General features: G+C 31.6%; 45 protein-coding genes and 1 pseudogene. 45 read left to right on the forward strand and 1 reads right to left on the reverse strand.

Going from position 1 to position 48570, the window contains the following annotated elements:
* Positions 1 to 364 precede the first annotated feature (364 nt).
* The 8 genes from T529_RS0104425 (at position 365) to T529_RS0104460 (ending at position 10579) form a co-directional block, all read left to right on the forward strand.
* The gene (locus T529_RS0104425) at positions 365 to 1372 is read left to right on the forward strand and encodes a LacI family DNA-binding transcriptional regulator (RefSeq protein ID WP_156032158.1); all 1008 of its coding nucleotides are present in this window, start codon (positions 365 to 367) and stop codon (positions 1370 to 1372) included.
* Between the two features lie 123 nt (positions 1373 to 1495).
* The gene (locus T529_RS0104430) at positions 1496 to 2911 is read left to right on the forward strand and encodes a PTS transporter subunit EIIC (protein ID WP_033162417.1); all 1416 of its coding nucleotides are present in this window, start codon (positions 1496 to 1498) and stop codon (positions 2909 to 2911) included.
* 12 nt (positions 2912 to 2923) lie between these two features.
* Positions 2924 to 3814, forward strand: a complete 891-nt coding sequence (locus tag T529_RS0104435) for an alpha/beta hydrolase (protein WP_033162418.1) — start codon at positions 2924 to 2926, stop codon at positions 3812 to 3814.
* A gap of 7 nt (positions 3815 to 3821) precedes the next feature.
* The gene (locus T529_RS0104440; RefSeq protein WP_033162419.1) at positions 3822 to 4721 is read left to right on the forward strand and encodes an alpha/beta hydrolase; all 900 of its coding nucleotides are present in this window, start codon (positions 3822 to 3824) and stop codon (positions 4719 to 4721) included.
* Between the two features lie 162 nt (positions 4722 to 4883).
* Complete coding sequence (locus T529_RS12495) at positions 4884 to 6452, forward strand: YdcF family protein (protein WP_051646846.1); 1569 nt, start codon at positions 4884 to 4886, stop codon at positions 6450 to 6452.
* A 346-nt stretch (positions 6453 to 6798) separates the two neighbouring features.
* A complete protein-coding gene (locus T529_RS0104450) occupies positions 6799 to 7827 on the forward strand; it encodes a polysaccharide deacetylase family protein (protein ID WP_081823060.1) in 1029 nt (342 codons plus the stop codon).
* 132 nt (positions 7828 to 7959) lie between these two features.
* Entirely contained in the window at positions 7960 to 8997 is a 1038-nt protein-coding gene (locus tag T529_RS12500) for a polysaccharide deacetylase family protein (protein ID WP_051646847.1), read from the forward strand.
* A gap of 82 nt (positions 8998 to 9079) precedes the next feature.
* Positions 9080 to 10579, forward strand: coding sequence for an LCP family protein (locus T529_RS0104460; RefSeq protein WP_051646848.1), 1500 nt, complete (start codon positions 9080 to 9082; stop codon positions 10577 to 10579).
* Positions 10580 to 10693: 114 nt separating this feature from the next.
* Here the strand turns inward: T529_RS0104460 and T529_RS0104465 are convergent, their stop codons facing one another.
* Complete coding sequence (locus T529_RS0104465) at positions 10694 to 11323, reverse strand: Ig-like domain-containing protein (RefSeq protein WP_033162420.1); 630 nt, start codon at positions 11321 to 11323, stop codon at positions 10694 to 10696.
* A 178-nt stretch (positions 11324 to 11501) separates the two neighbouring features.
* Between T529_RS0104465 and T529_RS0104470 the strand changes: the two genes are divergently transcribed.
* The 37 genes and pseudogenes from T529_RS0104470 (at position 11502) to T529_RS13255 (ending at position 48303) form a co-directional block, all read left to right on the forward strand.
* On the forward strand, positions 11502 to 12971 hold the full coding sequence (locus T529_RS0104470; protein ID WP_033162421.1) for an LCP family protein: 1470 nt from the start codon (positions 11502 to 11504) through the stop codon (positions 12969 to 12971).
* Between the two features lie 181 nt (positions 12972 to 13152).
* Positions 13153 to 13851 (forward strand): hypothetical protein, encoded by a 699-nt coding sequence (locus T529_RS12505; RefSeq protein WP_051646849.1) that lies wholly within the window; start codon positions 13153 to 13155, stop codon positions 13849 to 13851.
* Positions 13852 to 13855: 4 nt separating this feature from the next.
* The gene (locus T529_RS13075; RefSeq protein WP_156032160.1) at positions 13856 to 13999 is read left to right on the forward strand and encodes a hypothetical protein; all 144 of its coding nucleotides are present in this window, start codon (positions 13856 to 13858) and stop codon (positions 13997 to 13999) included.
* A 3-nt stretch (positions 14000 to 14002) separates the two neighbouring features.
* Complete coding sequence (locus tag T529_RS12510; RefSeq protein WP_143122802.1) at positions 14003 to 14251, forward strand: glucosaminidase domain-containing protein; 249 nt, start codon at positions 14003 to 14005, stop codon at positions 14249 to 14251.
* A gap of 172 nt (positions 14252 to 14423) precedes the next feature.
* On the forward strand, positions 14424 to 14996 hold the full coding sequence (locus T529_RS0104490) for an Ig-like domain-containing protein (RefSeq protein WP_033162422.1): 573 nt from the start codon (positions 14424 to 14426) through the stop codon (positions 14994 to 14996).
* Between the two features lie 34 nt (positions 14997 to 15030).
* On the forward strand, positions 15031 to 16260 hold the full coding sequence (locus T529_RS0104495; RefSeq protein WP_033162423.1) for a hypothetical protein: 1230 nt from the start codon (positions 15031 to 15033) through the stop codon (positions 16258 to 16260).
* Positions 16261 to 16476, forward strand: a complete 216-nt coding sequence (locus T529_RS0104500) for a hypothetical protein (RefSeq protein ID WP_033162424.1) — start codon at positions 16261 to 16263, stop codon at positions 16474 to 16476.
* Between the two features lie 654 nt (positions 16477 to 17130).
* Positions 17131 to 18834: an ATP-dependent nuclease gene (locus T529_RS0104505; RefSeq protein WP_033162425.1), complete on the forward strand. Its 1704-nt coding sequence runs from the start codon at positions 17131 to 17133 to the stop codon at positions 18832 to 18834.
* Between the two features lie 467 nt (positions 18835 to 19301).
* Complete coding sequence (locus T529_RS0104510; RefSeq protein WP_033162426.1) at positions 19302 to 20687, forward strand: sugar transferase; 1386 nt, start codon at positions 19302 to 19304, stop codon at positions 20685 to 20687.
* 2 nt (positions 20688 to 20689) lie between these two features.
* Entirely contained in the window at positions 20690 to 21466 is a 777-nt protein-coding gene (locus T529_RS0104515) for a DUF4422 domain-containing protein (RefSeq protein WP_033162427.1), read from the forward strand.
* 136 nt (positions 21467 to 21602) lie between these two features.
* Positions 21603 to 22709 carry a UDP-galactopyranose mutase gene (glf, locus tag T529_RS0104520; protein WP_033162428.1) on the forward strand — a complete coding sequence of 369 codons (1107 nt, stop codon included), beginning with the start codon at positions 21603 to 21605 and terminating at the stop codon, positions 22707 to 22709.
* 49 nt (positions 22710 to 22758) lie between these two features.
* A complete protein-coding gene (locus T529_RS0104525; RefSeq protein WP_033162429.1) occupies positions 22759 to 24207 on the forward strand; it encodes a flippase in 1449 nt (482 codons plus the stop codon).
* Positions 24208 to 24223: 16 nt separating this feature from the next.
* Positions 24224 to 25243: a glycosyltransferase family 2 protein gene (locus T529_RS0104530; protein ID WP_033162430.1), complete on the forward strand. Its 1020-nt coding sequence runs from the start codon at positions 24224 to 24226 to the stop codon at positions 25241 to 25243.
* Positions 25243 to 26346, forward strand: coding sequence for a glycosyltransferase family 1 protein (locus T529_RS0104535; RefSeq protein ID WP_033162431.1), 1104 nt, complete (start codon positions 25243 to 25245; stop codon positions 26344 to 26346). The genes T529_RS0104530 and T529_RS0104535 overlap by 1 nt, the downstream gene beginning before the upstream one ends.
* 12 nt (positions 26347 to 26358) lie before the next feature.
* Positions 26359 to 27414 carry a glycosyltransferase gene (locus T529_RS0104540; protein ID WP_033162432.1) on the forward strand — a complete coding sequence of 352 codons (1056 nt, stop codon included), beginning with the start codon at positions 26359 to 26361 and terminating at the stop codon, positions 27412 to 27414.
* 11 nt (positions 27415 to 27425) lie between these two features.
* Complete coding sequence (locus tag T529_RS0104545) at positions 27426 to 28817, forward strand: O-antigen polymerase (RefSeq protein ID WP_051646851.1); 1392 nt, start codon at positions 27426 to 27428, stop codon at positions 28815 to 28817.
* A complete protein-coding gene (locus T529_RS0104550) occupies positions 28807 to 29400 on the forward strand; it encodes a Wzz/FepE/Etk N-terminal domain-containing protein (RefSeq protein ID WP_033162433.1) in 594 nt (197 codons plus the stop codon). Before T529_RS0104545 ends, T529_RS0104550 begins: the two co-directional genes overlap by 11 nt.
* 60 nt (positions 29401 to 29460) lie before the next feature.
* Complete coding sequence (locus T529_RS0104555; protein ID WP_033162434.1) at positions 29461 to 31389, forward strand: hypothetical protein; 1929 nt, start codon at positions 29461 to 29463, stop codon at positions 31387 to 31389.
* Positions 31390 to 31585: 196 nt separating this feature from the next.
* On the forward strand, positions 31586 to 32485 hold the full coding sequence (locus T529_RS0104560; protein WP_033162435.1) for an NAD-dependent epimerase/dehydratase family protein: 900 nt from the start codon (positions 31586 to 31588) through the stop codon (positions 32483 to 32485).
* A 153-nt stretch (positions 32486 to 32638) separates the two neighbouring features.
* Positions 32639 to 33517, forward strand: a complete 879-nt coding sequence (rfbA, locus tag T529_RS0104565) for a glucose-1-phosphate thymidylyltransferase RfbA (RefSeq protein ID WP_033162436.1) — start codon at positions 32639 to 32641, stop codon at positions 33515 to 33517.
* A gap of 13 nt (positions 33518 to 33530) precedes the next feature.
* On the forward strand, positions 33531 to 34562 hold the full coding sequence (gene rfbB / locus T529_RS0104570; RefSeq protein ID WP_033162437.1) for a dTDP-glucose 4,6-dehydratase: 1032 nt from the start codon (positions 33531 to 33533) through the stop codon (positions 34560 to 34562).
* Positions 34562 to 35476, forward strand: coding sequence for a dTDP-4-dehydrorhamnose reductase (rfbD, locus tag T529_RS0104575; protein ID WP_033162438.1), 915 nt, complete (start codon positions 34562 to 34564; stop codon positions 35474 to 35476). The genes rfbB and rfbD overlap by 1 nt, the downstream gene beginning before the upstream one ends.
* 49 nt (positions 35477 to 35525) lie before the next feature.
* On the forward strand, positions 35526 to 36134 hold the full coding sequence (gene rfbC / locus T529_RS0104580; RefSeq protein ID WP_033162439.1) for a dTDP-4-dehydrorhamnose 3,5-epimerase: 609 nt from the start codon (positions 35526 to 35528) through the stop codon (positions 36132 to 36134).
* Positions 36135 to 36250: 116 nt separating this feature from the next.
* Complete coding sequence (locus T529_RS0104585; protein ID WP_033162440.1) at positions 36251 to 36979, forward strand: IspD/TarI family cytidylyltransferase; 729 nt, start codon at positions 36251 to 36253, stop codon at positions 36977 to 36979.
* Between the two features lie 9 nt (positions 36980 to 36988).
* Positions 36989 to 37969, forward strand: a complete 981-nt coding sequence (locus T529_RS0104590; RefSeq protein ID WP_033162441.1) for an NAD-dependent epimerase/dehydratase family protein — start codon at positions 36989 to 36991, stop codon at positions 37967 to 37969.
* A gap of 54 nt (positions 37970 to 38023) precedes the next feature.
* Positions 38024 to 38716, forward strand: a complete 693-nt coding sequence (locus T529_RS0104595) for a glycosyltransferase family 2 protein (protein WP_033162442.1) — start codon at positions 38024 to 38026, stop codon at positions 38714 to 38716.
* A 1-nt stretch (position 38717) separates the two neighbouring features.
* Complete coding sequence (locus T529_RS0104600; protein ID WP_033162443.1) at positions 38718 to 39080, forward strand: DUF2304 domain-containing protein; 363 nt, start codon at positions 38718 to 38720, stop codon at positions 39078 to 39080.
* Between the two features lie 111 nt (positions 39081 to 39191).
* Positions 39192 to 40007 carry a LicD family protein gene (locus T529_RS0104605; RefSeq protein WP_033162444.1) on the forward strand — a complete coding sequence of 272 codons (816 nt, stop codon included), beginning with the start codon at positions 39192 to 39194 and terminating at the stop codon, positions 40005 to 40007.
* Positions 39997 to 40923, forward strand: a complete 927-nt coding sequence (locus T529_RS0104610; protein ID WP_051646852.1) for a glycosyltransferase family 2 protein — start codon at positions 39997 to 39999, stop codon at positions 40921 to 40923. The genes T529_RS0104605 and T529_RS0104610 overlap by 11 nt, the downstream gene beginning before the upstream one ends.
* A gap of 316 nt (positions 40924 to 41239) precedes the next feature.
* Positions 41240 to 41420 (forward strand): annotated as a pseudogene (locus T529_RS13725) (DapH/DapD/GlmU-related protein); the annotation flags it as partial.
* 460 nt (positions 41421 to 41880) lie between these two features.
* On the forward strand, positions 41881 to 42798 hold the full coding sequence (locus T529_RS0104620; protein ID WP_033162445.1) for a glycosyltransferase: 918 nt from the start codon (positions 41881 to 41883) through the stop codon (positions 42796 to 42798).
* On the forward strand, positions 42788 to 44104 hold the full coding sequence (locus tag T529_RS0104625) for a lipopolysaccharide biosynthesis protein (protein WP_033162446.1): 1317 nt from the start codon (positions 42788 to 42790) through the stop codon (positions 44102 to 44104). The genes T529_RS0104620 and T529_RS0104625 overlap by 11 nt, the downstream gene beginning before the upstream one ends.
* A gap of 85 nt (positions 44105 to 44189) precedes the next feature.
* On the forward strand, positions 44190 to 45152 hold the full coding sequence (locus tag T529_RS0104630) for a glycosyltransferase family 92 protein (RefSeq protein WP_033162447.1): 963 nt from the start codon (positions 44190 to 44192) through the stop codon (positions 45150 to 45152).
* Between the two features lie 48 nt (positions 45153 to 45200).
* A complete protein-coding gene (locus T529_RS0104635; RefSeq protein WP_033162448.1) occupies positions 45201 to 46124 on the forward strand; it encodes a glycosyltransferase in 924 nt (307 codons plus the stop codon).
* A gap of 11 nt (positions 46125 to 46135) precedes the next feature.
* The gene (locus tag T529_RS0104640) at positions 46136 to 47080 is read left to right on the forward strand and encodes a glycosyltransferase (RefSeq protein WP_051646853.1); all 945 of its coding nucleotides are present in this window, start codon (positions 46136 to 46138) and stop codon (positions 47078 to 47080) included.
* A complete protein-coding gene (locus T529_RS12515; protein ID WP_051646854.1) occupies positions 47077 to 47964 on the forward strand; it encodes a glycosyltransferase in 888 nt (295 codons plus the stop codon). Before T529_RS0104640 ends, T529_RS12515 begins: the two co-directional genes overlap by 4 nt.
* Before the next feature lie 198 nt (positions 47965 to 48162).
* Positions 48163 to 48303, forward strand: a complete 141-nt coding sequence (locus tag T529_RS13255; protein ID WP_162172988.1) for a hypothetical protein — start codon at positions 48163 to 48165, stop codon at positions 48301 to 48303.
* Positions 48304 to 48570 lie beyond the last annotated feature (267 nt).

Genomic DNA, 48570 nt, shown 5'->3' on the forward strand with positions numbered 1-48570 from the left:
AAATATATCCGAGAGCAGGAGATGCATGACCAGATGGTGGACAAGCTGAGTGTCAAGGAATACGGCGATCCATTTTCAAACGCAACGAAGAGAAAAAGAAGCGAAAAAGGAAAAATAAAAGACAATAAAACAAAGTAGTAAAAAAGAAAAAAAGAATCCCTTTGAGGGATAGCGAGCGTCAAGAGCGGTAGCTTGAACGAAGTGAAAGCAAGCGCCTTTAGACGCGAGCAGGTATCATAGGCTTATAGCCGCAGTTCAAACCACGCCTTTTAGACGTGGTTTTGATTTTTGCCTTTATTTGTCATGAAATTAAAGAATAAGGAATGCTTCTTATTTTCATTTGGTGATGAATGTGTATACTTAATTGTGTATATATGATAAAAGGAGGCTACTTATGTCTACAATAAAGGATATTGCTGATGAAGTTGGTATTTCGAAGGCTGCTGTATCAAGAATATTGAATCATAAGGGATCTTTTTCGCAAGAAACGATATTGAAAGTAGAAAGAGCTGCAAAACGTTTGAATTATGTCTCACGCAATGAAATGGTGGAAGGTGAAGAGGAAAGTAAAACAATAGCAGCCATATTCCCGGATAAAGGGATATACTTTAGTATTCTTACAACACTTCTTGAAAAAGCGTGTTTTAATTATGGTTACAATCTATTATTATGTTCAAGCCAATATGATAATCTGGAAACTATAGAATTCATGTCATTTTTAAGGAAGAAGCATGTTGCAGGTATATTATTTGGCAGTATTAGCTATAATCAGGAATTTTTTAAAGAAAATAGCATTCCTATCGTGTCAATAGGACATCCATTGTCAGAGAAAATACCATTTGTGCATTCTGATAATTTCGCGAGTGGTCGAATTGCTGCTAAACATTTATTAGGAAGAGGAACGAAAGAATTTCTCTATATTTCCAATTCGTATGATGGATTGAAGGAAGATGAACGCTATTTGGGCTATTGTGAAGAGTTAGAGAAAGCTGGCTATACGCCTTGGCCTTATATCCTGAAGAATAATAGTATAAACTACGACGGGATTAATGCATCTGAAATTATCACGCAAATGATTTTGGAGCATCCACATGCCGATGGCTTATTTGCGGAGTCACAGACACTTGCTATGGAATGTGTTCAAGCCTACCTGAATCTTGGTTATAAAATTCCTCAAGATATTAAAATCATTGGATATGGAAACTCTTTATTAAGCCGATATTCCAATCCTACATTATCACTTGTTAAGGAGAATACACGAGAAATAGCATTTGAAGCTGTTTCAACACTTGCGGATCTTATTGAAAATGGAAAAACGAAAAATATGGATATTAAGGTGCCTGTTTCAATAGAACATCATCAATCTTCTTGATGCCTGAGTACAGGCATCTTTTTGTTTACTAAAAAAGTAAATAAGTAGATTTATAAGTTGACTTTAATAGTAAACATGTTTACTATAATAAATGTAGAAAAAATAAAAAGGAAGGGTTCATTTATGGCGGAAAAGAATTATAAGTTCATTGCTGAAAAAGTAGTGAAAGAAGTAGGTGGAAAAGATAATATTTCACATTCATTACATTGTGCAACAAGACTTCGTTTTAATTTGATTGATTTTTCTAAAGCGGATATTAATCAAATAAAGAAGATTAATGATGTGTTAGGAGCGCAGAAGGTTGGAGATCAGCTGCAAGTTATTATTGGTCCTGATGTTGATAAGGTATATGATGAGGTTTTAAAAATTACTGGTGGCGATGCAGAATATATTGATGAAAATCTTGATGCTCCAAAGAAGAAGGTTACGTTGAAATCTATTGGTGGTTCTATTCTTGATGCATTATCAGGATGCTTAGGCCCCGCAATTCCTGCAATCGTTGCAAGTGCTTTCTTCAAAATGTTAGTAGCATTACTTGGCCCGGATATCTTAAAGCTTATTTCACAAAAAGATAATCTCTATATTTTACTGACATTTGTGGGTGATGCAGCTTTCTATTTCTTCCCAGTTATTATTGGATATACTGCTGCCAAGAAGTTTAAAGTTACACCTGTTTTAGGAATATTACTGGGTGGTATTATGCTTCACCCAACACTTACTCAGATGGCAACAAAGAATGTTACAAACTTTACTGTTTTTGGAATTCCTTGTAATGTACAAAATTATGGTTCAACTGTTATTCCTATTATCTTATCTATTTGGGTGATGAGTTATATCGAAAAGTTCTTTAATACAAAGCTTCCAAATTCATTAAGAGGTGTTTTTGCCCCAGCGTTTACAATCACTCTAATGCTGCCAATTACATTGTGCGTTTTAGGCCCAGCTGGATCATATCTTGGCAACTATATCACAACAGGTTTGATGGCTTTTGGTAAAGCTACTGGATTTATTGGCTTAGCAATCATTAGTGCGTTATATCCAATTTTAGTTATGACAGGCATGCACATGGTGTTAATTGCGGCATTATTCCAAGTATTTGCGAAAGTAGGATTTGATGGTGCTATTGCTCCTGCATTAACGATTTCCGCTTTCTCTATTATGGGTGTTGGTATCGGTGCCTTCTTAAGATTAAAAAATAAAGAACAAAAAGCACAAGCTGGAGAATTTGCGATTACTGCAATACTTGCAGGTACATCTGAACCGACAATATATGGTATTTGTGCAAGATATAAAAAGCCTTTTATTGGTTTGATTGGTGGAGGGTTTATTGGTGGTCTCTATTGTGGCATTACAAAAGTCATTTCAGCAACACTTGTTCCTGCAACTAATTTTACTTCTGTACTATGTTTTACTGGTGCTTCAGCCGCTAATATTATTAATGGGTCTATTTCATGTACAATTGCACTTATTGCCTCAGCTGCTCTTGTATATTTCTTTGGCTTTGATGCCAATGACCCAGCTGTTTTGAAAAAAGATTAAGGAGTAGGAAAAATGCTTCATGAGATTGTGAAGATAGATGAAGATGCTTTTGTAGAGACGTACATACAAGACCGGTTTATAGCACATGGGGTTGTAAAGAAGCGTCCTGCTTTAATTGTTTGCCCTGGTGGCGCCTATATGATTCATGCTCACAAGGAAGCTGAACCAATTGCTGTGGATTTTCTACCAAGAGGATTCAATTGTTTTGTACTGAAGTACACTGTAGCTACGGATCGAGATCACCCTGAGAAAGGTATTAATCCAAGAGCACATTATCCATTGCCGGCCTTAGAACTAATGACTACAATTCATCTTGTTCATGAAAATGCAGAAAAATGGGCAGTAGATGATCAAAACATCTTTCTTATAGGATTTAGCGCAGGAGCACATGTGTGTGCAACTGTGGGTACGAGATGGAATGATCCAAGATTATTGGAGAAGCTTGACTTTATACCAAAAGAAAGTGAATTAAAATGTAAGGGAATGATTCTTGGATATCCAATGCTTGCAGATAATCCGGACGATTTCCAAGGAAATGAATATTTATCCATTAGTCAAGAACAAAAGACAATTATGAATAGTGTATTCTATAATTCAAAAAATCCTACAAAAGAGATGAAAGACAACTTTGATTTAAGAAATCATATTACAATGGATACAATACCAACATTTCTCTGGCACACAGCTAATGATCCTGTCGTAGACACGCGTATTTCATCATCTTTTATTGAAAAACTTAGAGCCCATCATGTAAACTGTGAATACCATATGTTTGCAAAAGGTGCCCATGGATTAGGTCTAGCGAATGCTTTATGTTCACGTGGCGCATTTGAAGAGGATCGATCAGTTACACTGTGGAGAATACTTGCACAGTATTGGATGGAAGATAGAATGAAAGAGTGAGAATGTAATGAGGGAAGAAGATAAGACTATTTTTGAGTATAGAAAGGGTAAAGAAATAGCCTTTACAGATATGATTATCGCTGAACGTATGTGTCATGATTATCAAAAAGGAAATGTGTATACTTCGTCAGCTGGATGGATTGAATATAGCGTTTATACACCATCCAATAAAAAAAGCGAAACAAAGTTACCGGTTGTATTTATGTTTCATGGTGGTGGATTTGTTTTAGGCTATTATGAGCAAGAAGGGCGCTATTGTAGACAACTCGCTGATTGGACAAATTGTATATTTATTAATGTTGATTATGCATTGGCTCCTGAATTTAAATTTCCCATACCAATTCTTTCAAGTTATGAAGCAATTGAGCTTATTTTAGAAAAAGCTGAACTTTATGGCATTGATAAAGAAAAAGTTATGGTCATGGGAAATAGTTCAGGTGGAGCAATAGCAGCAGCACTTTGCTTACTCAATAGAGAGAAAAGGGCTATTCATATAATTGGTCAGATTTTAGACTATGCACCCCTTGATCAATCACTAAATCAAACAGATCGCATATCAGTTGACGAAACGAAGGGCGTTTCTCAATCAAGAGCATTGCAGTATATGCATTGGTACTTCAAAGATGCGAAGGATTTGGATGATCCTCTCGCTTCACCAGCAAGAAACGCCCAATTGCATAATCTTCCAAGAATGCTTATCATTTCTGCAGCATTAGATACGCTGAGAAATGAAGAAGAGCTCTATGCCACAAAATGTAAGCAAGCTGGAAATGATGTAGATTATGTTGTAATGGAAGGCGTAGGACATGGCTTTACGCACTCACTCTTCAATACTTATGATAAAGCAAAGGCTGAAGAAGCTTGGAAATTAATGGCAAAGTTTATTATTAATACAGTAAACCAATAGATATATAAACGCGTAATATGATCAAAAATAAGAGTACAGTCAATATTGATTTGCCTGTACTTTTTCATTACATAAAAAGCGCTTACATATTTTTAGTGACAGTTTTCTTTTTCATTAGTATAATATTGATATACAACAGCAGAATAGAAGGGAGAGAATAAAATGAAAAAGGTTCTGTTTGTTTTAACTTTGATGTTGAGTATGGTATTTGGCAGTGTCATACCAACATTCGCCTATGATTTCAATGAAGGAGATCAAGAAATATATAGTGCGTATATTGATGAGCTTGCCAAAAATACGACTGAAAATGATGCTGAAGAAGAAAATCTGTTGAATCGTGGAGAGCAATATTCCAATCTTGATTATGCCATCATGAAAAATGTTGGGAAAAAATGGAATGAGCTTTTCATGAATAATTGGAAGCCTTATATCTATTCACCTGAAGAAAATGGTAAGGATGGAAAGGCAACTGTTCTAGCAAACTCTGGTATTTCTGATAGTGAAAAGCATGCTTTTGTATGCTTAGGATATCAGTTAAAAGACGGAGAAATGTTGCCAGAACTTAAAGGCCGTTGTGAAACAGTAGCTGCGGCAGCAAGACAGTTTCCAAAGACAAAAATCTATGTATCTGGTGGACCTACAGGTCCGAATAATCCTGATCAACATACTGAAGCAAGATTGATGCGTGATTATCTTGTCAATGAATGTGGTATTGATTCATCCCGTGTATACATGGATGAACGTGCAATGACAACAGTACAAAATGCTGAAAATACCTTTGCAATGTTACAAGAGAATGGTATTGAGTCAATTACGATTGTTACAAGTAATTATCATACGAGAAGAGGAACATTGTTGTACTATGCTGAATCACAGTTATTTGAATATGGAAAAGGGTACAAATGTAATATTATTGGTAATTTAGGTTATTATATTGAAGGCAAGGACTTAGAACCTGCATCTCATGCAGCAAGAAGCTTAAAACAAATTCTTGGCTTACCTAATACAGTAAAAACAACATCTCAAGTCATTAATAATCAATATATTTATGATGAAAATGATCTATTAGATATAACTGTATATGAAGAAAAGCTTGGTGCTCAAACAGAAATTAAAGACTATAAGGTTAAAAATTATGATCCACATAGAGCAGGATTACAGACAATAGATGTTATTTATTTACTCGAAGGCAAAGAAACAACATCAAAAGTCAATGTCTTTGTAAAATACAAATTCATATCAGGTGATAATAGTGTCTTTGATAAGAGTAAAGCATCAAATATTGTTTTAAAAACAAATGGTGTATTAGATAAGCTCACTGGTATTTATCTCGATGATAAGGAATTAGATGAGAATGCTTATACGCTTGCTAGTGGAAGTACAATTCTCACATTAAAGAAAGAGGCACTCTCAAATCTATCCAATGGAAATCATAAAATAAAACTTGTTTATGGAAAAGAAGATAAAATAGAAACAAATCTTGTAATTGCACCTGACAGTGTAACAGCAGCAGAAGTTGCAAAACAAATAAAGAATAACACATATAATCCTAATAATGCATTACCTGCATCAACAACAAAGAATACAAAGCATAACACAAGTACAAAAACAAATAATACGACAAGTAAAAGTGCTGAAACATCAGATCCAACATCTATTAAAGAATTACTCTTTATGTTGTTAGGATCACTAGGTATTTCATTCTTCTTACTGAAAAAGAAAATGAGTTAATTAGTAAGCTAGCATCCTCGTTATAGGGATGCTAGCATTTTATAATGCCTCAAAACTTCCTGCCAATGTTACTCTCATCTACAAGACAATTTGATATAACGAACACTCAAATACATAAAAATTACAAAATACAATAAGTATGTTAGGCCTTTTAAAAAGTTTAGAAAAACTTTAGATTTATAACCATATATTTTTAATAGTTAAATTGTATGATGCTAGATGTTGAGAGAAAGTCATGCTTTAGAATGAATGGAATTTAGTGCCTTATAAAGCGATAAATATGAAGCAAAAGACTTTTCATGTATGAACTACATTGTTAGAATGTAGATAGACGAGGAGAAGGGATATGAAAGGGAAGAAAAGAAGGGTTAAGAGTATTGTATGGGTTATTGTTGCTGTTCTTGTACTTGGTGTATTAGGCGGGTTTGGTATTAAAGCCTACAAAGACTACCAGAAAGAAGAAGCACGCAAGAAGGAAGCAGCTAGAATCAAGAAACTGCAGGAACAAGCAAAGCTCAGCAAAGATCAGATATCAATTGAAGTACGTGGAACATATAACTTAAAGCTTTATAGTGCAGAAGGTAAAGTGACATGGAGCAGTGAGGATGCTGCCGTGGCAAGAGTGGATGAAAAGGGTGTCGTAACAGGTGTATCGGCAGGGAATACGGTTATTAATGCAACATATCTTAAGAAGAAGTATCCTGTAAAAGTCTCAGTTACTATGCCAAGAGTGATGCAGGATGATGGCAAGAAAGTTGTCTATCTGACATTTGATGATGGACCATCACCAAAGACTGCACAGGTACTGGATATTCTCAAGAATAACGGTGTCCATGCGACATTCTTTGTAACAGGAATTGATCAGAAATCGGCAAGCTTAATGAAACGTGCAGTTGATGAAGGAAATGCGATTGGAGCACATACATATACACATGACTATAAGTATGTCTATAGTTCAGAAAAGAACTACTTTGATGATTTAAATAAGATCTTGAATCATATTAAAGAAGTCACAGGTAAGGAAACAAAAATCATTCGTTTCCCAGGAGGAAGCAGTAATACGATCAGTAGAAAGTATAGTCAGGGGATTATGACTAAGCTTTCTAAAGAAGTACTAGCTAAAGGCTATCAGTACTATGACTGGAATTTATCGAGCGGGGATGCTGAGTGGCCAGCGCCATCAGTTGCCTCAATTGCTCATCAGGCTACAAATACTAAACAATCTAAGGTTGTCTTATTAATGCATGATGCCAATGCGAAACAGACAACAGTTGATGCTTTGCCTCAAATTATTAAGTTTTATAAAGATAATGGCTATGAATTCAGAACACTTGAGAACTCTGATATCATCAGTCATCACCATATCAATAACTAATAGCTAAGACAGGTATCATACCTGTCTTTAATTTGTAATATATTTATAAGGTTTAACGACTATAGCTAAAAAGTACTTTAAAAATGGGCTAAATTGAGTATAATCGAGGTTGCCTTTAGGAGGGAGAAGGAAATGAATTTAAAATCTAGTAAGGTCAAGATGACAATCGTAATTGTTGTCATCGCATTGATTGCTGGCATGTTTGGAGTATTCGCATACCAGTCTAATCAAAAGAGAAAAGCAGAGATTGCTGCTAAGAAAGAAGCAGAAAGAGAAAAGAAGCTAGAAGCTCAAGCATCTATGCCAGTTACAAATCTGACAATTGCACCTGGTAGAGAATACACAATGAAGCTTGATGGCACTAAAGCAAAGGTCAAATGGTCAACAGATGACAAAAATATCGCTTCAATTAATGATAAAGGTGTTTTAACTTCAAAAGCTGAAGGTTCTACAAAAGTCACTGCACAGTACTTCAAAAAGAAGTTTGTAGCTAATGTTACCGTCAAGCAGCCTAAATCAGTAATGGCTACAGGTGTTGATGATGGTATTAAAGAAGTATTCTTGACATTTGATGATGGACCATCTGTTAATACTGCAAAGATTCTTGATATTTTGAAACAGAATGGTGCTGTAGGTACTTTCTTTGTCACTGCTCAGAATCCAAAGTCAAAAGATTTAATGAAGAGAATTCTCAAAGAAGGTAGTGCAATAGGTGCTCATAGTTATACGCATGAGTATTCTATTTATAAGTCAGAACAAACTTACTTTGATGATTTAAATAAGATTGAAGATTATATTAAATCAGTTACTGGAAAGAAAACAAAACTTGTAAGATTCCCTGGTGGTAGCAGTAATACAATTAGTCGTCATTATGCAACAGGAATTATGAAGACATTAGCAGCTGATCTTGAAAAGAAGGGTTATAAGTATTATGACTGGAATGTTTCAAGTGGGGATGCTGCTGGTAAATTACAGCCTGTAGAAACATTAGTACGCAATGCCACAGGTACAAAACAGGAAAAAGCAGTTATTTTGATGCATGATACACAAGTAAAGACAACTACTGTTGAAGCTTTACCACAGATTATTAAGTGGTATAAAGATAATGGTTATAAGTTCTCAACATTAGAAAATACAGCTGTTCAGTCTCATCAACCTATTAATAACTAGTAATTTAGTAAAAAGTCATTTCCCAAAATACTACATCCATGTATAATGAATAATGTAGAAAGAATTAAGGAAGGTAAAGTTAATGAAATTGATTAAAAAAATTACAAGCTGGCAAGTTATCATGTTCATACAGCTACTCGTATCAATACTATTGGCGTTTACAACATTCAAGTTAAATGTTCTACCATTTAGGTATGCATTAATATTGTTTATTGTATTGTTGCTTTTATTAGTTGGTATGTTCTTCTTCACTAAGTCAAAAAAACAAGTCGATGAGGGAAAAGTAGCTATTAGACCTATCGTTGGGAAGATTATCTCAATCCTCTTATCAATTGTAATGCTTATTGCATCAAGTATGTTGATGAAAACTGAAGGTGCGATTGCTAAGATTACAGGCAATGATACACAGACGACAGTTATCAGTCTGATGACTCTTAAAGATAGTAAGTTTGATTCTGCTGATGACTTAAAAGCATCAACTCCTGTTGGGGTGAATACTCTTGCTGATAAGACAAATATCGATAAAGGCTTAAAAGCATTAAAAGATGAAGCAAAGTTCACAAAAAAAGATTACTCAACTTTTAAATCATTAAGTGATGATTTATATAATGGTAAAGTAAAAGCAATCCTTGTAGATAATGCTTATCAATCTGTTTTAGAAACATATCATGAAGATTGGTCACAGAAAACAAAAACAATCTGGAAATATGAAATTAAGGAAAAAGTTGAAGATACTTCAACAAATGCAAAGGTTACGAAGGAACCATTTACATTACTTATTTCTGGTGTGGATAGTCGTGGTGATGTAACTGAAAAATCACGTTCTGACGTAGATATGATTATTACTATTGATCCAGTACATCGTCGTATTCTTATGACATCTATTCCTAGAGACTACTTTGTACCAATTTATGGACAGGGTGGTAAGGACAAACTTACACATTCAGGCCTATATGGTACAGCATGCGTAGAAAAAACAATCGAAAACTTCATGAATATCAATATTGACTATAATGCACGTATTGGTTTCCAGGCTGTTACAAAAATCATTGATGCTATTGGTGGTGTTGATGTTTATTCAGATAAAGAATTTAAGCCATGGACTGATGAAGGTGTACGTATCAAGAAAGGTATGCAGCACATGGATGGTCGTACTGCTCTCGCTTTCGCAAGAGAAAGAAAGACTTATACAACTGGTGATAGACATAGATCAGCTAATGAACAGGCTGTTATTGAAGCTATCTTAGAAAAAGTAATGAAACCTTCTGTATTAAGCCAGTATTCAAGTTTACTTAGTGCAATAGAAGGAACATTCCAGACAAACTTAAAATCTTCTGACATCACTTCACTTGCAAAGATGCAGCTTGATAAGGGTGGCAAATGGACAGTCAAGAAATCAATTCTTTATGGTACTTCTAAGAAGGCAAAGGGTGGCTTAATGATGCCTAATACTGAACTTTATTATAACTTCCCTGATCAGAAATCAATTGATGCTAATACTAAGTATATTAAAGATATGCTTAAAGGCGAAGACGTTCAAATTGCTGATACTGATTCTAATGTAACAGCACATATGGATTAAGCTTTAGACATGAATAGCTAAAAAAGTGATGTTCAGCTTCTTAGCGAACATCACTTTTCTTTACATGCGATAAGTAAAAAATGCCTTAGAATTATCTTCTAAAGCATTGCATAATTAATAATGAATATTGTCACCTGAACGTGTCGTGAAGCTATAATCTCCTTCACCATAGTAAGAAACAAGGAAGTCTTTGTTTTCTTTGACCCACTTATCACCAGCTGCTTGTGCTGATAAACCACTTAGAAGGTTAGAAGAAATCTCTTCAGTATGAACAATATGACCTGTCTTACTGCCATCTTTGTTATGAACATAATAGCTGATGATCAAGTAAGTTTTATCAGGATCATATGGTAATTTGGCATCACTTGGCATTTTTGCATGTTTACCAATGACATTGACTTTACATTCAATTGTTTTTCCATCAACTGTAGCAGTGATACGTGTTGTACCAATACTTTTAGGAATAATCAAGCCTTCATCCCCAACAACAGAAATATTATTGTTGTAGGAACCCCAAACAATGGATTTACTGATGTTACCAGTAACTTCCAGTAAGAATGTTTGACCTAAACGTAAGGTCACTTCTTCTCGATTGAGAACCGGCTGACTCACTTTTTCTTTTTTATTATCTTTCTGTGTCGTTTGCTTTGTTGGTTTCTTCTTAGTTGTTGATGAGCTAGGAGAGCATCCAACAACCATTGTGGCAACAAGGAGAACAGCTAAATATTTATGTAGATGAACCATAGATCTCATCCTTTCTTACCTAAGTATAACATAGGTTATAACCTACGCGTACAATTGTAGACTAAAATGAAGAAAATTGAAAGCATAAGAATTTGATTTTGGTTTGCTTTCAAAGAAGCATAGTGTATAATTCAACGTGTTTAGAGTATTTGGATGGGATAAAGGGAGCGAATAGATTATGAAATTAAAATGGCAAATAATTATATTATTTCAAGCTGCTGTTGAAATATTTTTAGGCTTTGTAATTACAAAGTTTAATATTCTACCTTTAAAATACTTAATTGTTGTATATCTTGTATTGTTTCTTATCTTTAGATTAATGTATAAATTCATTAAACCACCTAAACGAATAGGAAAGCATGCAAAGAAATCAAGAAGGGCTAGACTAGGCAAATATGTCTCTTTACTCGTCTCTATTGCCATGATATTTTCGTCCTATATGCTTATTAAAACCAATGGTGCCATTGCGAAAATGACAGGCATGTCAGAACAAAAGACAGTCATTGCTTTAGTGGCACTTAAAAAGAATGGCTATAAATCTGCAAAAGATGTTGAAGATGAGAAAGTTGGCATCAATACTAAGCAAACTTCAACATATCTTAAAGAAGGAAAAAGTCTTCTAAAGGACTCGGTTTCTTTCACAGAAAAAGATTACAATGATTATAAGAAATTAGGTGAAGATCTCTATAGTGGCAAGGTTAAAGCTATTCTTATGGATTATGCCTATGAGACAGCATTGGAAGGCTATTTTGAAAGTTTTAATAATGATACTGAAATCATTTGGTCCCATACATTTGTTGAGAAGAATGCAAATACTGCTAATAATAAGAATGTTACAAAAGAACCATTTACAATCATTGTATCAGGTGTTGATTCAAGAGGCAGTGTTGATGAGAAATCTAGAAGTGATGTGAACATGATTGTTACAATCAATCCTAATACAAGACAAATCCTTCTCACATCTATTCCAAGAGATTACTTTGTGACACTTGCAAATGTTGGTGTCAAAGATAAATTGACGCATGCTGGGATGTTTGGAACAACGAATGTTGAAAAGACTGTTGAGAAGTTTATGGATTTAGATATTGATTATCAAGCCCGTATTGGTTTCCAGTCTGTTGTCAAGATTGTTGATGCGCTTGGTGGCGTTGATGTTTATTCTGATAAAGCCTTCAAACCATGGACAGATAATGGTGTGCGTATAAAAAAAGGAGTACAGCACATGGATGGTCGTACGGCCTTGGCATTTGCACGAGAAAGAAAGATTTACTTAACAGGGGATCGTCATCGAGCAGCAAACCAGCAAGCTGTTTTAAAAGCAATCTTAAATAAAGCGATGTCACCAGCCGTGATCACGAATTATACAAGCTTATTAGATGCAGTTGCTGGAACATTCCAGACCAATATGAAGACGAGCGATATCACAAGCTTAGCTAAGATGCAGCTAGATAAGGGTGGCTCTTGGGATATTCAGCAGTCTATTCTTGAAGGAACAAACGAAAAGAGAACAGGCGGATATCTCATGCCAAGAACAGCTATTTATTACACGATTCCTTCAAAAGATTCCATCAATAAAAATAGACTCTATATTACTAACATGTTAGCGGGTAAGAAAATCAAAACAGAAGCTAGCGATTCAAAAGCTTAGGGAGGATATATGAAAAGGAAAGTTTTCTAGATTATTTAAATGTTTTATCAGCATTTGCGGTTGTAATGCTATGATGCGAATATGTGGGAGATGAAACATATCTTGGAAATGTCATTGGGAAGAAAAATAGTTTTTATTATTGCTGTATTATTATGTAGTCTGGGGGATATTATTTTGCCAAATGAATCGTTCGTATGTTCATGGTGAAGATATAACAAAAGTGGCAGTTACACAATATAATGATATTGATTATGCATCAGTCTATGACTTTAACTATTACCGTAATAAGTATGAAGATCTACAAAAAGCTTTTGAACCTGAAGATTATAACGGGCTTCTAAAGCATTTTATAAATTATGGTATGAATGAAGGAAGACAGGCAAGTTCAACGTTCGATGTAAATTCATACAGATTGCAGTATACTGACTTACGAAAAGCCTATGGCAATAACATGAAAAGCTACTACATGCACTATATTCAAAATGGTGCAAGAGAAGGAAGACAAACTACAAGTACAACAACGATGCAAGATATCACTACAACATATATTGGCGTTGACTATGCAAAGGTCTATGACTTCAATTATTACATTAGCCATAATGCAGATTTAAGAAAAGCTTATGGTCTCTATGATGATTATGCCCTCTTAAAGCATTTTGTAAACTATGGTATGAGCGAGGGTAGACAGGCAAGTGAGGATTTTAATGCTTCTATTTATGCAGGTAACTATGTAGATTTGTTAGATGCATATGGTGGAAATATGAAGAAATATTATGAACACTATATGGAACATGGCTATAGTGAGGGTAGAAATGCCAAGTCGTTAATGAGTGAAAATACGTCCGTAAAATTATCAAATATTCCCATTAGGCAATTATAGAATCATGGGTACAACAAATACAAACGTTAATCAATTGATTCAGTTCTTTAATAAGAGCGGTCACACATATCCTGAATTCTATAAAATAACGGATGCACCTACATTAGAAGCCTTTGCAAGAATATATATGGAAGAAGCAAATGCTTAAGGTGTGCGTGCTGAAGTAGCATTCGCACAAATGTGTTTAGAGACTGGATATTTACAATATGGGCATGATGTTAAAATTGAACAATTTAACTTTGCTGTTGTAGGTGCAACAGGTAATGGCAAAGAAGGAAATACTTTTGGTAAAGTAAGACTTGGTGTTGAAGCACAAATTCAACATTTGAAAGCTTATGCTTCAACAGCTAAATTAAGAAATAGCTGCGTTGATCCTAGATTTACTTATGTTAAACGTTGAAATGTTCCATATGTTGAACAATTAGGTGGTCATTGGGCTGTAAATCCTGATTATGGATATAATGTAAGAAAACTTGTCAATAGGATATTGAGTATTTAATTTCTTTTGGAATTGGTGGAAACATCGATTCCTTTTTCTTTTTGTTGTAGAATGATATAAGAGGGTTTTGAATATGTCTAGAAATAAGAAAACAGGAATTCTGATAAGTATTATTATTGGAATCATTATAGTTATTATCATATTATTTAAAACTCAAACACATATCTACTTAAATAAAACCAATGTCAATCTCTATATTGGAGAAAAAACAAAGTTAGAGCTGAAAAATACGAATAAGAAACCTCAATGGTCTAGTGAGAATAATAAGGTTGCTACAATTAAAGAAGGACAGATTGTTGCTAAATCCTTTGGTACAACTAATGTCTATGCAAAACTAGATCATGAAATATATACATGTCATGTAAAAGTTACAAATAAAGAAAAGCTGAATAAGTTGAGACTTATCATGGTATTAGGTGATGAAGAGAAAATATACATTGAAAATAGCACACGTCACTATAAATGGTCATCATCTGATTCCAATATTGCAAGTGTAAAAGATGGTTATGTAAAAGCTTTAAATATAGGCAAGGCAAAGATTATAGCACAGTATAATGACGAAGAATACATATGTCATATTACTGTTATAGCTGCTGTTACTGAATATTACGATCCCAAAATGGGAGAGTCAGTATTATTTATGTGAAGATAACTTACATATTGATCAAATAGTACTTGATGTGACTTATCATGATGGCTCCAAAAAACGAATCAAGCTTACAAAAGATATGTGCAGTGAATATAATCTTCAGCAAGAAGGTAAACAAAGTGTAAAGATCTCATATGAAGGTTATGAATTAAGAAAAGAAATTAATGTAAAAGCATTTCAGTTTTCTCCTACACCTACTGGTGACTTTACTTTAGAAGCAGGGGAAAGTAAGACGATTGCACTCAATATTCCAGAAGTATTAAAAAATAAAGAAGTTGCGAAAATCAATATAAATAATACTGATAACACTGTTGCAAGCTTTAGAAAAACGGATCAAAAACTTATAATTGAAGCAAAACATGCTGGTAAAACACAAATTAAAGCAACACATCTTTATAGTCATAAATCTTATATATGGAATGTTGTTTTAAATTCTTCGATTTTAAAAGTGAATAATCTAGAAGAAAATATCAATATACCATTAGATCAGTCACTTGGTTTTGAAGTGAGATGTAATCATGACGTGAGCTATTATGCCAATAGTTCTCAACTTTTCGTTCATACAAACGTACATCATGCACAAGTAAGCTCTAATAAGGCAGGAATGTATGAACTAGTTGCGCAGGATAATCAAACAAAAGATAGAGTCTTCTATCAGATACATGTTGATAATGATATAGTATTAAAAAATGATACAGAAGTATTGAATCGTATGCACTTAGAAGCAACACAATTAGAAAAGATGAAACAAACACAAGGCATATTTAAAATCTATGTAGCACATGATTACTCACCTATAGATCTTGACAATTTTCTATTTGATAATACTGGTACTCATTTAGGTGATTTCTATAAGGAAGACATGTTGTTAAGGGTTAAGGCGCTTAGGAGAATCTATCACCCCGAATATCGTGAATATATTATTACGCTAGATCCAGGTTATTGGAATTGGAATACGCGAATTGCATATGAAAAAAAGCTTACCGATGTCTATAACAGCCTAGATCTTAATGGACTTACGGATGAACAAAAAGTAAGAAAAATTCATGATTATGTTTGTCTTCATGCCGATTATGATAATGCTTCATATTATCGAAATCAAGCAGGAAAGATCATTGATTATAGTATTGATAATTATTCAAGTTATGATATTCTCTTTGACCCAGTAGATCCCTATACAGGCTCAACGAAAGTAGTATGTACAGGTTTTACAGGACTATTCTATAGACTAGCGCAGAAAGCAGGTTTGGAGGTTCTTTAAGTGACAGGGTCAACATTAGATTCTTTTTCTTCTAACCATATTTGGAATGTGGTGAGAGTGGATGGGAAGGATTACTTTGTAGACTGCACATGGGATGGTGCTGAAGTAGAAACAACCTATGATTATTACTTGAAAGGAAGAAATCATTTCCCAGGACATACATTAGATAAGAAGTATGAATTCCTTCCTATACAAAATGAAAATATGATTAGGTAAAAAGTGTTTTTGTTAGTTGATAGATAATCGCATAAATAGTGTAAAGTAGTCTTTGTTAAGGTTTTATTCAATGGTCTTAGATAGGAAAAGTTTACTAGAATAAAAGGAAAACCTAGAAGAGAATGCTGGAAAAACGTGCCTTCAAAGAGTTATGCTATTCCTTGTTCAGAGAGGACATATATGAGTTCAGAAAATTTTGAATTATCACAAGATACGGTGCATTATATACAATTATAAAAGAGGTTATTACAATACGGTGAGAATTCGGTTCAATTGAGACTATCTCTCGTTCAATGAATATGAGGAAACTGTTATAAGTCAGTTTGAATAGTATACTGGCTAGCTAAGAACTTGTAGATTGAGTTAAGTTATGAATAATATAGAAATAATGGATATTCAAGCTTTTCTACAACTTGTCATAGTACTGAATATTGCTAAGAGAGGTTTTTTGACTTTTTTATCGAGGAATGATAAAAATAAAATTATTTTATCATCTAGATGGTGTAGGTTGTGATTATGATGAGGTTGGAGTGTTTATATGCTTATTTTGTTAGGAAGAAAATGAATCTTGAATTATATGTAATTATCTGTAATAGAGTTATTACATGTGAGTGAGAATTAAATTGAAAGACAATGTGAGAAAGGGTAAGAATAATGGATCAACAAAATAATAATATTCCGTCTGTTAGCATAGAAAGGATAAAATTTAATGATGAAACTTTAATTGATTTTGAAAGTGACGATATCGTTTTGCTAGTCGGTGCTAACAATGTTGGAAAAAGCCGTACATTAAAAGACTTGAAAGATGATTTGAACGATTTATGTAAGCCTAAAGTAATAGTTGATGAGGTCACTTATAAATCTTCTAATTTTTCCAGCAGTCAGCTCAAGGATTACTTTGAAAAGAATATCAGTAAAGATAGTTTTGGAAATTATAATGTTCTTATAGATGATAATCAATTTCAAAGTTTTAATACTTCCACTTTTACCGATAATATGGATGAAAAACAGTTTTATAAAGTGCTTTTTTCTTTTCTTTCAACAGAAAATCGTTTAAATATAACCAGGCCTATGATGTTTAATACAAATTTAGATAATCGTAGTTTAAATATCATGAAAGGGCTTGAAAGTGATCTAGAATCGATTAATACACTAAATGAAGTATTACAAATGGGGTTTGAAAAGTCTATTGAAGTTTATGAAGATTTTTTGGATGGAACAATTGTAAAGAAATATAAGATTGGTAAAAGTGAAGATATCAAGAATGTAATTAATTCTACTCGAAGGGATAATCATAATCTATCAAAAGAAATGGAGGATTTGTATATTCAGGGAGATGGTATAAGAAGCGCTTTTGCAATTTTGGCTTCTCTTATTGTAAATAATCATTCGTTGTTTTTGATTGATGAACCTGAAACATTTTTACATCCTCCACAAGCAAGACTATTGGCTAAGAATATAGTGAATTTATCTAACGATAAACAATGCTTTATCTCAACACATAATATAGATTTTATAAAAGGTGTTTTAGAAGCGGATTCTTCTAGAGTGAAAATAATTAAGATAGATAGATTTGAAAATAAAAATAAATTTAATCTAGTTGATAATAATAGTGTTGCTGAAATTGCAAATGATAAGAACCTAAGATATACAAATATTTTAGATGGCCTATTTTATGATCGGCTAGTATTATGTGAAAATGAAAGTGATTGTAAGTTTTATTCTGCAATATTAGAAAATCTAGACCTTGTAAAATATCAAAATACGTTGTTTTGTGCAGTTGGTGGAAAGCATCAGTTTAAGAAGGTTGTACCACTATTGAAAAAACTGAATATTCAGTATGCTATTATTGCTGATATTGATTTAATAAATAACAAAGATAATCTAAGGCAATTAGTTAATTCAATTGAGGACGATTGTTATAACCAAATAAATGATTACCATACAAGGTTTATAGAAGAATTTGAAGAAGGTACGTATTCTCAGATAAAAACACAAGAAGTTATAAAAACTGAGATTAATCAAATGTTTAATTCGGATAAATATATGTCAGATAAAACAGCAAAGGAAATCATAGGAGTCTTAAAAAATATTAGTAGTTTTAAACTTTTGAAAAGTGGTGGTAAAGGTGTGTTACCGCAGGGAGAATGTGTAACTTTGTTTAATAAATTAGAAGAATTCTTAAATCAACATAATGTATTCATATTAGAGTGTGGAGAAATAGAAAGATTTGTTCCTGACGTAGGGGGACATGGAAATAGTTGGGTAGAAAAAACATTTGCAAGATATAATGATATAAATAATCCTGTTTATGATGAGGCAAAGCAATTTATAAAAAATGTTTTTGATATAAAATAGAAACCACATAATATGTATTAGTAATCCATTAATGTATTTAAAATGTATTAATGAATGTAATTAATTCAAAAGATTTAGGAAAAGAAGATGTTGCTTTTCAAAAACAAATATAGTTTGTGATACTCGTATTTATATAGAAAAGTAAAGTGACAATTTAAATAAGCATGGGTGTTCTTTGTTCATACTCACAAATGCTTCATAGTTTTTCAGTTTAATACATAGACCTAGATGAGGTGGAACTACTTCGTATGCATATTAATACATGCTAGTCTTTTGCCTAAAGATTTCTTAAAAAGAATATTTACACAAAGTAAGACGTTTATAATTTCACGAGTTATAATGCACCTAGATTTTAGAGTAAGTAAATTGGCTTCCTCTAAAAAAATATTTGGTTAAGGATTACTTGCATTATTTCTATAAAAGAGTAATAATTTCGTGTATAATGTGTAATGCGAGGGATTTTAAATATGAGAAGAAAACTATATGCAGTGTTGTTGGCACTACTTGAAGCAATTATATATTATTACATTTTCGTTGCCCTGGACATTAACTTGGGTATTTTAAGGCAGTCTTTAGGATTGTATTTGATTTATATGTTGATGTGTGGACATTATAGTATCAAAGATACATTGATATGGAATGAGATTAAGCATGTCACAAAAGCTACAGCTTTCTATCTTATAACATATATCATTATTCTTCCAACATCCATGTTCCAGGATAAGCGAAGATATCTAGTTTTTCTAGCAATCATCATGTATTTTATTACAATATTCCTATCAAGAACATTACGCATAGTCTTTAGAAAGTTCCTAGTAAGGAATACATTGGTTATTGGTACAGGCAAAGATGCTTTAGATTATGGTCGTACGCTTAATAATAATAGATTTGCGATAACAAGAGTAGTTGGCTTTGTTGATATGAATTCTTGTAGTAAGTTTGACCAACAATTTAATAATGTAGTTGATTTAGAAAAGAGCCATAAATTCTTTAAATATGATGTCTTTAAATATCAGGATTTAAGAAAGATTGTTAAAGATAAACATATTGAACAGATTTCTATTATTGAACCTGATATGGATCAAAAGACATTTGATATTGCCATGGAAGATGCTTCACAATTGGTAGACCATGTTAAGTATATGCCTGAAGATAATCATATGATGAACTTCTCTTCATCTATTAGAGATTTCGACGGTATTCTTATTATTTCGGCCTCAAGAAGAAAGCCAAGAGCTATTGATGCTGTGTTAAAGAGAATGATGGATATTTTCTTCTCACTTATTGGATGTCTATTTATTCTTCCGATTGCGGTCGTTGTAAAGATCATGAACTTAGCACATGGAGATCATGCGTCAATTTTCTATAAACAAAAACGTGTAGGACGTTATGGTAGGGACCTTAATGTATATAAGTTTAGAAGTATGGTCCCTAATGCAGAGGAAGTTTTAAAAGATATTCTGGCGAAAGATCCAGAGAAGAGAGCAGAGTGGGAAAGAAGTGCAAAGCTTGAGGATGATCCTCGTGTTACTGCTGCAGGTAAGTTTCTTCGTAAGACATCACTTGATGAATTCCCACAGTTCATTAATGTCTTAAAAGGTGATATGTCACTTATTGGACCTCGTCCAGTTATTCCAGAAGAACTAGAATGGTATGGTGATCGTGTCACAGAATTCCTTTCAGCTAAACCAGGTCTAACTGGATATTGGGCAAGCCATGGACGTAGTGATGTTGACTATCCAGAACGTTGTGATTTAGAGTTTTATTATGTACATCATCAAAGCATTTTCTTAGACTTACAGATTGTCTTAAGAACAGCATTAGGTGTTATATTTGGAGAAGGTGCAAGATAATTATGAAAAATATCAAAGTTATTGTAGCAACACATAAGAAATATCAAATGCCGACTGATCCTATGTACTTACCAGTACAAGTGGGGTCAGAAGGTAAAGAAGATTTAGGATATCAGAGAGATAATGAAGGTGAAAATATTTCTCAGCTTAATCCTGCTTTTTGTGAGCTTACAGGCTTATATTGGGCTTGGAAGAACCTAGACGCTGATTATATCGGCTTAGCACACTATCGTAGACATTTCAAAGGAAAACAACATGACAAAGATCCTTTTAAAGAAGTGCTTACACAAGCAGAAGCTAGCGTATTGTTTGATAAAACAGATATCATCCTCACCAAGAAGAGAAAGTATTATATCGAAACAATCCATGATCATTATGCGCATACAATGTATCCAGAACCATTGGATGAGGCAGGAAAGATCCTTGAAGAAAAGTATCCTGAATATAAACCATATTTTGATAAACATATGCAGGAAAGAAGCCAACATGCATTTAATATGTTTATTATGAAAAAGGATAAATTTGATGAATATTGTACTTGGTTATTCGATATATTATTTGAGCTTACAAAGAGATTCGAAGATGCCAATTATTCAGCATTCCATGCAAGATATCCAGGCAGAGTATCAGAAAGATTACTTGATGTATGGCTAATGAAGAATGGATATGACTATGAGGAAGTACCATTCATATACATGGAAAAAGTCAATATGTGGAAGAAAGGCACAGGCTTCCTTAAAGCTAAGTTCTTCCATAAAAAATATGGAGAAAGTTTTTAGGTAGAATAGCTTTAGAATAATTAATTCTAGTTTTTTATCATCATCTTATTTCAGAGTTAGTATGATATTTAATATCTAAGAAATGAGAACAATAGACTCCAAAATAATGTGATTAAGAATAAAGGAGAAAGAAAAAATGGCACAGTATGATTATTTAGTAGTTGGTGCAGGTCTGTTTGGAGCAATCTTTGCCCATGAAGCCAATAAGAGAGGAAAAAAAGTTTTAGTTATCGATAAGCGAGATCATGTCGCAGGTAATATTTATACAAAGGAAGTAGAAGGTATTAATGTGCATGTATATGGTGCACATATCTTCCATACTTCTAATGAAGAAGTATGGAACTACGTGAACCAGTTCGCTAAGTTTAACAGATATACAAATAGCCCTATTGCTTACTACAAGGGGCAGGTTTACAACATGCCTTTCAACATGAATACATTCTCTAAGCTTTGGCCTGAAGTACGTACACCAGCTGAAGCTAAAGCTAAGATCGAAGCTGAAAGAGCTAAGGTCGCTGTAGAGAATCCAAAGAACCTAGAAGAACAGGCTTTATCACTTGGTGGTAAGGAAATCTATGAAATCTTTGTCAAAGGCTATACACAGAAACAATGGGGTAGACCATGTACTGAATTACCAGCCTTTATCATCAAGAGATTACCATTTAGATTTACATATGATAATAACTATTTCAATGATGATTATCAGGGAATTCCTATTGGTGGTTATACACAAATTGTTGAAAAGATGCTTGATGGTATTGAAGTAAGACTTAATACAGACTTCCTAGAAAATAGAGAAGAATATGAAAATATTGCTGATAAGATTGTCTATACTGGTATGATTGATCAGTATTATGATTATAAATTAGGTACTCTTGAGTACAGATCACTTAGATTTGAAACAGAAGTACTAGATGAAGAAAACTTCCAGGGTAATGCCGTAGTGAACTATGAAGAATATGAAATACCATATACACGTATTATCGAACACAAGCACTTTGAATTTGGCACACAACCAAAAACAGTCATCACAAGAGAATATCCAGCTACATGGCATAAGGGTGATGAACCATACTATGCTATGAATGATGATAAGAACAATGCCTTATATGCAAAGTATAAGAAGCTAGCTGATGATGAAGGTAAGGTTATCTTTGGTGGTAGACTTGGCCTTTATAAGTATTTTGATATGGATGATACTGTAGCTGCAGCATTACATTGTGTAAAGAAGGAATTGGATTAATAACTAGGCAGTTCGATGAACTGCCTTAATTTTTGGAAGGAAAGAATTTATGGCTAAACAAAAATCACTAAAAGTTAATTTTATCATGAATGCCATCCTAACGATGTCATCGTTTATTTTCCCGCTAATTACCTTTCCATATGTATCACGAATATTAATGCCAGAAGGAATGGGAAAGGTTAATTTTGCAATTTCAGTAATAAACTACTTTAGCATGTTTGCCCAGCTAGGTATACCAACGTATGGCATACGTATTTGCGCACAAGTTAGAGATGATCATGAAAAATTGACTAGAACAGCACATGAATTATTATTTATAAACTTTGTAATGACTATAATAAGTTATTTTGGATTATTCATGGCAGTATTATTTGTACCAAAACTTGCCTCGGAAAAAACACTCTATATTATTACAAGTTTTATAATTTTTTTAACTGCAATAGGTATGGAGTGGTTATATAAAGCACTTGAACAATATACATATATTACAATTCGATCAATTGTTTTTAAATTTATTGGTTTAATAGCAATGTTTATACTGGTTCATTCGAAAAGTGATTATGTTATCTATGGTGCTATTAGTGTATTTTCAAGCAGTGGATCATTTGTGCTTAATTTATTTAATGCACATAAATACATTGGACTTAAGCCTGTAGGAAATTATAATGTAAAAAAACATTTAAAACCTATACTTGTATTTTTTTCCATGTCTATAGCGACTACTATATATACAAATTTGGACACTGTTATGCTTGGTTTTATGAAATCCGATGCAGATGTAGGTTATTACACGGCTGCAACTAAGATAAAAAACATATTAGTATCTATTGTGACTTCATTGGGAACAGTTCTTCTTCCAAGAGCTTCATATTACATAGAACAAGGAAACCTTGAACAATTTAGGAATTTATCTAAAAAAGCAATGAATTTTGTTTTTATTATTGCTGTTCCAATGATGATATACTTTATTCTCTTTGCTAAGCAAGGTATAGTATTATTATCTGGAAAAGCATTTATTAAAGCTACTCTACCAATGCAATTAATTATGCCAACATTATTATTTATTGGCATCACAAATATTACAGGTATTCAAATTCTTGTCCCACTCGGTTATGAAAAAATTGTACTTCTTTCAACAGTTGTAGGTGCAATTGTAGACTTACTTATTAACTGGTTATTGATTCCTTCACTTGCATCTTCTGGAGCCTCTATTGGAACGTTGGCAGCAGAATTTGTAGTTTTAGTAGTGCAATATTTTGTGGCTATACGCGAGGTACCTGGCTTATTTAGGGAAATTAAGTACTATAAGATATTTATTGCAGTAGTTGCCAGTTCGCTTATTTCTATCTGGACATTAGAATTAGGCTTTGGGGTATTTATTACTCTTGTTGTATCTGCCATACTATTCTTTGCTGTATATGGCTTAATATTGTTGATATTGAAAGAACAATTAATAACTGAAATTTTTTATCAATTTATCAATAAAATAAAAAAGTAATATTGTGAGGTAGTTTATGCTTTCTATTATTGTTCCAGCGTATAATGCAGAAAATACAATTAAACAATCAATAAATAATTTATTAGATAACGATTGCTTCGAGATTATTATTATTGAGAATGGATCGACTGATAAAACAACCGATGTAGTTGAAGAAGTTGTTGATAAACACAGCAATGTAAAACTATTACATTCTACGCCTGGTGTATCCAATGCACGTAATTGTGGAATTGAGCTTGCGAGTGGTGATTATATTGCCTTTCTTGATGCGGATGATTATTATGAAGTCAATACTTTGATTGAATTCTACAGTAGAGCAAAAAAAGATGGATATGATATTCTTATGGGTGCTTACTCAAGAGATTATGCTAATCTTAAAGAAAAGCATTATTATTACAACGAAGAAAAAGTATTTAATTCTTCAAACATTGATGAATTTGTTAGGGATACACTGATACCTGAGAAAGGTGTAGGCTTAGTTTGGGGAAAGGTAATTAAGACATCTTTGTTGAAAAATGAAGAACTCGTTTTTAATCCAAAATTAAGTTTTGCTGAAGATGCCGAAATGATGTTCAGAACGGCTATAAAATCAAGAAAGATTGGTTATATACCAGAAATATTATATCATTATACTTTTAATCCGAATTCTGCTGTTAGAAAGTATAAAGAAGACTTAGATCAACGATATATTTTAGCGATGAGAGCTGTCCTTAGTGATATAAGGAATACTGAGAATGGAGATAAATATTTGGAGTCTTATTATACTTTCGTAAATAATCATTTATTGATTATTGCAGTTAACTTTTCATTTTCTCCATTCAATGGAAAAAAATACCAAGTAAACAAAAATGAATTTAGAAAACTTTGTCAAGAAGATGTTTTTAAACTAGGATTGGAACATCCGAATTATAAGAAATTGTCAAAAAGTCGTGCTATTCCATTGTTTTTCGTCAAGCATCATTTGTATTATTTAATGTACTTAGTTGTAAGGTTTAGACATAAACAATTTAAAAAGAGAAATGAGGAGAGTGTTTAATGAAAAAAGTATTAGTTTTTGGTATGACTAATAACCCAGGTGGTATGGAAAGTGTAATCATGAATTACTATAGACATATAGATCGTAATAAGGTTCAGTTTGAATTTTTGTGTAATACGGAAACAGTTGCATACTCCGATGAAATAGAACAAATGGGTGGAATCATTCATAAGATTACTGCTCGATCAGTAAATCCTACAAAATACAAAAAGGATCTGAAAGTTTTTTTTGAAGAGAATTCAAGCAAATATTGCGCATTGTGGTTCAATACATGCTCTCTTTCCAATATTGATTATTTAAAATATGCAAAAAAATATAACATACCAAAACGCATTATTCATTGTCATAATGCAGCTAATGGTGGGGACGGATTATTAAGAAGTATATTACACAAGTTTCATCGAAGATACTTAAATAAGTATGTTACAGATTATTGGACATGCAGTGAGGACGCAAATAAATGGTTCTTTGGTAAAGAAGGAGATAAATTAATTAACTATCGACTCATATATAATGCTATTGATTTGAATCATTTTGCACCGAATGAAAAAATAAGAGATCAATATAGAAAAAAGCTAGGAATAAAAACAAATGAAATCTTAGTTGGACATGATGGACGACTTCATTACCAAAAAAATCAAGAATATTTAATAAGAGTATTTGAAAAGCTTAATAGGAAATTTCCAGGGAAATATAAACTTTTATTAATTGGTAAGGGTGATGATGAAGAAAAGCTTAGAGGACTTGTTAATGAAAAGAACTTAAATAATGAAGTTATATTCCAAGGTTTAGTAAATAATATGAACGATTATCTACAAGCAATGGATATATTTGCATTCCCATCAAGATTCGAAGGTTTAAGTATTGCTTTATTAGAAGCCCAGGCAAATGGATTACCTTGTGTTATTTCAAATAAAATTTCAAATGCATCTAAAGTAAATGAGAATGTAGTTATGTTACCAATTGATGATGATGCAATTGACTTGTGGGTAAATCAAATAGATATTTATAGTAATGTTGGAAAAAAAGTGGATATTGAACAATTTGAAGCAAAGCATTTTGATATTAATAATGAAGCTAAAGTTTTGCAAGAATTGTTTTAAGGAGATTACAAAATGGAAAAATATCAAATTTTTGAAACATTGGATGGTGGATTCCATGCAGGCACAAAAGCAAATGGAGACATAGCAGATATTGCTGAAAGATTAGGATATGAAAAAGTCATTATAAGACAAGTAAACCAAAAAGATAGTAAAATTGCTAAACTACAAAGACAATTAGTTTGGAAGAAAGATTTCAATGGGGCTTTCGATAAGATAGAAAATAATTCAATTGTTCTTCTTCAGAATCCTTTTCATCATAATCAGTTAACAAGAAATAGAATTTTGAAAAAACTTAAAACTCAGAAAAATGTAAAATATATATGTATAATACATGATGTCGAGAAATTGAGAGCTTTTCGATATAACGATTACTATAAGAATGAGTTTGACTTTATGCTTGAAATTGGTGACGTATTTATTGTTCATAATGAAAAAATGCTCAAATACTTTGAGTCTTTAGGAGTAGAAAGCAGTAAACTTATAAATCTCGAAATCTTCGATTACTTAGATGAGAATATCGATGAGGATAAGAAAATATCATTTGAAAAGAGCATAACAGTAGCGGGAAATTTAGATACAACTAAATGTGGCTATATTGGTGAATTGGGAAATTTAGGAATTAAAGTTAATCTATTTGGCCCAAATTTCGATGAACAAATGAAAAATAATAATAATAATAATATTACTTATTTTGGATCCTTTCCACCTAACGATATTCCGTCACATTTAAATAAGGGCTTTGGTTTAGTATGGGATGGTACAAGTATTAATGGATGCCAAGGACAATCAGGACAATATTTAAAATATAATAATCCACATAAGTTATCTTTATATCTTTCATCTGGCTTACCAGTCGTAATTTGGAAAGATGCAGCAGAAGCGAAATATGTGATGGATAAAAAAGTTGGAATTGCTGTAGGCTCTTTAATGGAATTGAAATCTATATTTGACGATATGGATGAAAACAGTTACTATGAACTGTGTGAAAATGTCAAGTTTATTTCTAAGAAATTGAGAAAAGGACATTTTGCGACTAAAGCAATTAAAGAGGCAGAAGCACTATTATAAAAGGAGGTAGTATGCTTTATCTTTTATTTTTAATAACGCTTATATTTTTAATACTCAATTATAAGATTACAAAAAAGGATTTATTGCATCCCTCTGTTATTTTTTGTTTCATGTTTTTTCTATATTCATTATTATGTGTGCTAAACAGAAAACATTTTGCAATAAGCCTTCACTCACCGACAATAATTGTAATTACAGTTGGCTTGATTATATTTTCAAGTATGACATATATTTTCTTTAGTAAGACCAATAATGAAATAAATATAGAAAATAATGCAAAAAAAATTGAAATCCCAAATAATTATGTTGTTGCGTTAATCGTCTTTCAAATACTAACAATTTTCTTCTTTATTGTATATTTAACAGATCTTTCAACAGCATATGATATGAAAGCTAGGTCTTTGTCAGAGATGATTTCTTTGTTTGATACAATGACCAAGTTTTGGATTCCAATATTCAATAAGTTAGCTGTCCCAGTTCCTATGTTGTATAGAATTGGGAATCCATTGACTACGGTAGGCGCATACATAATGCTTTATGTAATGATTCATAATTTTGTGATTGATAGAAAAATAAATCTTTTACATTTAATAAGTGTATTATTATTATGTGTTCTTATTGTTCTAAATGGATCTAGAAGTCCTTTGTTTAGAGTTATCACAATGGCTATAGTCTTATATTATATTTTTGCCTATAAATCTGGTCAACTTAAAATTGGGAATAGAAAAAACTTATATAAATTTGCTGTTTTAGGTGTTGTAATAGTATTGTTGTTTATTGGAATGTTATTTGTTATGGGACGTTCTGACAAGATGGGGGATTTACCTTCATACCTATTTATTTATATTGGTGCTCCTATTGTCAATTTGGATACATGGATAGTAAATGCTACACCACACTTTATTGGTGGTTTCACACATATATTTGGAGAACAAACGTTCCGAACATTTTATACTTATATCGAAAGAATCTTGCCTGTATCAGGATTAGCAAAAGGGACAATTGATTATTTCACATTTAGCTCAAATGGTATTGAAATTGGGAATGTGTATACGATGTATTATAAATACATTTATGATTTTGGATATATTGGAATTATCCCTTTAACTGCAATTATGGCATTTTATTATATTAAAACATATAGTACTATTCAAAATGATAAGACAATTTTAGGCCGTTTTAGTTTAAAACTATTCATTTTTGCTTATCTATTCAATGATCTTATGATGAGTACATTTTCAACTCGATTCTATGAGACAGCAATGGATGGACCGTTTATTAAACTATTGATAGTTACTGCACTTGTTAAAGTATTCTATTTCGATTTTAACAAGGTAAAAGCCTGGGCAGAAAAACCAATTTATATTAAAAGAAAAGTAAAAGAGGTAGATTATGAAAAATAAGAATGTATTTGAAGTTAGTCCAATTGAATTATTTAAATATATAGTGCATAAAATCTGGTTAGTTGCGATAGTTACATTAATTTTTGCAAGTATTGGATTTTTAAAGTTTGAAAAAACATCTGATGAAAGTTATACTGCCAATGTAATTCTTTATATTGTTCCAAAGGAAACAAATGAAGATACATCTTATGATGGTCAGATTGTAGATGAATCAATTCAGATTATTACTGGTAATGTTTTTGCAAAACAAATTCATGCAAATGACAAGTCAATAAATGCTAAAAAATTAACAAAATCCTTAACAGTAACTAAAATAGATAATACGAAGATGTTTAATCTTGTAGTAAGTACTGATTCAAAAAAAGAAAGTAAAAAATATATGAATGCAGTAATCGCACACTATACAAATGAAATGATGTCAAAGTATCATGCAGAAAGAATTGATGTTGTTAATTCTGAAAATGAAAAAGTTATTGAACCAGCAAACAATAAAAAGACATTAATTAAATATACAGGCTTAGGCTTTGTACTAGGTTTAATATTAGTAATCATCTTATATATCATTAATAAGATAAAAGCTTAACATCTCAATAACCAAATTAGCAGTTAGATTCATAAAACTGTTTGGAAGAAGGTCAAATATATGAATTATTGCAAAGCTATATTGTTTATAATTGGATATTTAACAATAATCTATATCATAGGAACAGCAATAGGTGCAAAATACAGTGCACCTAGAAGATTTATTTATGGTTATTTACTAAATACATTTATTGTTTCAGCTGCTGGCATCTTTACACAAATGTTTGCAATTAATTGGTATATTTACTACTATTTTGTTTTAATTGTTGATTTGTTGATGCTTATTGCATCGATTTATAAAATACGTAGAGATGGCATTATATTATTCGATGGTGGTTTTCGTAGTTTTGTTTCAAATTATTGGTTTCTCATTCTAGTTGCCCTTATTGCCACTAGTTTAGTTGCAATCTATAATTTTGAACTTTGGGATAATAATACTACTGATGATGCTTATTATTTAGCAAGGATGGCGTATTACCCATATATAAAGAATCCGTATTCTATCGATCCAACTACAGGGTTCCCATCTGTACATAAAATAATTGATTTACGAAATTTTACGAGCTTTGAAATTGAAGCATCTGTATATATCTACTTCTTAAAAATATATTCAACGTTATTTGCCCGTGGAGTAATGTCTTTTATTAACTACTTTATTTTCTCAGTAAGTATATATGCCTTTGTTGAAAAAGTAATAGAAGTATCTGGATTAGAAGTTCGTCGCCAAAATATTCAATACTATTCCATTATCATGCTGTTACTTTGTTTTGAAACAGCTCAATTAGCAATCCATGGAATAATTGATATTCGAGATGGTTGGATGATAAACCATGCCATGTATTTTGGCGCTTCACTTATTCGTTCAGTTGGCTTTATTTGGTTATTAATCCCTGTTTTAGAGTTTGAAGAAGATAAGAAAAAATCAATTCTATTATTTGTGATTATGGCATTTGTTCTGCTGGCCAAATCTACTGTTGTTATTCCTATTATAGCTGTTGTCGGTATTGTTGGTCTTGCATATCATCTAATATTAATGAAAGATAAACGTATACTGATTTATGTAGTTCTATTAATTTTATTTAGTTTTTTATTAGGAAACAACTGGCAAAATAGTTTAACTAATTATACTGATGGGGTTTATTATAATCATCTATACGATAATCTCAAATCACCAATTATTATTATATTTGAAGTTTGCATATTATTTATTGCTTTCATAAGAAGAAAGAAATATTTGAAAACAAATATTCTTTTTGCTTTAATTTGCATAATGTTTATAATACCTCCATTGAATAATATAATTGAAAAAACATCGGTGTATGCATTTGTTGATAAGCGTGCTGTTTCTGCTTTTACAATGCTTATTGTTTTATATGCTTGTATTTTAGTATTAAATGAAGTGTTTATATATATTACAAGTATTTTCAAAAATGTTTTAGTTAGAAATATTGGTTTTACCCTATTATCTATAATAATTGCTTTATCATCAGCCTTGACAGTTGATAAATCACTCAACAATATTAAACAAGATTTAATTGTATTTAAGAATAATCGCTATTTGGCACCATCATTTATAATTGACTTAGCTGATGACTTGAATGATATAAGTAAGCAAACACAAAAACAATTAACCATTCTTACACCACAATTTGTTTCAGCCCAGCAAGATTATCATCAAAGATGGTATAATCGAAAAAAAGAGATCCCTAATATTGCGTTGGCTGGTTCAATAAGACAATTTGCACCAACAGTTCGTGTTCCATTTGCAAGAAATGGTGATGACACTTTGTTTGAAAAATATAGTGCATTTCTTTTCTATCCAAATAAAAAGAATTTTAATACCTTTATACATGTACAAAGAAAATCAGAAGTGAATTGTATTGTTATGTGGAATAAAAAGGGAGATAGATTATTAAAAGATAGTGGTTTTAAACGTTATAAAAATAAAGTATCTTCGCAGTATTGTATCTTGTATATCTATTATAAATAGCGCATATTATTACGTATATATTGTATATAGCTTTACAAATATAATAAAGTTTCTTGTGAGTTTCTATCTATCAGTTTTATATTATTCTATTAGCATAGCAAAATTAGATAAATATAATTCCTTTTGCGCAAGTCAACTCCTGTTTTGATGAACGTGAATAGGTAAAACAATGCATTTAAGAAAGGAATAGCAGAAGATGAAGAAAGTATTAATCATAGGAGGTAATGGATTCATAGGATCCAATCTCTCGAACTGTCTAATTAAGCATAAATATGAAGTTTATTCATTTGATATCCAATTACCAAGATTAAAAGTTGATGATGTGAACTATATAGTTGGTGATTTCTTTGATGATGAATGTCTTGAAAAAGCTATAACTGGTATGGATGTAATAATTCACTCACTAAGTACAGTTAATCCAGGAAATTCTAATGAGAGATTCATGCAAGGTTATTCAAGAGATTTTGTACAGAGTGTAAAGCTATTCGATATGTGTATAAAGAAAAATATTAAAGTAATATTCTTATCATCAGGCGGTACAGTCTACGGCATACAGGACGAACAGCCAATTAAAGAAACTGCATTGCCAGCACCAATTAATCATTATGGAGCAGTGAAACTTTGTATTGAAAATGTTATGAGGACTTTTAATATACAACTTCATACAAAAATGTTAATAGCACGTATCTCTAACCCATACGGGCCAGGTCAAGATTTTCATAAAGGTGTAGGCTTTGTAGATGCATCTTTAAAGAAAACACTTAGAAATGAAACGATTGAAATATGGGGGGATGGAAACGTTGTTAGAGACTATATATATATTGAAGATGTATGCGAGATGTTATGTTCACTTATCGAATATGATGGTGATGAAGAAGTCTTTAATTTAAGTAGTAACGAAGGAATGAGTCTAAATGATATTATTGAGGAAATTAAGTTATTAGGCTTAAACCCCAATGTTGTTTATAAACCCGCAAGAAGTGTTGATGTTCCAAAAGTTATTCTGGATAACTCGAAAATTATGAAAGTTCACAGTATGAAAATACGCACCTTTAGAGAAGGATTAAAGTTGTTTTATCATCACTTGGTAAAATAATTTTTAGATTATTAGAGGAAACAATAATTTTAAGTAAAGAATATTGAGTTCCGATAATTATTTATTGTTTTGATTGTATTGACCATGACGTTTCGTCATGGTTTTTATTATAGTTGTAATACTTCATGTGAAGAAAGAAGGAGAATAGACGCTATGAAGGGAATTATTCTTGCAGGTGGGTCTGGTACGAGACTTTACCCATTGACAATGGTAACGAGTAAACAGCTCTTGCCTATTTATGACAAACCAATGATTTATTATCCATTATCAATCATGATGCAGGCAGGTATTAAAGAGATTCTTATTATTTCTACACCAGCTGATACACCAAGATTTGAAGAGCTTTTAGGTGACGGTCATCAGTTTGGTATTCACTTGCAATATAAGGTACAGCCTAGTCCTGATGGCTTAGCTCAAGCATTCATTCTTGGTGAAGAATTCATCAATGGTGATAGCTGTGCTATGATCCTTGGTGATAATATCTTCCATGGTCATGGCCTTACAAAACGTTTAAGGGCTGCAGCTAATAGAGAAACAGGAGCTACAGTATTTGGTTATTATGTTGATGATCCTGAGAGATTTGGTATTGTTGAGTTTGATGATGAAGGTAAGGCTATTTCTATTGAAGAAAAGCCAGCACATCCTAAATCAAACTACGCTGTTACAGGACTTTACTTTTATGACAAGAACGTTGTAGAATACGCAAAGCAGATCAAGCCTAGTGCACGTGGTGAACTAGAAATTACTGATTTAAATAATATCTACTTACAAAAAGGTCAATTGAATGTAGAATTATTAGGACAGGGATTTACATGGCTTGATACAGGCACACATGAAAGCTTAGTTGATGCGACAAACTTCGTTAAGACAGTTGAGCAGCATCAACATCGTAAGATTGCTTGCTTAGAAGAAATTGGTTATAGAAATGGCTGGATCACTAAGGAAGACTTACTGAAAGCTTATGAACCTTTAAAGAAGAACCAGTATGGTGCTTATTTGAAGGATATTATTGATGGTAAATATATTGATTAAGAGGAGAAATAAAATGAAAATTATTGTTACTGGTGGAGCTGGATTTATTGGATCTAACTTTGTATTCCATATGCTTAAAGAACATCCTGATTATGATATTATCTGTCTTGATAAGTTAACTTATGCAGGTAACTTATCAACACTTGCATCAGTTATGGATAACCCACACTTCAAGTTTGTAAAGCTAGATATCTGTGATAGAGAAGGCGTATATAAGCTATTTGAAGAAGAACATCCAGATATCGTTGTAAACTTTGCAGCTGAATCACATGTTGATAGAAGTATTGAAAACCCAGAAATCTTCTTACAGACAAACATTATTGGTACGGCTACATTAATGGATGCATGTAGAAAATATGGCATTAAGAGATATCATCAGGTATCTACTGATGAAGTCTATGGTGATCTTCCATTAGATCGTCCTGACTTGTTCTTTACAGAAAACACACCAATTCATACATCAAGCCCATATTCATCATCTAAGGCTGGTGCTGACTTATTAGTACTTGCATATCATAGAACATATGGCCTTCCTGTTACTATTTCTAGATGTTCTAATAACTATGGACCATATCACTTCCCAGAAAAGCTTATTCCATTAATGATCATCAACGCATTACATGACAAACCATTACCAGTCTATGGTGAAGGTAAGAATGTACGTGACTGGTTATATGTTGAAGATCATTGTAAGGCTATTGACTTAATCATTCATAAGGGTAAAGTTGGTGAAGTTTATAATGTTGGTGGTCATAACGAAAAGACAAATATTGAAATCGTTAAGATTATCTGTAAGGAATTAGGTAAACCTGAATCACTTATTACACATGTAGAAGATAGAAAGGGTCATGATATGAGATATGCGATTGATCCTACAAAGATTCATAATGAATTAGGATGGTTACCAGAAACTAAGTTTGAAGATGGTATTAAGAAGACTATTCAGTGGTACTTAGATAATAAGGAATGGTGGGAAAATATTATTTCAGGTGATTATCAGAATTACTATCAAGAAATGTACGGACATAGAAAGGAAGTCAAGTAATGAAAGTATTTGTTACTGGTGTTGCTGGCCAGCTAGGTCATGATGTCATGAATGAGCTGTCTAAAAGAGGCTATGAGGGTGTAGGAACTGACTTAGCACCTGAATATTCTGGTGTTCAGGACAACAGTCCTGTTACCAAGATGCCTTATGTTTCACTGGACATTACTGATGCATCTGCTGTAGAAGCAACAATTAAAGAAGTCAATCCCGATGTCATCATTCATTGTGCTGCCTGGACTGCAGTAGATATGGCTGAAGATGATGACAAGGTAGAAAAGGTAAGAGCTATTAATGCTGGTGGTACACAAAATATTGCCAACATTGCAAAAGAACTAGATGCAAAGATGGTTTATATCTCAACTGACTATGTCTTTGATGGACAAGGTGAACAACCATGGGAACCAGATTGTAAAGATTACAAACCACTCAATGTTTATGGACAAACAAAATTAGAAGGTGAATTGGCAGTAGCCAATACACTTGATAAGTACTTTATTGTTCGTATTGCATGGGTATTTGGTTTGAATGGCAAGAACTTCATTAAGACAATGTTGAATGTGGCAAAAACACATGACACAGTCAAGGTTGTCAATGATCAAATTGGTACACCAACATATACATATGATTTAGCTAGATTATTAGTAGATATGGTTGAAACTGATAAGTATGGCTATTATCATGCAACTAATGAAGGTGGCTATATTTCTTGGTATGACTTTACTAAGGAAATCTATAGACAGGCAGGTCTTGATACTAAGGTGCTTCCTGTGACAACTGCTGAATATGGTCTCTCTAAAGCAGCACGTCCATTCAACAGCAGACTTGATAAGTCTAAGCTCGTAGAAAATGGCTTTACACCATTACCTACATGGCAGGATGCCCTGTCAAGATACTTAAAAGAAATCAAAGAATAAGAGTTACCTGCAGGTAACTCTTTCACAATGTAGAAAGAAGGATTAAATTATGGGACAGATTAAAGTAGAAAAGAATGTAGGCGGTATTGAAGGCTTACATGTCATCACACCAGCTGTACATGGTGATGATCGTGGTTATTTCACAGAAACATATAATCAAAGAGATATGCATGAAGCAGGCTTAGATATGGTCTTTGTACAGGATAATGAATCCTATTCAACAAAGGGCGTATTAAGAGGCTTACATTTCCAGAAACAATATCCACAAGGAAAATTAGTAAGAGTTGTAAAAGGTTCTGTATTTGATGTAGCTGTAGACTTAAGAGCCAACTCTAAGACTTATGGTAAGTGGTATGGTGTAGAACTAACTGAAGATAACCATAAACAGTTCTATATATCAGAAGGCTTTGCCCATGGTTTCTTAGTATTAAGTGATGAAGCTAAGTTCTGTTATAAAGTGACTGATTTCTGGCATCAGGGTGATGAAAGTGGTCTTGCCTGGAATGATCCTGAAATTGGTATTGTATGGCCTCATCTTGTTGGTGAATACAAGGGTACTGCAGATCCTTCATCATACAAGCTTGATGATGGTACTGAACTTAACTTCTCAGATAAAGATAAGCTTTGGTTACCATTAAAGGATACATTTAAATTTTAGAAGTGCTAAAAGAAGTCTTTCATATAAGGCTTCTTTTTAATAACTTCTAAAATAATGAATTTCGTGTATAATAGGAAACGAGAAAGCAGCATAACCAGCATACAATGGAGGTAATTATGAATATCGCATTAATATTTGCAGGTGGCAAGGGTACACGCATGGGAGCTAGCTTACCTAAACAATTTTTAAAAATCAACGGTAAAGAAATATTATTTCATACAATAGATTTATTTCAAAAGAACAGCTCTATTGATAAAATTTATGTTTCAACAATAGATAGTTTTATAGATCATGTCAAAGAAGAAGTAGAAGTGGGGCATTACACTAAAGTAGTTGACGTTATTTGTGGAGGAGATTCAGCACAAGATACCATTTATAAACTTCTAATGAGGGCAAAACAAGACAATGCTGGTGATTCTATTGTTTTGTTGCATGATGGTGTCAGACCTTTTGTGGCAAGTAATGTTATCGAAAAAAATATAGAGAGTGTAAAACAGTATGGTAATGCAATAACGTCTTTTCCAGCATATGAAACAGTTATGATTGCACAAGACGATAATGTAGTAAATGATGTAACAATAAGAGAACATACCTATCTTGGACAGGCACCACAGAGTTTCTACCTTGATGATATTATTGCTGCTCATGACCAAATAAGAAAAAGACCAGAAGGCTATAAAGATATGGTAGATGCTGCTACAATAGTAAGAACAATTGGTGGTAAAACACATCTTGTAAGAGGAAATCGTGGAAATATTAAGATAACAACGCCAGAAGATGTTTATACATTTAGAGCATTCTTACAATATCGTGAGGATAAAGAAACATTTGGTTTGGAATTATAGGAGCTTAAAATGGATTATTTATTTTTAAAGAATAAAAGAATTATTATTACTGGAGCAACAGGATTGATTGGCAAATCATTAGTTAAGAAGTTAAATGATGTCAATCATGCATATCAGCTTAATTTACAAATTCTAGCAGTTGTTCGTAATGAAACAAAGGCTAAGAAGCTTTTTGCAGAATATTCTTGTGTGGAATATATAGTGTCAGATATTCTTGAGTTAAATGCGGAGGATTATCGTGCTGACTATTTTATTCATGCAGCAAGTATGACATCTAGTAAAGCTTTTGTTGAAAAACCAATAGAAACATTAGAAACAGCTATTGAAGGAACAAAGAATGCATTAAAGCTTGCAAAGAAGAATAATGTTAAAGCATTTGTATATCTTTCTAGTATGGAAGTTTATGGAGCTCCACAAACTGATGAAAAGATTAATGAAACACATTCAACCAATATTGATACTATGCAAGTTAGAAGCTGTTATCCTGAAAGTAAACGTATGTGTGAAAATATTTGTGTTTCATATGGGAAAGAATATGGATTACCAGTTCGTATACTTCGCTTAACACAAACATTTGGGCCAGGTGTCGAATATAACGATGGACGTGTTTTTGCAGAATTTGCAAGATGTGCGATTGAGGGGAAAGATATTATCTTACATACAAAAGGTCTTACAAAACGTTCATACCTTTATACTGAGGACTGTGTTGAAGCCATCCTTATAACGTTAAGCAATGGGCATGACTTTGAAGCATATAATGTTGCCAATGAAGAAACATACTGTACTATTTATGGCATGGCTAAGTTATGCGCAAAACTAAGTAGATATCCTATTAAAGTTAAGATTGAAGAGGAAGATATTAGCCAGCATGGTTATGCTCCTGTATTACATATGAATTTGGATACTAAGAAAATCCAAACGATTGGATGGAAGCCATCATTTAATCTACAAGAAATGTTTATAAATCTTATAGATTATATGAAAAAATAATTGGAAAATAATACCTTTGTGATATAGTGAAATAAATTTGAAAAGGAGTTATGTATGTTAAAAACGCTTATTATTATTCCTGCCTATAATGAGGCGCTCAATATTAAGAATACAATTGAAGATATAAAAGAAAATGCTCCTGATGTTGATTATATTGTTGTAAACGATGGATCAAAGGATGATACACTCGAAAAATTAAATTTATATAATTATAACTATATTAATGGCTTCCAAAATCAAGGATTATTTGGTGCGGTACAAACTGGCTTTAAATGGGCACTTTATAACGATTATGATGTAGCAATTCAGTTTGATGGGGATGGCCAGCATTCTGCACTTTATATTAAAGACCTAGTTAAAGCAATAGAAGAAGGCAATAATATCTCAATAGGCTCACGATTTGTCAATGAGAAGAAGCCATTAACGCCAAGAATGCTTGGTAGTCGTTTGATTACCTTTGCAATAAAACTAATGACTGGAAAAAGAATCAATGACCCAACAAGTGGATTTAGAGCATATGATCGTAGTTGTATTGAACATTATGCGAATGATATGAATAATCCTCCTGAACCAGATACACTTGTATGTATGCTAAAAAATGGGAAGAAGATAAAAGAAGTTCAAGTCACAATGAGTGAAAGAGAATATGGTGAATCATATTTAAATCCAATTAATTCAATTAAATATATGGTTACTCAGCTTATTTCAATATTTCTTATCCAGTCCTTTAGAAAGGTAGGTAAATAATGTGAGTTTATTACAACAAATTGTTTTTATTTTTGCGAGTTTATTTACTTTTGCTTTTATTATTAAAAAAATTACTAGAAATAATCTCGCTATATCTGATTCTATTGTATGGATTTTATGGTCATTATTTTTACTTATTATCAGTATTTTTCCACAAATACCAACAGTAATCTCAAGAGTTTTAGGGTTTAGATCAGTTAGTAATTTTATTTTTACAATGTTTATTTTTTTTATGTATATCATGCTTTTTTATCAAACTATTCTTATTTCGCAGCTAAAAGGTAAAAATAGGGATCTCGTTCAAAAACTAAGTATTAAAGATTACCAGGAATATCTTGATAAAAAGGAAAATAAAAAGAAGTAAGTACTTGAAACCACGTTATTGCTATCATCATTATTTTATTAATAACTGATTCTGGTCTATTGAAATTAATCATAGAAATTGAACATTTTTTGAAGGTAGGGAGTGGAAACTATGAAACAAATAGAATCAAATGAGATTCAGCCAATACTATTAAACTTACTTAAGCAATTTAAGAAATATGCAACGCAGCATGAATTTGAATTTTTGCTTTGTGGTGGGAGTTTATTAGGTGCTGTAAGACATGAAGGTTTTATCCCTTGGGATGACGATATTGATCTTCATATTACAAAGGATACATTTGAGAAATTAATGGCACTAACTAAAGAAAATCCTTATATAGATGAAGAAAAGCGTTATAAGATTATAGCACCTGGAAATAAAGATTACATATATCCATATTTCAAATTAATAGATACAAAAACAATTCTTTACGAAGAAAATATAAAAAAGAGATATGCTGTGGGAGTATGGATTGATATATTTTGTTTATCATACCTTCCAGAAAACGATGAAGAATATTTGCCTTTATTTAATAAACAGCAACATTATAAAAAAATTAATAAATTTTTAATTGCAGGTGATTTCGCAAGTCCTGCTTTAAGATTTTTTTCACCAATTTTAAGACTTATTCAAAAGCTCCTTAATGTCTTTGGAATAACAAGCTCATGGTGCTCAAAAAAAATACTTTCATTAGATACTTTAAAATCAAGTAATATTATTGGTAATATTCATTGGCCATCTTCTACTAGAGATCGTTTTGAGAAAAATTGGTTTGATAGAACTGTGGAACTTCAATTTGAAGATGATGTATATTTAGCACCAATCGAATATGATAAAGTTCTGAAAACATTATATGGTGATTATATGAAACTTCCTCCTGAAAAAGATCGAGTAATGCATTCTTTTGAGGCATATTATGTTGAATAGAAATCAAGTCGCTGTTGTCATGAGTACATATAATGGTGAAAAATATATTCGTGAACAAATAAATTCTATTTTGACTCAAGAAGATGTGGATATTCATCTCTTTATTAGAGATGATGGTTCAAAAGATAGTACATTATCAATAATAAAAGAATTTGATATGAAATACGCAAATATTCACTTAATGCTAGATGGACAAAATTTAGGACCAGCAGTGAGTTTTATGCATTTACTCTATCAAATTAACGGTTATGATTATTATGCTTTTGCTGATCAGGATGATATTTGGAAAAAGAGAAAAATGATAACAGGTATTCAAAGAATACAAAGTAAGGATGAACCAGCATTGTATTGCTCCAATCAAATACTCTATATCGATGGAAAAGAAACAGGGTATCGATTTGAATCTGCACCACCAACAGACTATTTAAGTACTCTTTTTGCTAATAAAATCTCAGGATGCACAATGCTCTTCAATGATAAATTATTTCGTATTCTAGTCAATGAACAAAAACGTGTTTCAGATGAAATCTTGCGTTTAAGAATGCATGACACTTGGGTGATGCTTGTTGCGGATTTGATGGGGACGATAGTCTATGATAATGAATCTTATATAGATTATCGGATTCATTCAAACAATACAGTGGGAGTCAAAACAAAAAGTACTTTTGAAATAATAAAAACAACACTGAAACACCTTAACAATAAAAAAGCACTAGCTTGGCGTAGATGCACAGCAAATGAGATTATCAATAAACTTTCGATTAAAGATGAAAGAAAAAGAAAAACTATTGAAAAGCTTTCTAATGTATATACTTTGCATAATAAAATAGAGTTATTCAAAGATAAAGGAATTCTAGAAAAAAGTGGTTTATCAAAATATGTGTATTTCACGTATATTTTATTAGGATGGCTTTAGGAGAAGAATAATGAATATAGTAATTGAAGATATAGGTGGCTATGTAAGTATGCTTGTTCATCGCCATCGCTGGAAAAAGAAGTATGGAACTAATACCTACCCAACAAATATTTTCAAAATTCCATGTGTTAGCGTAGGAAAAGGAACTTATGGACCAATTAAAGCTATAACTTCAACATTAGAGGCAAAACTAATTATTGGAAATTACTGTTCAATAGCTGAAGGAGTAACATTTGTCGTGAGCTCTGATCATCCAACAAACTATTTATCAACATTTCCATTTAAAAAACGCATTATTCATAATGGTGATGATGCAGTTACTAAAGGAGATATTATTATAGGTGATGATGTTTGGATTGGAACAAATGCAATTATATTAAGTGGTGTAAAAATTGGTCAAGGAGCAGTTATAGCAGCAGGATCAGTAGTAACAAAAAATGTACCATCTTATTCAATTGTAGGAGGAGTACCAGCAAAGGTCATTAAGTATCGATTTGATCAACAGACAGTCAATAAATTGTTGACACTAGATTTAAGTAAACTTTCAAAAGAATCAATTATTAAATATGAAGAATTATTATATAAAAATGTTAATGATGTAGATATTGAGGAATATCAGAAAATACTTAATAGCAAATAGAGATTGTTGATTAGTGTAAAATAAAAATTAAGTAATAGATTATGGGGTTGTCTAGCATCAGCAAGTTATATCATTAAGAGTTTCAATAAGAACTTTATAGTTCAAAAAGAAAAATAATATACTCTTTAATGCGTAATAAAAGTAATCTCGTTAGTTGATATTTTGCTTAACATATATAGTGACTATTCATAACGAGCTGGTAAAGCGGATCATTACAGTATTGATACATATAGGATAGGATAAAGGATTGATAATACTTATGTTGAATAAGCATAAAGTTAATTATATAATGTGTGAAAAAATAGATGGGGAAAACTATGAGTAATGAAATTCAATTATCACTATGCATACCTACTAATGGTATACTCGAATGGGTTAAACCAGTATTAGACAGTATTTATAGTGAAGAAAAGCCAATTGCTAAATTTGAAGTTATTGTTACAGATAATGGGAATAATGAAAAATTTTATGAATTTATGAAAAATTATTCCAAAGCACATGACAATTTAATTTATAGAAAAACAAATGCTGTACAATTTAATAATCAAATTGAAGCATTCAAATTGGCTTCAGGAAAGCTGATTAAATTTATTAATCATAGAAAAGTGCTATTACCAGGTTCATTGAACTACTTATTGGAGTTTGTGGAGAAATATCAATCTTCAAAACCGTTTGTATATTTTTTAGAAGATGATAATGCAGGAGTATATGAAAACTTTGATTCGTTCGTTTCTGGTTTGTCATATTTTTCTAGTTATTCAGGCGGTATTGCTATGTGGCGAGATGATTTCATGAAAATAGATTTGAATAAACCATTCAATGTACTGTTTCCTCATACTGATATGCTTTTTAGTGCAAGAAAGAAAAAACAATATATTATTGATGGACATAGTATAACGAAAGATTTACCAACGGATGAAACAAAGAAAGGAAAATATAACTTATTTTTTGCCTTTGCGGTAGAATATCCATCTATAATTCTAGAATTATATAGAAATGGTGATATTACATACAAAACTTTAAAGAAAGTCAAAGAAGATAATTATGGTTTTTTATGCATGCTTTATTTAAACTATATCATTTTAAAGAAACCATGTTCCTACGACCTTCAAAACTATAAAGACAATTTACGAATTTATTATGGGAACAGGTTGATGCCAATAGAGGTATTCAAGACAGTTGTAAAAAAAAGTATGAATTTAATTAAAAGGAAAGTAAGAAAACATGGGAAATAACGAAATTAAATATAAAGGTAATGTTATAGCGCGAAATTCTATACTTTCTTTGGTCTATAAAGCTTTTAGTATGGGACTTTCCCTTATATCAGCACCACTTTTATTAGGTATCCTTGGGAATTATAAGTATGGTGTATATTCATCTGCGCTTTCAATTGTATCATGGATATATTATTTTGATCTCGGAATTGGTAACGGATTAAGATTTAAATTAACGGGATATTTAGCTAAAAATGATGAAGAAGGATCAAAGAAGACTGTAACAGTTGCATACGTTTTAGTAAGTGCAATTATGCTTATCGCTGTTATTTTTGTGATTGGCTTTCTATCTTTCTTTAGTGCAGATAAGTTTTTCAAAATCAACTCTATAGACGAAAATATCAATATAATACTGATTATTAGTTTTGCATTTGCAGGTTTGAATTTTATTCTTTCATTGGTTAATAATGTATTATTAGCAGTACAAGAGTCTAGTAAAGTAAACTTTTTTAGTTTGCTTGCTCAAGCTTTTTTTATCATCGGATTGCTTTTTTATAAAAAATGGGGAATTTCTTTAATATTACTTGTATCGATTGCAGAAGCTTGTTCACAAGCTATAAAAAATATTATAGAAACAATCTATGTGTATAAGAAATATCCTAATTTAAAGCCTAGCAGAAAAGCTATTGATTTTTCTTATTCAAATGGAATAATGTCATTTGGAATCAAAATGTTTGCATTGCAGATGTCAGCGCTCGTACTTAATTCAACTGATAATTTACTTATTTTAAAGCTTTTTGGTGCAGCAGCAGTTACACCATATAGTTTTTTATATAAGTATTTTGGAATGATAAACAACGTTTATGTCATATTAATCGGACCATTGATGTCAGCATATACGATGGCATTTGCTAAAAAGGACTATAAGTGGATTAAACTCACTTTTAAAAAATCAATGTTTTTATATGCCATTGTCTTTGTAGGAACAATAACTGCATTATTTGTTTTTAAGCCATTTGCAAAAATTTGGCTCCAAAAAGACTTGAATTTTGATAATAATCTTATTGTATTAACAGCAATATATTTCTTGATGTTGATGTTTAGTCATAATTTCTCAAGCTTCGTTAATGGGATTGGCGTTGTAAATGAGACAACTTTTGCAGTTATTATACAAGCTATTATTAATATTCCAGCATCAATATTCTTTGCAAAATACTGCTCAATGGGTGTAAATGGCATTATTATGGGATCAATAGTGAGTATGATTATATCAAATATTGTTTATCCGTATATCACAGTTCGAGAATTTAAAAAAATGAGCAAATAATACCAAACTGATGATGAGTGGTTGTACGGAATACTTGTAGTTGTTGTATAAAGATTATTTAATTGTCTATGTGTAGGTGTACAAAGTGAAAAAGAAACAAAATAAGTTTTTTATATTAGATCGAACAAATGAATTAACTGCAAAATCAAGATTTATCAATGTTATATGCTTTTTCGTATTAATTTTTTATAAGATAGTATATGTTTTTTGTAGGGCTAAAGATTATCCTAAAAAATATAATGTCTCTGTATGCGCAATTTTCAAAAATGAAGCTGCCTATTTAAAGGAATGGATAGAGTTTAATCATTTAATTGGAATAGAACACTTCTATTTATATAATAATAATTCAGATGACGATTATATGGAAGTTTTAGACCCATATATTAAAGATGGTCTTGTTACACTTGTACAATGGCCAAAGAATCAAGCACAAATTGAATCGTATAATCATTGCATTAGTCAATATAAAGATGAAAGTAAATGGATTGGTTTTATCGATATTGATGAATTTATTATACCTATTGCTAAAAATAGTATATATGAGCTCCTGAAGCCTTTTAATAACAAGAGAGGAGCCGTAAAACTCTATTGGAGAATGTTTGGTACATCTGGAAGAATGAAAAGAGATATGAATGGTTTAGTAACTGAGGATTTTACTGTATGCTGGCCAAAATACTATATTGTTGGAAAATGTTTTTATAATACAAATTTTAATTATGATAAAAATTATTCAAAGAATCGTTTTCTCCATCATAGTTTTTGGACACAATACAAAGGTATTAATTTACCACCTGTCAATTTGGAAGGGAATATTTCTTTTAAAGAATTTGATAGGATCAATACAAAAGAACAACCAGCTCAGATCAATCATTATTTTACAAAAACGTTTGAAGAATATAAGTTTAAGCGTTCTAGAGGGGATGTATTCTTTAAAATTAATCCTCATGATGAAGAGTATTTCTTCCTTCATGAAAATGAAAATGTAAGTGTGGATTTCACAGCATATAAATACATGATAAAATTGAAGGAAAAAATGAAAAGAATCTAAAATTTTTTATTTAATCTGTAATAAGAATTGACACAAGAGGGTGACGAAATGGCTAAAATCAGTGTCTTAATGGCGACATATAAAGAAAGAAAAGAGCATCTCTCAATAGCTATCGAATCAATCTTAAACCAGACATTTAAGGATTTTGAATTTATCATTATTTTAGATAATCCAGAGAATTCAGTACATATTGATTTGATAAAAGAGTATCAAAGAAAAGATGATAGAATAAAATTCTATATTAACGAAAAAAATATGGGTTTACCGAAGACATTAAATAAAGGTATTCAACTCGCATCGGGGCAATATTTGTGCAGAATGGATGCTGATGACATGTCAGAGAGCAATCGTCTTGAAAACCAATTAGATTACCTTTGTTCTAACGGATATGATTTGATTGGTGGTCTTTCAACAATGATAGATGAAGATGGAAATATAATTTACAAGATTAAATCAGTTCCAACAGATTTTAATAAAATAAAAAAAGCTTTAAAATATAATCAAGTAATCTCACATCCAACATGGTTTGGAAAAATTGAAGTCTTTAAATCATTAAATGGTTATAGATTGATTCCGCTTTGTGAAGACTATGATTTTACTTTAAGAGCTGTACTCAAAGGATATAAAGTTTCTAATCTTAATATTAATGTTCTCAATTATCGAATGACAAAAAACAGTGTTTCTCGATCAAATTTATATGAACAATATCTATATATGCGCTATATAACTAATCAATACAGTGATGGAAAAGTTGCTGATTTATCATTAGCAGGACAATATGTTAATCAACACAAAAATAAAAGAAAGTCTAATGCATATTTAAGATCGAATATGTATTTTAATGAAATGTTAAATAAATTAGAGCTAAAGCAGTATGGAAAATTTTGTATATTAGGTATTAAATTGATATTTTCGTCTAAAGATTATTTAAAGAAAATATATAGACTTTTACGCGTTTCGATGTATTCATAGGGGGCAAATAAATGGATAAAGTTGACATATTATTATCGATTTATAATCCAAATTTGGATTATCTTCGAGAACAGCTTATTTCGATAAACAATCAGACATATGCAAATATTGATTTATATGTTTATGATGATTGTATAGACAAAAGAACAAGCCAAAATTTTATAAATAAATATATAACAAACTATCCTATACACTTTTTGCCATATGAAGAGAATAATTTGGGTTATACTAAGGCATTCGAAAAATTAACAATTGCTTCAAAAGGGAAATATGTAGCATTTTGTGATCAAGATGATGTATGGCATAATGACAAAATTGAGAAATGTGTAAATGAATTGAAAAAAAGCCATGCATTAGTTGTTGCATCTGATAAATCAATTATCGATAAAGATGATAACATTATCATTCCATCTGTTAGAGCGGTAAGTAATAAAAATTATGACTCATGGAAAACAGGTGATGACATCATGAAGTATAATCTTGTAATTACTTTTGCTGTTGGAATGAGCATGGTTCTTGATGGTGACTTTGCTAGATCAATAGTTCCATTTAGCTCATATACCGGACATGACAAGTGGGCTCTTGCATGTGCTGCCATAGAGGGGATTGTTGCATTCATTGATGAGCCATTAGTTGATTATCGTAGACACGGTAATAATGTTAGTGGAATTCTTGTTGGGATTAACACGAAAGATGATTATTATAAAGCACGTATTAAACCAAATGAAAATGTTCTAAATGATTTAATTAAGAAATATGGAAATTTTCCTGATAAAAAAGAACTCCTTGATTTTATTGATGCTAGAAAAAAAGGCGATACAAAAAGACTTAAGAAGTATGAATATATTGCTCCAGACGTAGTGAAATTTGAGATTGTTATGTCAAGAATACCAAAGAAATTATTTCCAGTTTTTTTATTAACTGTGAGAAAAATAGCGAGTAGGAAGAAAAAATGAAGACCGCAGTTTTAATGTCAACTTATAATGGCGATGAATACGTAGAACAACAAATAGATAGTATTTATAAGCAATCATATCAAGATTTTGACTTGTATATTAGGGATGATGGATCAAATGAAGATTTTGTTAAATACTTAGAAAGTCTTCAAAAAAAGTATGATTTCCACTTTATAAAAGGGGAAAATATTGGCTTTTTAAAAAGTTTTATGGAACTGTTAAAAGAAGTTAATGGGTATGATTTTTATTCATTTGCTGATCAAGATGATGTATGGTATCCTGAAAAATTACAGAAATCAATTGAATGGTTGTCTCAAAATAAACAAGATATTCCACTACTCTACCATTGTGCATATCATACAGGGGAAGATGTTAATAATAAATCAAATATTTATTATCATCCTGATTCTAAATACTGTTTTAAGAAATGTATGACAACTAACTATTATTCTGGTTTTGCTATGGTAGTTAATAATGAGCTTAGAATGTTAATGTTAAAAGGTGATGTTGAGAAAATAACATATCATGATTGGTGGGCTGGTATGATTGCAGTAGGAATTGGTAAATATCATTTTGATAACATCCCTCTTGCCTTCCATATTGACCACAAGACTAATGTTACTGCTTTTACTAATAAAAAGAGGGTAAAATGGTTTTTTCAAACATTACGTGCAGAATCTGAGATCCATAAACGTGCACTTGAATACAAAAAATGTTTTTACAATGATTTAACGAATGAAAACCAAAAGATTTTAAATCTTTTTGCAACTGAGCATTATTCATTAGTAAAATCATTAAAAAAGGCATTTTCATCAAATAAATGGCGTGATACAACATCATCAGATGTTGTAATGAGGATCTTAATGATATTAGGTAAAATATAGATTTTTCATGAAATAATGAGAAGCAACATATCATTATTTTGTTGAATATTTGTTTTTATTTGGAATTAGCTTATAAATACAAGCACTTATACCTTTTACTTATTTGTCATTTAAGAGTGCATGATTGTGTAGGTAAAGATCTTATTTGTACCCTTTCATTTTATTCCATCATACTTATGAGTGAGTCGGTGATAATATATGAATTTTGAAGAACGTGTTATAATTAATGAGTTTCATTTAAATGATACGGATGATCAGGTAATACAATACATTAGACATAATAAAAATCAGACTGTTGACAATCAAATGATTGTGGACAGTCTTTTTTTGGCGCTTTAAATAATCGTGGGGTTTGACGAATTTCGCTTTAAGAAATCGTGGGGTCTTAGCTGACAAATTTTAAATTCGCTTTAAAAAACTGTGGGGTCAGTATGCACCTGATGCATATGATTCCACAGTTTTTGTCCGTCCCCGTATTTTTAGATCATTGCTTTATTTCGCTTTTTGTTTTCTGCTGTTCAGTATCCTGTCAACAATATACAGGTCGCTAAAACCTGAATCATATTCGTTATGCAGATTCTGTGAAAACATGATTTTGTTTCTTGC

Source organism: Sharpea azabuensis DSM 18934 (genome assembly GCF_000702165.1).
GTDB classification, from domain to species: domain Bacteria; phylum Bacillota_I; class Bacilli_A; order Erysipelotrichales; family Coprobacillaceae; genus Sharpea; species Sharpea azabuensis.

Excerpts from the sequence above, each read along its gene's own strand:
- T529_RS0104635 (WP_033162448.1), top strand. The coding sequence starts at position 45,201 with ATGGCTAAAATCAGTGTCTTAATGGCGACATATAAAGAAAGAAAAGAG.
- T529_RS0104550 (WP_033162433.1), top strand. The coding sequence starts at position 28,807 with ATGAAAAATAAGAATGTATTTGAAGTTAGTCCAATTGAATTATTTAAA.
- rfbC (WP_033162439.1), top strand. The coding sequence starts at position 35,526 with ATGGGACAGATTAAAGTAGAAAAGAATGTAGGCGGTATTGAAGGCTTA.
- T529_RS0104605 (WP_033162444.1), top strand. The coding sequence starts at position 39,192 with ATGAAACAAATAGAATCAAATGAGATTCAGCCAATACTATTAAACTTA.
- T529_RS0104535 (WP_033162431.1), top strand. The coding sequence starts at position 25,243 with ATGAAAAAAGTATTAGTTTTTGGTATGACTAATAACCCAGGTGGTATG.
- T529_RS0104590 (WP_033162441.1), top strand. The coding sequence starts at position 36,989 with ATGGATTATTTATTTTTAAAGAATAAAAGAATTATTATTACTGGAGCA.
- T529_RS0104450 (WP_081823060.1), top strand. The coding sequence starts at position 6,799 with ATGAAAGGGAAGAAAAGAAGGGTTAAGAGTATTGTATGGGTTATTGTT.
- rfbB (WP_033162437.1), top strand. The coding sequence starts at position 33,531 with ATGAAAATTATTGTTACTGGTGGAGCTGGATTTATTGGATCTAACTTT.
- glf (WP_033162428.1), top strand. The coding sequence starts at position 21,603 with ATGGCACAGTATGATTATTTAGTAGTTGGTGCAGGTCTGTTTGGAGCA.
- T529_RS13075 (WP_156032160.1), top strand. The coding sequence starts at position 13,856 with ATGGGTACAACAAATACAAACGTTAATCAATTGATTCAGTTCTTTAAT.
- T529_RS12495 (WP_051646846.1), top strand. The coding sequence starts at position 4,884 with ATGAAAAAGGTTCTGTTTGTTTTAACTTTGATGTTGAGTATGGTATTT.
- T529_RS0104470 (WP_033162421.1), top strand. The coding sequence starts at position 11,502 with ATGAAATTAAAATGGCAAATAATTATATTATTTCAAGCTGCTGTTGAA.
- rfbA (WP_033162436.1), top strand. The coding sequence starts at position 32,639 with ATGAAGGGAATTATTCTTGCAGGTGGGTCTGGTACGAGACTTTACCCA.
- T529_RS0104560 (WP_033162435.1), top strand. The coding sequence starts at position 31,586 with ATGAAGAAAGTATTAATCATAGGAGGTAATGGATTCATAGGATCCAAT.
- T529_RS0104555 (WP_033162434.1), top strand. The coding sequence starts at position 29,461 with ATGAATTATTGCAAAGCTATATTGTTTATAATTGGATATTTAACAATA.
- T529_RS12505 (WP_051646849.1), top strand. The coding sequence starts at position 13,153 with ATGAATCGTTCGTATGTTCATGGTGAAGATATAACAAAAGTGGCAGTT.
- T529_RS0104610 (WP_051646852.1), top strand. The coding sequence starts at position 39,997 with ATGTTGAATAGAAATCAAGTCGCTGTTGTCATGAGTACATATAATGGT.
- T529_RS0104595 (WP_033162442.1), top strand. The coding sequence starts at position 38,024 with ATGTTAAAAACGCTTATTATTATTCCTGCCTATAATGAGGCGCTCAAT.
- T529_RS0104545 (WP_051646851.1), top strand. The coding sequence starts at position 27,426 with ATGCTTTATCTTTTATTTTTAATAACGCTTATATTTTTAATACTCAAT.
- T529_RS13255 (WP_162172988.1), top strand. The coding sequence starts at position 48,163 with ATGAATTTTGAAGAACGTGTTATAATTAATGAGTTTCATTTAAATGAT.
- T529_RS0104525 (WP_033162429.1), top strand. The coding sequence starts at position 22,759 with ATGGCTAAACAAAAATCACTAAAAGTTAATTTTATCATGAATGCCATC.
- T529_RS0104625 (WP_033162446.1), top strand. The coding sequence starts at position 42,788 with ATGGGAAATAACGAAATTAAATATAAAGGTAATGTTATAGCGCGAAAT.
- T529_RS0104510 (WP_033162426.1), top strand. The coding sequence starts at position 19,302 with ATGAGAAGAAAACTATATGCAGTGTTGTTGGCACTACTTGAAGCAATT.
- T529_RS0104435 (WP_033162418.1), top strand. The coding sequence starts at position 2,924 with ATGCTTCATGAGATTGTGAAGATAGATGAAGATGCTTTTGTAGAGACG.
- T529_RS0104515 (WP_033162427.1), top strand. The coding sequence starts at position 20,690 with ATGAAAAATATCAAAGTTATTGTAGCAACACATAAGAAATATCAAATG.
- T529_RS0104490 (WP_033162422.1), top strand. The coding sequence starts at position 14,424 with ATGTCTAGAAATAAGAAAACAGGAATTCTGATAAGTATTATTATTGGA.
- T529_RS0104505 (WP_033162425.1), top strand. The coding sequence starts at position 17,131 with ATGGATCAACAAAATAATAATATTCCGTCTGTTAGCATAGAAAGGATA.
- rfbD (WP_033162438.1), top strand. The coding sequence starts at position 34,562 with ATGAAAGTATTTGTTACTGGTGTTGCTGGCCAGCTAGGTCATGATGTC.
- T529_RS0104440 (WP_033162419.1), top strand. The coding sequence starts at position 3,822 with ATGAGGGAAGAAGATAAGACTATTTTTGAGTATAGAAAGGGTAAAGAA.
- T529_RS12515 (WP_051646854.1), top strand. The coding sequence starts at position 47,077 with ATGAAGACCGCAGTTTTAATGTCAACTTATAATGGCGATGAATACGTA.
- T529_RS12500 (WP_051646847.1), top strand. The coding sequence starts at position 7,960 with ATGAATTTAAAATCTAGTAAGGTCAAGATGACAATCGTAATTGTTGTC.
- T529_RS0104540 (WP_033162432.1), top strand. The coding sequence starts at position 26,359 with ATGGAAAAATATCAAATTTTTGAAACATTGGATGGTGGATTCCATGCA.
- T529_RS0104460 (WP_051646848.1), top strand. The coding sequence starts at position 9,080 with ATGAAATTGATTAAAAAAATTACAAGCTGGCAAGTTATCATGTTCATA.
- T529_RS0104620 (WP_033162445.1), top strand. The coding sequence starts at position 41,881 with ATGAGTAATGAAATTCAATTATCACTATGCATACCTACTAATGGTATA.
- T529_RS0104640 (WP_051646853.1), top strand. The coding sequence starts at position 46,136 with ATGGATAAAGTTGACATATTATTATCGATTTATAATCCAAATTTGGAT.
- T529_RS0104585 (WP_033162440.1), top strand. The coding sequence starts at position 36,251 with ATGAATATCGCATTAATATTTGCAGGTGGCAAGGGTACACGCATGGGA.
- T529_RS0104430 (WP_033162417.1), top strand. The coding sequence starts at position 1,496 with ATGGCGGAAAAGAATTATAAGTTCATTGCTGAAAAAGTAGTGAAAGAA.
- T529_RS0104465 (WP_033162420.1), bottom strand. The coding sequence starts at position 11,323 with ATGGTTCATCTACATAAATATTTAGCTGTTCTCCTTGTTGCCACAATG.
- T529_RS0104530 (WP_033162430.1), top strand. The coding sequence starts at position 24,224 with ATGCTTTCTATTATTGTTCCAGCGTATAATGCAGAAAATACAATTAAA.